Here is a 56,375-nt window from a genome sequence, read left to right as displayed (position 1 = left end):
CGGTTAGAGGTTCGACTCCTCTAGGGTGCATAAAGCGTAAGCTTTAGTTCGGGAAGTAGCTCAGCTTGGTAGAGTACTTGGTTTGGGACCAAGGTGTCGCAGGTTCGAATCCTGTCTTCCCGATTTATGGCGGTGTAGCTCAGCTGGCTAGAGCGTCCGGTTCATACCCGGGAGGTCGGGGGTTCGATCCCCTTCGCCGCTATACTATTGATCTTGTCGGACCTTTAGCTCAGCTGGTTAGAGCTCTCGGCTCATAACCGAGTGGTCGTAGGTTCAAGTCCTACAAGGTCCATAATTAGCTGGAGGATTACCCAAGTCCGGCTGAAGGGAACGGTCTTGAAAACCGTCAGGCGTGTAAAAGCGTGCGTGGGTTCGAATCCCACATCCTCCTTAATATTAACGCGGGATGGAGCAGCTCGGTAGCTCGTCGGGCTCATAACCCGAAGGTCGTAGGTTCAAATCCTGCTCCCGCAATATTTGGCTCGGTAGCTCAGTTGGTAGAGCAATGGATTGAAGCTCCATGTGTCGGCGGTTCGATTCCGTCTCGCGCCATTTTCTTTTAATACTAAGCGGGTGTAGTTTAGTGGTAAAACTACAGCCTTCCAAGCTGTTGTCGCGAGTTCGATTCTCGTCACCCGCTTTGAACATTTGTTCATTACCAAGTTTTTAACTTGGGCGCGTAGCTCAGGTGGTTAGAGCGCACGCCTGATAAGCGTGAGGTCGGTGGTTCGAGTCCACTCGTGCCCATTTTGGAGAATTACTCAAGAGGCTGAAGAGGACGGTTTGCTAAATCGTTAGGTCGGGTAACTGGCGCGGGGGTTCGAATCCCCCATTCTCCGTATAGAATGAAGTTAGCTTTCTAGCTAGCTTTTTTTGTTACTTTGATACATCAATAGAAATAAAAATGTAACAAAGGCGTAACATAAAATCGTCTATTTTCTGTTATACTAGTTAGTGTCTTATATGAAGGAGTCTTTTATTTTATGAAGAAAAAATTATTAACGACTATTTTACTTAGTACAGTTGCTTTATCACAAGTAGGTACAGTTATTTCTGTTGGAGCTGATTCTACTGATGATAAAATCGCAGTACAAGATAGTAAGATTGCTGATTTGAGTTCAAAAGAACAAAGTGCACAAGCAGAAGTTAATCAAATTCAATCTCAAGTTTCTGAAATCAAAAAACAACAAGAAACTCTTAAAGCTGAGAATGAACGTTTGAATGAAGAGTCTGCTCGTCTTTCTGCTGAGATTGAAGAACTTTCTAAAAACATTGTGGCTCGTCAAGACTCATTGGCGAACCAAGCACGTAGTGCTCAAACAACAGGAACTGCTACAAGTTATATTAACGCTATTGTAAGTTCTGGTTCTTTGACTGAAGCTATTTCACGTGTTTCTGCAATGAACGAAATTGCTAGTGCCAACAACAAAATGTTGGAAGAACAAAAACGTGATAAAGAAGCTATCGATGCGAAGCAAAAAGAAAATAACGATGCAATTAATACTGTTATTGCTAACCAACAACAGTTAAATGACGATGAACAAGCTTTGGCAACTAAGGAAGCTGAGTTGAAGGTTGCACAATTGAATTTGGCAGCTGAAAAATCAACTGCAGAAAATGAAAAGAATGCCTTGCTTGCAGAAAAAGCGGCTGCAGAGAAAGCAGCAGCTGAAGCAGCAGCAGCTGAAGCAGCATACCGCGCACAACAAGAAGAGCAACGTAAGGCTGTAGAAGCATCTGCTAATACGAACTTGCAAGCACAAGTTCAAGCTGCTACTCAAACACCAGCAGCTGATGCAGCACAACCTCAAGCAACTGTTGCAACTCCTACAGCACCAGCAGTTCAAACTCAAACTGTCGCTACACCTGCTGCAACTAGTCGTCCAACTTACAGCTCATCTGCAAGTTCATATCCAGTAGGTGAATGTACTTGGGGTGCGAAAGTATTGGCTCCTTGGGCTGGTGATTACTGGGGGAATGGAGCACAGTGGGCTGCAAGTGCTGCAGCAGCTGGATTCCGTACTGGTAGCCAACCACAAGTCGGAGCGATTGCATGTTGGAATGATGGTGGATATGGACACGTAGCTGTGGTTACAGCTGTTCAGTCACCTACAAGTATTCAAGTATCTGAATCTAACTACTTAGGTATCCGTAGCATTGGGAACTACCGTGGATGGTTTAACCCAGTTAATGCACAAGGATCACTTACTTATATCTATCCAAACTAAGAATTTGAAACACCCGCTTTTAGTGGGTGTTTTTTACTATAGTTACTATTTTAATTTTTGGTGGATTATGGATTGAAAAATCATGTAAAAAGGGTTACAATGGGTAAGGAGAAGATTTGTACAATTCGTACATTGTGGTTAAATTTATGTGGAGGAAATCATGTCGTTTTCGGATTTAATGCTGTTCGCTTTATCTTCTAACCAAGATTTGGCTGAACGTGTCTCTAAGGAGATGGGATTGCCACTTGGTAAGTCGACCGTACGTCAATTTTCAGATGGGGAAATCCAGGTCAATATTGAGGAGTCTATTCGTGGTAAAGAGGTTTATATTCTTCAATCAACGAGCTCTCCTGTAAATGATAATTTAATGGAAATTTTGATCATGGTAGATGCTCTAAAACGTGCCAGTGCTCAAACCATTAATGTAGTGATGCCCTATTATGGTTATGCTCGTCAAGACCGTAAAGCTCGTGCTCGTGAGCCGATTACATCCAAATTGGTTGCCAATATGTTAGAGATTGCTGGTGTAGATCGTCTCTTAACCATTGATTTGCATGCAGCTCAGATTCAAGGATTCTTTGATATTCCGGTGGATCATTTGATGGGAGCTCCATTGATTGCAGACTACTTTGAACGTCGTGGAATGATTGGTTCTGACTATGTGGTAGTTAGTCCGGACCACGGTGGTGTGACCCGTGCTCGTAAACTAGCCGAATTTTTGAAAACACCGATTGCCATCATTGATAAACGTCGGAGTGTTGATAAGATGAACACCAGTGAAGTCATGAACATCATTGGGAACGTTGAAGGGAAAACTTGTATCCTGATTGACGATATGATCGATACTGCGGGAACAATTTGCCACGCTGCAGATGCACTTGCTGAAGCAGGAGCAGTAGAAGTCTATGCTAGCTGTACGCATCCGGTATTGTCTGGCCCAGCTATGGACAATATTCAGAAATCAGCCATTAAGAAGTTGGTAGTATTGGATACCATTTACCTACCTGAAGAACGCTTAATTGATAAAATTGAACAAATCTCTATCGCAAAACTATTGGCAGAAGCGATTATCCGTATCCATGAAAAACGTCCTCTGTCTCCTCTATTTGAAATTGGAAATGCGAAAAAATCTTAAAATGTAAAAAAGAGGTTGTAGAAAGCCTCTTTTTTTAGAAAGGAAAAATATGTTTTTCAACTGGTTAAAAAAAGAAAGTAAGATCAATAATCAGAGGGAGGAGTTGCTGAAAGAAGCACAAAAAAATGAGGAAAGATTGGATCCTTGTCTACCCAAAAAGACCTTGCCAAAAAGTGGTGTAGTCAAATAGAGTAAGGAAAATGCCTTAGAAAATCAAGATTTCCATTATAGAAATCAAATAGTTTGCTTTTCTAAAAAAGTCTTAAAAAAATTTAAATTTTAGCAAAAAAATTGTTGACAAATAAAATATATCGTAGTAAACTAATAATAGTTACGAAGTAACGAACTATTTTTTAAAATGAAAAAAGGAGATAAAACAATGAAAAAAGTTTTATTATCATCAGTAGTTGCACTTTCAGTATTTGCAGCAGCAGCTCCTGCATTTGCAGCAGATAAAGTTGAAAAAGATACTGCACCTTCAACTTTGAAAATTTCTGACCTTGAATCTACAGGTCAAGTAGCTCCATCTGCACCAGCATCAGCTGCGACAGAAAAACATCCAGGTGCTACTAAAGTAGATCCTAAAGTTGGTAAAGGTGAAGTTATCGAGAAAAAAGGTGACGTTTCATCTGTAGAATATGATGGCGAAAAAAATGCAGACACTTCTAAAGAGTTGACTGCTATCCCAGGTGCTGAATGGTTCACTCAAGGTCTTGACCTTTGGAACGGTAGCCAACACGTTACATTGAAGACTAAAGCTGGTGTTCAAACTGTTGAAGTTACAAACCCACATGATGGAACTAAATGGTTCGTAGATGTTAAGGTTGAAGCTGGTGCTGATACTCCTAGCGGATTCTACGCAACTGCAGTAAGTGGTTCATTGCGTCCTGCAGGTAAAGCTGATGCAAAAGCTCCTGCTTCTAAAGAAGAAGCTAAAGCTACTGAAGCTAAAGCTGGTAAAGATGGTAAAGCTGGTTCAGCTGAAGCTGGTAAAGCTCTTCCAAAAACAAGCGCAGTTAAATAATTTTTATTAATTAGCTCTTAAATTAAATATCACTGAGCCTTCGGGCTCGGTGTTATTTTTTAGATTAAACGGTATATAGGGGATCTTATTTTTATGAATCGTACAGATAAACATTCTAGTTCTAAAAAAAAGGGCATTTCGCTTATTCTTGCTTTGGTTGCTCTTGTAGCCCTTGTAGGTGGTTTTGTCCTCTTTAATCCATTTGGTAAACAGACCTCATCTGATAAAAATAATACGAGCTCATCATCTAGTGCAAGTAGCAAAGAGGTCAAGGAAGTTAAGTATGAGCCAAGTCAAGAAGAAAAAGAGTATTTAGCCAACCGCTTTGCTCAATTAACTTCTGTCAATCCAGAAGCGATTGCCTATGTTTATGCTCCTGGAACTGAGTTAGATGAGCCTGTTGTTCAAACAGGGGACAATGCTACTTATTTGGATAAAACTTTTGAGGGTGGAAACCAACCTTTATTGGGAACGGTCTTCATGGATACCGATAATAAAAAGGACTTTAGTGATCGTTTGACGTGGTTATTCGGTCATGCTCGTGGTAGCCAGGTTGAAGATCATCGGATGTTTAACGATGTTAATTTCTATGATAACCAAGAGTACTTTAACCAGCACCCTTACGTAGTTATTGAAACACCTGAGCGCAAGTATTATTATGAAGCAATGGGCTTGGTTATTGTTCCTGAAACAACAGCTTTCTATCGTACAAGCTTTAAGGATGATGAAGATTTTACTACCCAGTTGAAAAACATCTATGAGGCGGCGAGGACAAAGAATCCAAATATCAAAATCAAAGCTTCTGATAAGTACCTAGTCTTGTCTACTTGTCGCGAAGAAGATGAAACTATCCGTTCCAATCTCTACCTTCGTCAAATTCCAGATTCGGAAATGAAGGATTTCTTGGCGAAACATGGTGATCAGTTGAATTATGTGGCAACACGTGGTCAAGAATAAAAAAGATTTGGTAAAATTTATTCAATGAGAGGATTTAGCATGGGCTAGGTCCTTTTTTGATGAAAAAGGTCATTATTGTATCATTTTAGTTGGGACTAGCCCCTTTTTTGCGATGGCTTTCTATTTATAGTATAATGGTGATAGAACTTTTTGGAGGTGGCTATGGATTTAACAAAACGGTTTAATCAAAATTTGAATCGAATCGAGATTTCCTTGATTCGTCAGTTTGACCAAGCCATTTCTTCTATTCCAGGTGTCTTACGATTGACCTTGGGTGAGCCAGATTTTACGACACCAGATCATGTAAAGGAAGCAGCAAAAGCAGCTATTGATGCTAATCAAAGTCATTATACGGGTATGAGTGGCTTATTAGCTCTAAGAGAGGCTGCTAGCCAGTTTGTAGCTGAAAAATATAACCTACAATATCGACCAGAGGATGAAATTTTGGTCACAATTGGGGCAACGGAGGCTCTTTCTACTACCTTGACTGCTATATTGGAACCTAGAGATGTGGTATTATTACCAGCACCTGCTTATCCTGGTTACGAACCCATTGTTAAACTGATGGGGGCTAGTGTCGTCGAAATCGATACCACTGATAATCGCTTTGTCCTTAGCCCAGAGGCTTTAGAAAAGGCCTTAGAAGAGCAAGGAGATCGCGTCAAGGCGGTTATTCTCAACTATCCAGCTAATCCAACAGGTGTCACCTACTCTAAGGAGCAGATGCAGGATTTGGCTAGAGTCTTGAAGAAATATGAAGTTTTTGTCGTTTGTGATGAGGTCTATTCAGAATTAACCTACACAGGTCAGCCTCACGTTTCCTTGGGATCCTATCTACGGGACCAAGCCATTATTATCAATGGCTTGTCTAAGTCTCATGCTATGACAGGCTGGAGACTCGGTTTTATCTTTGCGCTGGCTCCCTTGATAGCTCAATTAATCAAGAGTCATCAGTACTTGGTGACTGCAGCGGGAACCATGAACCAGTATGCAGCCATTGAAGCCTTGACAGTTGGAAAAGATGACGCAGAGCCGATGAAACGGGAATACATAGAGCGTCGAGATTATATCATCAAAGAAATGTCTGCCATGGGCTTTGACATCATCCGCCCAGATGGGGCCTTCTATATCTTTGCCAAGATCCCACAAGGGTATCATCAAGATTCGTTCGAATTTTTGAAGCTCCTAGCCCAAGAAAAGGCCGTTGCCTTTATTCCAGGAATGGCTTTTGGCCCATATGGCGAAGGTTATGTACGCTTGTCTTATGCAGCCAGTATGAAAGTGATCCAAGAAGCGATGAGTCGGTTGAAGGAGTTTATGAAAGAACATGCTGGAGAGCATTGAGAGTCGAGGCATTGTCCTCTACCATCGGGATTACCGAGAGGACGATAAGCTGGTTAAAATCTTTACGGAGCAAGCAGGTAAGTTGATGTTTTTCGTGAAACATGCCAATCGTTCTCGGTTGAATTCTATGATTCAACCCTTGACCTTGGCGGATATGTATCTGAAAATCAATGATGATGGACTCAGCTATATTGAAGATATTCATGAGGTTCAAAGTTTTCAAGGGATTAATCAAGATCTTTTTCGTCTTTCCTACGCAACCTATATACTGGCTTTGGCAGATGCTAGTATACAGGACCGTCAACCTGATCCAGCTTTGTTTTCTTTTTTAGAGCAGACCTTGCAATTGATGGATCGAGGCTTGGATTATGAAATCTTGACCAATATTTTTGAAATGCAGATTTTATCCCGATTTGGTGTCGCCTTAAACGTCCATGAGTGTTGTGTCTGTCATCGAGTGGGGCTACCTTTTGATTTTTCGTTCCGATTGGGTGGTGTCCTTTGCCCAGATCATTATGATCGTGACGAAAGGCGAGCTCACTGGGATCCAAATGCCCTCTATTTGTTGGATCGTTTTCAAGCTGTAAAATTTAGTGAGTTAGAGACGATTTCCATTCATGATGCGATGAAGAAAGAGTTGAGAAAGTGTCTAGACCAACTCTATGATGAGTATGTAGGTATTCATCTCAAAGCTAAGAAATTTATTGATTCCCTGGGAAGCTGGGGAGAGATCTTAAAAGATCAGTCTGGAGGTAAGAAATGAAAAAAATTGCAGTTGATGCAATGGGTGGAGATCATGCTCCACAGGCCCTAGTAGAAGGGGTCAATCAAGCTATACAAGAATTTAAGGATATCGAAGTCATTTTGTACGGAGATGAGGCTAAAATTAAGCAATACCTGACAGCAACTGAGCGGGTATCCATCGTCCATACAGATGAGAAAATAAATTCAGATGATGAGCCTACTCGTGCTATTCGTCGGAAAAAGCAAGCCAGCATGGTCTTAGCAGCACATGCAGTTAAGAATGGGGAAGCGGATGCCATGCTTTCTGCAGGAAATACAGGAGCACTTTTGGCCGCTGGTTACTTTATCGTCGGTCGGATCAAGGTCATTGATCGTCCAGGCTTGATGTCGACTCTTCCTACCCTTGATGGGAAGGGTTATGATATGCTGGATCTGGGGGCAAATGCTGAAAATACACCAACACATTTGCACCAATATGCGATTATGGGAGCCTATTATGCAGAGAACGTCCGTGGAATTAAGCGGCCTCGTATCGGTCTCTTAAATAACGGAACTGAGGAAAGCAAGGGGGATCCCCTCCGCAAGGAGACCTATCAATTGTTAGCAGCAGATCCTTCTCTCAATTTTGTAGGAAATGTGGAAGCACGTGACTTGATGGATGGAGTTGCTGACGTTATTGTTACAGATGGATTTACAGGAAATGCTGTCCTTAAGACCATGGAAGGAACTGCTTTGGGTCTCTTTAAACAGTTGAAAACAGTCCTGACTGGTGGTGGCTTGAAGGCTAAGATTGGTGCCTTCCTCTTGAAGAATGATTTACGAGGTTTGAAAAAGACTTTAGATTATTCAGATGTTGGAGGTGCGGTCTTGTTTGGCTTGCAAGCCCCTGTCGTAAAAACCCATGGTTCTAGTGATGCCAAGGCAGTCTATAGCACGATTCGCCAGATCCGGACCATGTTGGAAACAGATGTGATTCGTAAATCTGTGGTTGAATTATCAGAATTGGAGGAAGAGAAATGAGTCGTCGTCAAGAAATTTTTAAACTAGTTGAAGGGTTGATCAAAGATCATAAAGGATCTGAGTATGAGGTTTCTATGGATTTAGATTTACGAAAGGACTTGGAAGTGGATTCTGTTGATCTAATGGAATACATTATTTATTTGGAAGAAGCCTACCAAATTGACATCCCAGATAAAGACATTGATGCCATGGCAACCGTGGGAGACATGGTAGACTACGTTTTAAAGAAAACAAGCAAATAAAGTTCGGTTTTTACGAAAGAATAAGTATCTAAAAATAAGAGATTGAATCTTTTTGGTTCAATCTCTTATTATTTTTGTGTTACAAACGAACAAGATACGGATTTAACTTGAAAAAACAACCTCTCTGTGATACACTGTAAGGGATAAAAGATGAAAGGCGAACAAGAAGATGTCCGATCAATTAATTTATACGGGGAAAGCAAAAGATATTTATAGTACGGAAGACGAACATGTGATTAAGTCAGTCTACAAGGACCAGGCAACCATGCTGAATGGAGCTCGCAAAGAGACCATTGAGGGCAAAGGTGTGCTGAATAATCAGATTTCGTCTCTTATTTTTGAAAAATTAAATGCTGCGGGTGTAGCGACACACTTTATCGAACGTATCTCTGATACAGAACAACTTAACAAGAAGGTGACCATCATTCCTTTGGAGGTTGTGCTTCGTAACGTGACTGCGGGTTCTTTCTCCAAACGTTTCGGCGTGGAAGAAGGTTTGGACTTAAAAACTTCAATCGTTGAATTTTACTACAAAAAAGATGAGTTGGATGATCCCTTCATCAATGATGAGCATGTGAAGTTTTTGGACATTGCTAATGATGAGCAAATTGCTTATATCAAGGAAGAAACACGTCGTATCAATGAATTACTGAAAGATTGGTTTGCACAAATTGGTCTGCGTTTGATTGACTTCAAATTGGAATTTGGTTTTGATAAGGATGGTAAGATTATCTTGGCCGATGAATTTTCACCAGATAATTGTCGTCTTTGGGATGCGGAAGGTCATCATATGGACAAGGATGTTTTCCGTAGAGACTTGGGCAGTCTGACAGATGTATATAAGGTTGTTTTAGAAAAATTGCAGGGCTTGAAGTAATGATTTTCTTCATCTTCACTAGCCTATTTAAATAGAAATAAATAAAGGAAATAAAATGGATAAACGTATTTTCGTTGAGAAAAAAGCTGATTTTCGCGTGAAATCTCATTCTTTAGTAAAAGAATTACAGCATAATCTTCAGTTAAAAACTTTGAAGGATCTTCGGATTGTGCAGGTTTACGATGTCTTTAATTTGGCAGAGGATTTGTTTGCGCGTGCGGAAAAACATATCTTTTCTGAGCAAGTAACCGATACTGTTTTGGATGAAGCTAGGATCAAGGCAGATCTTGCTAACTATGCTTTCTTTGCTATCGAAAGCTTGCCTGGTCAATTTGACCAACGTGCAGCATCTTCACAAGAAGCTTTGCTATTGCTTGGTAGCTCAAGTGATGTAACAGTCAATACTGCTCAATTGTACTTGGTTAACAAGGATATTGATGCGAATGAATTGGAAGCTGTTAAAAACTATCTCTTGAACCCGGTGGACTCTCGTTTCAAAGATATCACTGTTGGTATTGCCAAGCAGGATTTCTCTGAGTCTGATAAGACCATTCCAAACTTGGATTTCTTTGAAACTTATACGGCAGAAGAATTTGCTCAATATAAGGCAGAGCAAGGATTGGCCATGGAAGTGGACGACCTGCTCTTCATCCAAGACTATTTCAAGTCAATTGGACGGGTTCCAACGGAGACGGAGCTTAAGGTTTTGGATACTTACTGGTCTGACCACTGCCGTCACACAACGTTCGAGACTGAGTTGAAAAACATCGACTTCTCAGCTTCTAAATTCCAAAAACAATTGCAAGCGACTTATGACAAGTATATCGCCATGCGTGATGAGTTGGGACGTACGGAAAAACCTCAAACCTTGATGGATATGGCCACTATTTTTGGCCGTTATGAGCGTGCTAATGGTCGTTTGGACGACATGGAAGTGTCTGATGAAATCAATGCCTGCTCAGTTGAAATTGAAGTGGATGTCAATGGTGTCAAAGAACCATGGCTTCTCATGTTCAAGAATGAAACTCATAACCACCCAACGGAAATCGAACCATTTGGTGGAGCGGCTACTTGTATCGGTGGTGCTATTCGTGACCCATTGTCAGGTCGTTCCTACGTTTACCAAGCCATGCGTATTTCAGGTGCTGGTGATATTACAGCGCCGATTTCCGAAACGCGTGCTGGTAAACTGCCACAACAAGTGATTTCTAAAACAGCGGCTCATGGCTATTCTTCATATGGGAACCAAATTGGTCTTGCAACGACCTATGTTCGTGAATACTTCCACCCAGGATTCGTTGCTAAGCGTATGGAACTAGGTGCAGTTGTCGGTGCAGCTCCTAAGGAAAATGTTGTCCGTGAAAAACCTGAAGCTGGTGATGTGATTATCTTGCTCGGTGGGAAGACTGGACGTGACGGTGTCGGTGGTGCGACAGGTTCTTCTAAAGTTCAAACGGTTGAATCGGTTGAAACAGCTGGTGCTGAGGTTCAAAAAGGGAATGCCATCGAAGAACGGAAGATTCAACGTCTTTTCCGTAATGGGGATGTGACCCGTCTGATCAAGAAATCAAATGACTTTGGAGCTGGTGGTGTCTGTGTGGCTATCGGTGAATTGGCAGATGGTCTTGAAATTGATCTAGACAAAGTGCCATTGAAATACCAAGGTTTGAACGGTACCGAAATTGCCATCTCCGAATCACAAGAACGGATGGCCGTGGTGGTTCGTCCAGAAGACGTAGAGGCCTTCGTTGAAGCATGTAACAAAGAAAATATTGACGCGGTTGTCGTGGCAACCGTGACGGAGAAACCAAATCTTGTCATGCACTGGAATGGCCAAACCATCGTTGATTTGGAACGTCGTTTCCTTGATACAAACGGAGTACGGGTAGTTGTCGATGCTAAGGTAGTTGACAAGGATGTCAAGCTCCCAGAAAAACGCCAAACATCTGCTAAAACCCTTGAAGCAGATACTCTTGCAGTCTTGGCTGACCTGAACCATGCTAGTCAAAAAGGTTTACAAACTATCTTTGATAGCTCGGTTGGTCGTTCAACAGTCAATCACCCACTTGGTGGTCGCTACCAAATCACACCAACGGAAGCTTCTGTACAGAAATTGCCAGTCCAACATGGCGTGACTCATACTGCTTCTGTTATGGCCCAAGGATTTAATCCATACATCGCAGAATGGTCTCCATATCATGGTGCTGCTTATGCGGTCATCGAAGCAACTGCTCGTTTGGTTGCTGCTGGCGCAAACTGGTCTAAGGCTCGTTTCTCTTATCAAGAATACTTCGAGCGGATGGATAAACAAGCAGAGCGTTTTGGTCAACCAGTATCAGCTCTTCTTGGATCAATCGAAGCTCAGATTCAACTTGGTTTGCCATCTATTGGTGGTAAGGACTCTATGTCTGGTACCTTTGAAGAATTGACAGTACCACCAACCTTGGTTGCCTTTGGGGTGACAACAGCAGACAGCCGTAAGGTTCTTTCTCCAGAATTTAAGGCTGCTGGTGAACATATCTACTACATCCCAGGTCAAGCTTTGACCCAAGAGATTGATTTTGATCTCATCAAGTCTAACTTTGCTCAATTTGAAGCCATCCAAGCTGACCACAAAGTGACATCAGCATCAGCTATCAAATATGGTGGTGTCCTTGAAGCTCTTGCCCTTGCAAGCTTTGGAAACCATATCGGCGCGACTGTTCAATTAGCTAATCTTGACACCAGCTTGACAGCTCAATTAGGCGGATTTGTCTTCACATCTCCTGAAGAAATTGCAGGTGTTGAGAAGATCGGACAAACAGCTGCAGACTTTACACTGATTGTCAACGGTGTAACGCTTGATGGACACCAGCTTGACAGTGCCTTCCAAGGTAAATTGGAAGAAGTTTACCCTACTGAGTTTGAACAGGCTACTGAACTGGAAGAAGTACCTGCTGTTGCATCAAATCCTGTGATCAAAGCTAAAGAAACAGTGGATACACCAGTGGTTTACATTCCAGTATTTCCAGGGACCAACTCGGAATACGACTCCGCTAAGGCCTTTGAAAAAGAAGGTGCCAAAGTCAACTTGGTACCATTTGTAACACTGAATGAAGAAGCGATTGTCAAGTCGGTTGACACCATGGTTGACAACATCGGAAAAGCTAACATTATCTTCTTTGCAGGTGGTTTCTCAGCGGCGGATGAACCAGATGGATCAGCTAAATTTATCGTGAATATCTTGCTCAATGAAAAAGTACGTGCAGCTATTGATCACTTTATCGAAGGTGGTGGTTTGATCATCGGTATCTGTAATGGGTTCCAAGCCCTTGTTAAATCAGGTCTCCTTCCATACGGTAACTTTGAAGATGCAAGCAGTACCAGTCCAACCCTTTTCTACAACGATGCCAACCAACACGTGGCTAAGATGGTGGAAACAAGGATTGCAAACACGAACTCACCATGGCTTGCTGGAGTGGAAGTTGGTGACATCCATGCTATCCCAGTATCACACGGTGAAGGGAAGTTTGTCGTGACAGCTGAGGAATTTGCAGAGCTTCGTGACAATGGTCAAATTTTTAGCCAATACGTTGACTTCGAAGGAAAACCTAGCATGGATTCTAAATACAATCCAAATGGTTCTGTCCATGCGATTGAAGGAATCACTAGCAAGAACGGTCAAATCATTGGGAAGATGGGACACTCAGAACGTTTCGAAGACGGTCTCTTCCAAAATATTCCAGGAAATAAAGACCAGCATCTCTTTGCATCAGCGGTTCAATATTTTACTGGAAAATAAAAGGTATACAACATGACATACGAAGTAAAATCTCTTAATGAAGAGTGTGGAGTATTTGGGATTTGGGGACATCCAGACGCTGCGAAACTCACCTATTTTGGCCTTCACAGTCTCCAACACCGGGGACAAGAGGGGGCAGGAATCCTGGCCAATGATCAAGGAACCTTGAGACGCCATCGGGATACCGGTCTGCTTTCAGAAGTCTTTCGAAATCCTTTAAATTTGGAAAAATTGACAGGAAGTTCTGCTATTGGGCATGTTCGCTATGCGACAGCAGGGGAAGCTTCGGTGGATAACATCCAACCCTTCCTCTTCCGCTTTCAAGATACCCAGTTTGGTCTGGCCCATAATGGGAATTTGACCAATGCCCAATCGCTCAAATCTGAATTAGAAAAAAATGGAGCCATCTTTAGCTCAACCTCTGACTCAGAAATTTTAGCTCACTTGATTCGTCGGAGCCACAACCCTTCCTTTATGGGAAAAATCAAGGAAGCACTCAATACGGTCAAAGGTGGTTTTGCTTATCTGATGCTGTTTGAAGATAAGCTAATCGCAGCTCTGGACCCAAATGGTTTCCGTCCTCTATCCATCGGAAAAATGTCTAATGGAGCCTTGGTTGTTTCTTCTGAAACCTGTGCTTTTGAGGTTATTGGAGCGGAGTGGATCCGAGATGTGCACCCTGGTGAGCTCGTTATCTTTGATGAAAATGGCATTACCTATGATCGCTATACGGATGATACCCAACTGGCGATTTGTTCCATGGAGTATATCTATTTTGCCCGTCCCGATTCCAATATCCAAGGAGTTAATGTCCATACGGCTCGCAAGCGGATGGGAGCTCAGTTGGCACGAGAGTTTAAGAACCAAGCAGATATTGTAGTGGGGGTTCCAAACTCCTCACTCAGTGCTGCTATGGGCTTTGCGGAAGAATCTGGTTTGCCAAATGAAATGGGCTTGATCAAGAATCAGTATGTCCAACGAACCTTTATCCAACCGACTCAGGAATTACGGGAACAAGGGGTGCGGATGAAGCTCTCTGCCGTATCTGGTGTCGTGAAAGGCAAACGGGTTGTCATGATTGATGACTCTATCGTGCGTGGAACCACCTCTCGTCGGATTGTGAAATTGTTGAAAGAAGCAGGGGCTACAGAAGTCCATGTGGCAATTGCTAGCCCAGCTCTGGCTTATCCATGTTTCTACGGAATTGATATTCAGAGTCGTGAGGAGCTAATCGCAGCCAATCATACAGTAGAGGAAACCTGTGAGATTATCGGTGCGGATAGTTTGACTTATTTATCTGTTGAGGGCTTGATTGATTCTATAGGGATTGATACCGATGCACCAAACGGTGGCCTTTGTGTGGCTTACTTCGATGGGAAATATCCAACCCCTTTGTATGACTACGAAGAACGCTATTTGGAAAGCTTGAATGAGCAGACTTCTTTCTATTAGGAATTTTTGCAAGTGAATCTGACCATTCACAGTAGGATCTAGGAACAGAAAAAGGAAGAAACAAATGACAAATAAAAATGCTTATGCCCAGTCTGGTGTAGATGTTGAAGCGGGTTATGAAGTTGTTGAACGGATTAAAAAACACGTGGCACGTACAGAGCGTGCGGGTGTCATGGGAGCTCTTGGCGGTTTCGGTGGCATGTTTGACCTTTCAAAAACAGGTGTCAAAGAGCCCGTTTTGATCTCAGGGACAGACGGTGTCGGTACCAAACTCATGCTGGCTATCAAGTACGACAAGCACGATACCATCGGACAAGACTGTGTGGCCATGTGTGTTAACGATATTATCGCTGCAGGTGCGGAGCCCCTTTACTTCCTTGACTACGTAGCAACTGGTAAAAATGAACCAGCTAAGCTAGAACAAGTAGTTGCTGGTGTGGCTGAAGGTTGTGTGCAAGCTGGTGCAGCCCTCATTGGTGGGGAAACGGCTGAAATGCCTGGTATGTACGGTGAAGACGACTATGACTTGGCTGGATTTGCAGTCGGTGTCGCTGAAAAAAGCCAAATCATCGACGGTTCAAAAGTAGCAGAGGGAGACGTCCTTCTTGGGCTTGCCTCAAGCGGTATCCACTCAAATGGTTACTCACTTGTTCGTCGTGTCTTTGCGGATTACACAGGGGAAGAAGTCCTCCCAGAATTGGAAGGCAAAAAACTCAAAGAGGTTCTTTTGGAGCCGACTCGTATCTACGTTAAAGCTGTTCTGCCACTCATCAAAGAGGAATTGGTTAACGGTATTGCCCACATCACAGGTGGTGGTTTCATCGAAAATGTCCCACGTATGTTCTCAGATGACTTGGCGGCTGAAATTGACGAAAGCAAGGTCCCAGTCCTTCCAATCTTCAAAGCCCTTGAAAAATATGGCCAAATCAAACATGAAGAAATGTTTGAAATCTTCAACATGGGGATTGGTCTCATGCTTGCGGTGAAACCAGAAAATGTGGAACGTGTCAAAGAACTTCTTGACGAACCTGTTTATGAAATCGGTCGAATTGTGAAGAAGACAGATGCAAGTGTGGTGATTAAATAATGGCTAAAAAGATTGCTGTTTTTGCCTCTGGCAACGGCTCAAACTTCCAGGTGATTGCGGAAAAATTTCCAGTTGAGTTTGTCTTTTCAGATCACCGTGATGCCTATGTCTTAGAACGTGCCAAAAATCTTGGTGTGGCTAGCCATACTTTTGAACTCAAGGAATTTGACAATAAAGCAGCTTATGAAGAAGCCATCGTCAAACTTTTGGATGAGCACCAGATTGACCTAGTCTGTTTAGCGGGCTACATGAAAATCGTTGGCCCAACCTTATTAGCTGCTTATGAAGGCCGTATCATCAATATTCACCCGGCTTTTCTCCCTGAATTTCCAGGGGCTCATGGCATTGAGGATGCTTGGAATGCAGGTGTTGACCAGTCTGGTGTGACCATTCACTGGGTGGATTCTGGTGTGGACACTGGTAAGGTTATCAAACAAGTCCGTGTGCCACGTCTAGCAGGGGATACCCTTGATACTTTCGAAACTCGCATCCATGAAACAGAGTACAAGCTCTATCCAGAAGTGTTGGAACGTTTGGGAGTGGAGAGGAAATAAGAAGGAGATCAAGTTTTGATTGTGTAATCTTGGTAGGAGAAAAATGATTAAGTTGAAATTAGTAGATGAGAGCAGTTTTCAGGCAGTGCTGGATTTGAAAATATCTGAAGCTGATGAACGAGCACGTTTCGTAGCTCCCAATGTGCGTTCTTTAGCTGATGCATGGCTCTACCGAGAGAATGGGGATGTGTTTCCGATGGCAATCTATTGGGATGAGCAAGTGGTTGGCTTTCTCCTGCTGGAAATAGACAAGGATGAAACGGAATACTTTATCTGGCGGATAATGATTGGCCAGCAGTACCAAGGAAAAGGTTACGGACGAAAAGCCTTGGAAGTTCTCATCAAAGAGGCTCAGATGGATAGGGGTTGCAATCATATTATCGCAGATTATGTAGTTGGAAATGAAAAAATGAAGTATCTGCTGACTAGTTTGGGTTTTCAGGAAACGGGATTTATAGAAGAAAATAACGAAGTCGCTATGCGCTTGGATCTAAAGAAAGAGGAATAGAATGACTAAACGTGCACTAATTAGTGTTTCAGATAAAGCGGGCATCGTTGAATTTGCCCAAGAACTTAAAAAACTTGGTTGGGACATTATCTCAACAGGGGGTACCAAAGTTGCCCTTGACAATGCTGGGGTAGACACCATTGCCATTGACGATGTGACTGGTTTCCCAGAAATGATGGATGGTCGTGTCAAGACTCTCCACCCAAATATCCATGGGGGGCTTCTCGCTCGTCGTGACCTCGAAAGTCACCTAGAGGCTGCTAAGGACAATCAGATTGAGCTCATTGATCTTGTTGTGGTCAACCTTTATCCATTCAAGGAAACCATCCTCAAACCAGATGTGACCTATGCGGACGCGGTTGAAAACATCGATATCGGTGGGCCATCAATGCTTCGTTCCGCAGCGAAGAACCACGCTAGCGTTACAGTTGTGGTAGACCCTGCTGACTATGCTGTTATGCTTGACGAATTGGCAGCCAAGGGCGAAACCACTTACGAAACTCGCCAACGTTTGGCAGCTAAGGTTTTCCGTCACACTGCAGCTTATGATGCCTTGATTGCAGAATACTTTACAGCTCAAGTGGGTGAAGAAAAACCTGAAAAACTCACCTTGACTTATGATCTTAAGCAAGCAATGCGTTACGGGGAGAACCCTCAACAAGACGCAGATTTCTACCAAAAAGCCTTGCCAACGGATTATTCCATTGCATCCGCTAAACAATTGAACGGGAAAGAATTGTCCTTTAACAATATCCGAGACGCGGATGCGGCAATCCGGATCATCCGTGATTTCAAAGACCGTCCAACCGTTGTGGCTCTCAAACACATGAACCCATGTGGGATTGGTCAAGCTGACGATATCGAAACAGCTTGGGACTACGCTTATGCGTCTGACCCGGTTTCTATCTTCGGTGGGATTGTTGTTCTCAACCGTGAGGTAGATGCTGCGACAGCTGAGAAGATGCACGGCGTTTTCCTTGAAATCATCATCGCACCAAGCTATACAGATGAAGCGCTTGAAATCTTGACTACCAAGAAAAAAAACTTGCGGATCCTTGAATTGCCATTTGACGCTCAAGATGCCAGTGAAGTGGAAGCAGAATACACTGGTGTTGTAGGTGGACTTCTTGTTCAAAACCAAGACGTGGTCAAAGAAAGCCCAGCTGACTGGCAAGTGGTGACCAAACGCCAACCAACTGAGACAGAAGCGACGGCTCTTGAGTTTGCTTGGAAAGCCATCAAGTATGTCAAATCAAACGGGATCATCGTGACTAATGACCACATGACAATTGGTGTTGGCCCAGGTCAAACCAATCGTGTGGCTTCTGTTCGCATTGCTATTGACCAAGCTAAAGACCGTCTTGACGGCGCGGTCCTCGCTTCAGACGCCTTCTTCCCATTTGCGGATAACGTGGAAGAAATTGCTAAAGCAGGTATTAAGGCTATCATCCAACCGGGTGGATCCGTCCGTGACCAAGAGTCAATCGAAGCTGCGGATAAATATGGCTTGACCATGGTCTTCACAGACGTGAGACATTTTAGACATTGAGAAAACGAGCATCTCCAATTACGGAAATGCTCGTTTTTTGATATTTAGAAGTGATTTTTTACCTAGCTTTTTCAAATGGACTCCTAAAACTCAATCTACTACAGGTTTACAAAGAGATAGAAAACACATAGGGTTTTAATATGTCAGAAGTTTGATAACCATAGCCACTCATATATCGTGTGGTTTATTTGTTTCTTACCTTGCAGAGCGAGATGAACTGAAAGTCACATAAAAAAAATAGTTAACTTCTTAAGTTAAAATAAAAGCTAACTATTTTCTAAATTATATGAGAGGGAGAGGCTAATCATTTAGTAATGTTGAATTATATTCTGCTATGAATAATAGAAAAGTATTTATGACCCATAGTTTATTATCTTTAAACATTTCATTTTGTAAGGTTAACAATTTTAGATAGTCAAATTCATTAGTTTGTTGTAAATTATGATATTCTTGTTGAGATACAACATGTGTTGAACAAGGATAAGTTATAATTCGTTCGTATTTTAATATTTGTAATTTTACAATTCTCTTAAGTAATCTTTTTATGTAGATATTATAAGAAATCTCATCATTGAAGTAGGTTTTAAAATTTTTATCTAGATAACAGTTTAAATTTTTCTTTTTCTTGTCATCTGTATTTAATTCATTGCATATTTCTTTTAGAGACTCAGAACTACAGCAGTTTAATATTTTAGAAACTGGATCATGTTGCAATATTGCAGGGATATCCGCAATACTTTCTAGTCGTTTCGGAATGATGAAAGGAATTTGGAATATTTTGTAAAGTTCATTTTTTTTAACAATGGCTTTATATTCCTTACCCGTCACAATTTTATTTAAAAATTTGTTTAGAAATTGTAAGTTATTGTTGATTTCTATATCAAAATAAGACTCAACCATTGGGTAATTTATATAGAGTTGACCATTATTGGTTACATCGCTGAAATATTTTTGTAATCGCTGTATCTTACATATAGAAAAGTTGGGATCTTGTGCTTCGTAATCAAAAATTAAAAAAATATTTTTATAATTTCTTTTTCTACCAATAGATTCAAATCTTTGAGAATCATATTTATTTAAAACAAAAGGTAAATCCACATCATTGGAGGGAGCATCCCATTCCTCTCCATATTCTTCTTGAATTTTCTGGTATAATTGGTAAATATTTGTGCCAAAAATATGTATATTCTCTTCAGTAATACTAAGTTCAGGGAAAATTTCGATAATAAGTTTAAAAAGTTCATTTTTTTCATGATGGCCTTCGACTATGAAAAGGGTTTGACCTCGTGTTGCATTATTCATATTCAGCAAACTCTCCGCTAATGTACATCTTTTCTAAATTATGCCCCTCTCGTAATTCTCGCTTAGTTGCTTTGTTTAAAGGTGTTATAAATCCTTTTTGAGATAAAATAAACAAGCAGTCGGGTCTAAATAACTCATTAGACATAATATTTGTATCGTGGGTAGTCAAAATGATTTGGGTATCTGGAAATATTTTTTTAAAATGACGTATTAAACTTTCAGAAAGTTCGTAGTGATAAAAAGCGTCAAATTCATCGAAAAATAAAAATTTAGGAGAATTGTTGGTTCTGAGGTACTCAAAACGATATAGGATTCTAAAATATAATTTGGCTAAAGCCAAAGTTCCACTAGATGCTTCTTTGAAGAATGGAACACTTTTATTTTTATAAATAAAACAAAGGATATCCTTTCCATCTATTTGTTCTATTGCATCTAAGCGACAACATATTCCCATATCATTTAGAAATAATTCTAATCCTTTTGCTACTTTTTTATGATCTAGTGTATTTCGAAACCACAAATTTAACAAAGGTTTAGGAGATTCGTGGTTGACGTATAACATATTTCGAATAAATGTTCGGATAGATGTAAGAATAGAAGTATCTAACTTAGAGGTATTAGTTATTAGCCATGCTAAAAAAGAAGTATTTTCTCCGTCTAAATTTTGTTCATCACTTGAAATCTGCTCTAAATAATTAGTTATTAATATGTTGAAATCGTTATTTATAATACCTAATTTATTAGCTACGTCCTTTATAGTAGTAGATGTTATTGGGTCAGTAGATAAATCCACTTTCCAGATTAATTCGCTATTTATAGATAGTGCTTCAGTCTGTATAACCTGATACTCATCCTTTGTATAAATATATTCAATTTCATCATTATTAAGTAAAAATGTATAGTGAAAAGTAGCAATATTACTATTCGAGTTATTATTTAAAAAAGATGTAAAATTTTGATCATCATTTAAGGGTCTACTAGAAAGATTTTTAGTAATATCAAATAATGCTAAACCTAAATTAGATTTTCCTGTAGCATTTCTACCATAGATTAGCACTTTACTCAAAATATTATTTGATAAGCAGTCCTCATTAAATTTATAACCCCCGACTTGTGAAAAATCAATTGAGATTTCATTTTCAAAGTTTTTGTAATTCTTTACAGAAAAGTATTTTAGCATTTGTCAGTCCTCCTATTACGATTATTATACCATAAAAACCCTTTCCGTAAAAAAATTACGGCCCTTGAGTTTGCTTGGAAAGCCATCAATTACGTCAAATCAAACGGGATCATCGTGACCAACGACCACATGACACTGGGTGTCGGTCCTGGTCAAACCAACCGTGTGGCTTCCGTCCGCATCGCCATTGACCAAGCTAAAGACCGTCTTGACGGCGCTGTTCTTGCTTCAGATGCCTTCTTCCCATTTGCGGATAACGTGGAAGAAATTGCCAAAGCAGGTATCAAGGCCATCATCCAACCGGGAGGCTCGGTCCGTGACCAAGAATCCATCGAAGCGGCTGACAAGTATGGATTAACCATGATCTTTACAGGCGTTCGTCACTTCCGTCATTAATCAAAACAGGCACTCATCCATCGATGAGTGCCTTTATTAGTCAAGAAACCTTTAATTTGGATAGATATAGCTGACTGTTCCCCAGACAACATTCGTTGGGTCAAACCAGCCACGGAAATTGTTTATGGTCCGATTTCCATTGTAATTAGCTTCCTTCACTTGAATCTTTTGTTCATGTTCAACATCTGTCACGACTGCAACATGGCCATAGCCACCGTTGTCCCAGCAGGCGATGGCGCCGACCTCAGGGGCGTTTCCTGTCCGGAAGCCTGCAGCGCGAGCACTAGCAGTCCACATGCCACCGTTTCCCCACCAGTTTTGTGACCAAGGAGCCAGCTCTTTTGCTGCCCAGGTACATTCGCCAACGGGATAGTAATTGTCCGGCTGGGTGACGATTGGAGCAGCTTTAGCCCGTTCGACCTGAAATTTTGTGGCGAGTAGGCCTTTTAGGTGTCCCTTGTCTTTCTGGTAGACATGGAGATGAAAGGTTCCTTTTCCTTTATGTTTTTCGGCATTGAAGGACAATTGGTAGCGACCAGGTGCTGTTCTTTTTGCGGGATACCAGATTAAGTCGTCTTGGCCATCTTGTTCAGACCAGATGGGAAAGAGGACCTCCTCGACATCTTCAAAGAGCTGGAGTTGGATCTCAAATAGCTGTGCAGTGCTAGGTCGGACTGTGATCTTAGGTTGGGAAGATGCGAGATCTTTTTTCTCAACGATTGTCTGTAGAGGAAACAGTCCTTCAATGTTTCCATTAGAATGGATGCCGTAGACATGGATATGGTAAAGTCCGGCCTGATCCAAATGATTGGTCAGTGGTACTTGCAAATCAAAGCCATTTTCCCCTCGTTGAACAGGATACCAAATGAGGTCGTCCTGGCCGTTTTGCTCGGACCAAATGGGGACGCTAACGCTTTGAAAGCGGTCTGGAATGTTCCCGAGATGGACAACTAATTGTCCCTTTTCCTTGTAGATGTAATTGATGTTTTGGTCTGCTCTTGCAACTTGTGAAGCCCCTGCCCAGAAAAGGCAAGCTGCCAAGAGTAGTTTCTTCATTCTCTGCATAAAACTCCTTTTTAAAAATAGTAGAGGTCTCAATTATAATATTCGTAAAAAGGAGCAGAAATTTAAAAAATAATGGAAAAAGTTTGTTTTCTAATGAAAATCATTGGTTATTCCTTGAAATATTAGAATAAAGCGAACGATTATGGTATAATTTAATAAAATAATTCGCAAAAGAGGTTCAAGATGAAACTTTTGGTTGTTGGATCTGGTGGTCGTGAGCATGCGATTGCCAAGAAGTTGTTGGAGTCTAAAGACGTTGAGCAGGTTTTTGTAGCTCCTGGTAATGACGGGATGCGATTAGATGGTCTAGATTTGATCAATATCGGAATTTCCGAACATTCTAAGCTGATTGACTTCGCAAAAGTCAATGATATCGCTTGGACCTTTATTGGCCCAGATGATGCCCTTGCGGCTGGGATTGTGGATGAGTTCAATGCAGCCGGTCTCAAGGCTTTTGGTCCGACCAAAGCTGCGGCTGAGCTGGAGTGGTCCAAGGATTTTGCTAAGGAAATCATGGTCAAATATGATGTTCCGACAGCAAACTATGGGACTTTTTCAGATTTCGAGGAAGCTAAGGCCTACATTGAGGAAAAAGGCGCTCCAATCGTCGTCAAGGCAGATGGGCTAGCTCTTGGGAAAGGTGTCGTCGTTGCGGAGACAGTCGAGCAAGCGGTCGAAGCCGCTCACGAGATGCTATTGGACAACAAATTTGGTAACTCAGGTGCGCGTGTGGTCATCGAGGAATTCCTGGATGGGGAAGAGTTCTCTCTCTTTGCCTTTGTCAATGGGGACAAGTTCTACATCATGCCAACAGCTCAGGACCACAAACGTGCCTACGATGGCGACAAGGGTCCTAACACTGGGGGGATGGGGGCTTACGCGCCAGTTCCTCACTTGCCACAGAGCGTTGTTGACACAGCGGTTGACACCATTGTCAAGCCAGTTCTTGAAGGCATGATTAAAGAAGGTCGCCCCTATCTTGGTGTCCTTTACGCTGGTCTTATCTTGACAGCTGAAGGACCAAAAGTCATCGAGTTCAACGCTCGCTTTGGAGATCCTGAAACGCAAATCATCTTGCCTCGTTTGACATCTGATTTTGCGCAAAATATCACGAATATTTTGGATGGCAAAGAGCCAGCAATCACTTGGACGGACAAGGGTGTGACACTTGGTGTGGTTGTAGCATCAAACGGTTACCCACTGGCTTATGAGAAAGGCGTCAAGCTTCCTGCCAAGACAGAGGGCGACATCATCACTTACTATGCAGGTGCTAAATTCGCTGATAATGGCCAAGACCTCCTCTCAAATGGCGGACGTGTCTACATGCTGGTCACAACAGCAGACACCGTCAAAGATGGTCAAAATATCATCTACAGCCAACTCAACAACCAAAACACAGATGGGTTGTTCTACCGTACAGATATCGGTAGCAAGGCGATAAAGTAAAAGTACAAGAATAACGCGACGAAGTCGCCAACCCGATAATGGTTGCCGTGGTGAAAAGACCAGAACAGTCTCTGTTCTGGTCGAGGGAAACTTTGAGACCTTAGGCTCAAAGTTTAGGAATGAAACCGAAGGTTTGCTTCCGTCCCCACCACCTAAGACCATTATCAAAAAAGAAAAGGAAAAATTATGACTAAACCAATTATTTCCATCATCATGGGGTCAAAATCCGACTGGGGCACCATGCAAAAAACAGCAGAAGTCCTAGATCGCTTCGGCGTAGCCTACGAAAAGAAAGTTGTCTCTGCCCATCGCACACCTGATCTCATGTTCAAACATGCAGAAGAAGCTCGTAGCCGTGGCATCAAGGTCATCATCGCTGGTGCAGGTGGCGCAGCTCACTTGCCAGGGATGGTAGCAGCTAAAACTACCCTTCCAGTCATTGGTGTGCCTGTCAAATCTCGTGCTCTTAGCGGTGTGGATTCACTTTATTCCATCGTTCAGATGCCAGGTGGAGTACCAGTCGCAACCATGGCCATCGGTGAAGCTGGTGCGACTAACGCGGCCCTCTTTGCCCTCCGTCTCCTTTCAGTAGAGGACCAGGCCATTGCGACAGCCTTGGCAGATTTCGCAGAAGAACAAGGAAAAATCGCAGAGGAGTCGACAAATGAGCTCATCTAAAACAATCGGAATTATCGGTGGTGGTCAGCTGGGTCAGATGATGGCCATTTCTGCTATCTACATGGGCCACAAGGTCATCGCGCTGGACCCTGCAGCGGATTGCCCAGCATCTCGTGTGGCAGAAATCATCGTGGCGCCTTATAACGATGTGGATGCCCTCCGTCAGTTGGCTGAGCGTTGCGATGTTCTGACTTATGAGTTTGAAAATGTCGATGCCGATGGTTTGGACGCTGTCATCAATGAGGGGCAACTTCCACAAGGGACAGACCTACTCCGTATTTCTCAAAATCGGATCTTTGAAAAGGACTTTCTCTCAAACAAGGCCCAAGTCACTGTAGCACCCTACAAAGTCGTGACTTCTAGTCAAGACTTGGCAGATATTGACCTGTCGAAAAACTATGTCCTCAAGACGGCGACAGGTGGCTACGATGGGCATGGACAAAAGGTCATTCGTTCAGCAGAAGATTTGGAAGAAGCCAATGCGCTAGCTGACTCAGCAGATTGTGTCTTGGAAGAATTTGTCAACTTTGACCTGGAGATTTCTGTCATCGTGTCTGGTAATGGCAAGGATGTGACAGTTTTCCCAGTTCAGGAAAATATCCACCGCAACAATATCCTGTCTAAGACCATTGTGCCAGCTCGCATTTCAGAAAGTCTGTCAGAAAAAGCCAAAGCTATGGCCGTGCGAATCGCAGAACAACTAAACTTGTCTGGAACCCTTTGTGTGGAAATGTTTGCGACGGCTGACGACATCATTGTCAACGAGATTGCCCCCCGCCCACACAACTCTGGCCACTATTCTATCGAAGCTTGTGACTTCTCCCAGTTTGATGCCCATATTTTGGGTGTTTTGGGAGCACCATTGCCAGCAATTAAATTACATGCCCCAGCTGTCATGCTCAACGTTCTCGGCCAACACGTCGAGGCGGCTGAAACATATGTGACAGAAAATCCAAGCGTTCACCTCCACTTATATGGTAAACTAGAAGCAAAGCACAACCGCAAAATGGGACATGTGACTTTGTTTAGTAATGAACCGGATAAGGTTGAGGAATTTGGGAAAGGGATTGATTTTTAGGTGAAAATAGCAATTCTAGGACTTGGAGTGATCGGGACCACTTATGCCTATGCTTTTCAAAAAGCGGGTCATCAAGTAGAACATGTATTGAGAGATAGTAAGAAAAACATTGCTCCGAAGGAGTTGTCGGTTGATTTGCTAGATGGTCGCTATCATTCCAAGGGCGAAAACAAACACGACATCTATGAGGTTCATGTGGCAGAGACTGATTCGGAATATGATTTTATTTTTCTCAGTGTGCGTCACGGCTTTGTCAAAGAAGCTGTGGAAACCTTGCGAAAAAATAATATCAAAGGCACCCTTGTTTTCTTCTGTAATTTCTGGGATACTCGAAAAGAGGTTCAAGAGTGGGCAGGGGACTACGACTATATTCTGGCTTTTCCAACTGCTGGAGGCCACATGCAGGAAAATCATTTAGATGGTGTCTTGTTCGACCATTTAATGCTAGAAGGTGAGCAAAAAGCAGAGATTTCTAACTATGCTGATCTGACGGCTTTACTGACTTCTGCAGATTTGAAGTGGGAAGTTCCTCATGATATGGTCGAGTGGATTTGGATTCATATGGCGATTAACGCAGGTGTCACTTCTACAGCTGCACGTTCGGGGAATCTGAAAAATCCAGAACAATTGGCTCTGAACTTGATGAATAGTTCTTCGGAATTATCATTAGCCATCAAGGCCATTCGGGAAGCTTTGAAAGTCGTAGAAGCACGTGGCGTGAATTTAAAGCTTTACAAAGCCGAACTCTTACCTTACAAAATTCCAGCATGGATTGCAGGAAAAGCCATGAAAATCATGTTTGCGAAAAATGAGTTGACTCGAAAGATTATGACCTTGCACAATGATAAGCAGGACATTTTCTACTGTTGTCAAAGTGTTTATCAGACTGGTCAGGAGTTAGGTGTGAAGATGCCCATTCTGGAAGCAAATATGAAGGGCATTTCGCTTTAGGAGGTTTTATGATTCAACTTATCGTCAACGCATTTGTCGAAAAAGAGAAGACGGGAGCAGTCGTCGAAGTTTTGTATGCTAGTAGCGATCACGAAAAAGTGAAAGCTAAGTATGAAGAGCTAGTTGCACAATATCCTGATAACTATTTAGCCATCTATGATGTCCCACTGGATACGGATTTGAATACACTGGATCACTATCCATCTGTGTGGATCGGGAAAGAAGAATTTGAATAAAGTGATTGCCAGTTGCTAACTGATGTGAAACATCAAAAGAAAGGAAAATAAAACAATGATCGAACGTTACTCTCGCCCTGAGATGGCGAACATTTGGACTGAAGAAAATAAATACCGTGCTTGGCTTGAGGTGGAAATCTTGGCTGACGAAGCATGGGCTGAATTGGGAGAAATCCCTAAGGAAGATGTAGCTTTGATTCGTGAAAAAGCTGACTTTGACATCGACCGTATTTTGGAAATCGAGCAGGAGACTCGCCACGACGTGGTTGCCTTCACACGTGCGGTTTCTGAGACTCTTGGTGAAGAGCGTAAGTGGGTTCACTATGGTTTGACTTCTACTGACGTGGTGGACACTGCCTATGGTTACCTCTACAAACAAGCCAACGACATCATTCGCAAGGATCTTGAAAACTTCCTCAATATCATCGCTGATAAAGCGAAAGAACACAAGTTCACTATCATGATGGGTCGTACTCATGGTGTGCACGCTGAGCCTACAACTTTTGGTCTTAAATTGGCAACTTGGTACAGCGAAATGAAACGAAACATCGAGCGTTTCGAGCATGCGGCTGCTGGTGTGGAAGCTGGTAAGATTTCTGGTGCGGTTGGTAACTTTGCCAACATCCCACCATTCGTTGAAAAATACGTCTGCGACAAGCTTGGTATCCGTGCTCAAGAAATCTCTACACAGGTGCTTCCTCGTGACCTTCACGCTGAGTACTTTGCTGTTCTTGCGAGCATCGCAACTTCGATCGAGCGGATGGCAACGGAGATCCGTGGTCTTCAAAAATCAGAACAACGCGAAGTGGAAGAGTTCTTTGCCAAAGGTCAAAAAGGTTCTTCAGCCATGCCTCACAAACGCAACCCTATCGGTTCTGAAAATATGACAGGTCTGGCGCGTGTTATCCGTGGTCACATGGTGACAGCCTATGAAAACGTGTCACTCTGGCACGAACGTGATATCTCTCACTCATCAGCTGAGCGTATTATCGCACCAGACACAACTATCTTGATTGACTACATGCTTAACCGTTTTGGAAACATCGTTAAGAACTTGACAGTTTTCCCAGAAAACATGATCCGCAACATGAATTCTACCTTTGGTTTGATTTTCAGCCAACGTGCGATGCTTACCTTGATTGAAAAAGGGATGACCCGTGAGCAAGCTTACGACCTTGTTCAACCTAAGACTGCCCAATCATGGGATAACCAAGTAGACTTCAAACCACTTCTTGAAGCCGATCCAGAAGTGACTTCACGTCTCACTCAAGAAGAAATCGACGAAATCTTCAACCCAACTTACTACACCAAACGGGTGGATGAAATCTTCGAACGCATCGGTTTGGGAGACTAACCGCAACTAAAAACGGGAATTTGAAAAATAGACGAAAAGAGGCTGGGACAAAAGTCCTAGCCTCTTAATTGTTCTTGGATTGTCGAGCAAGACGCAGTGGTTGAGTGGGCTCTACTACGCTGATTTTATCAGCTTTTACAGCCCTACTCAACTGTGCGGAGGTGGGACGACGAAATCGAATTCTAACGGATTACCGATTTCTGTCCCACTCTCTTTTCTTTGCCTATATCAGGCGCTCTAGATCCTGAATTTATCATAATAAATTTTGACTTATTAAACTATTTATAGGAAGTCTATCACTAATTATAGATTATTCGTTTTACATGTTTTAGGAACTATTTTTTCGTGCTATAATTTGTATCATAAAAGTCTGAGGCCAGACCCCAGACTTTGAATGATCAATGATCACGATCACAAGAGATAAATTTGATTTTATAGTAGTCGCCGCGTTTATAGGTTTCGCTATATTCGAGAATTTGACCGGTCGCTTCCAATTTTGTCGTCTTCACTTGACGGACAGTTGGGAAGTTTTCATCGATATTCAACACAGAAGCGATTTTGCTTGGTGTTGGAAATACAATATCATTGATTTCTTCAAAGTGTTCATCATTCATGTGAATATGATAATCTTCTTTAAAGCGATCATAAATCGAACTATAGTAATCTAAGCTTGGATAATTTGGGTTAATATATTGCTCTGGGACATAGGTCTGGTGGTAGATATAGGTATCTTCACCAATATGACGAGTCCGATCAATCTTATAATAGAATTGAGTAGGAGCGAGCCCCAGTTTATCCAGGATATTCAGCGCGTTGCCACGCTTAATAGAGAGAACTTTTACGGTCGCTTTTTGGATAGGGAAGGTTTCAACGTCTGAAAACTCAACCAGTTTGTGTTTTCTAGCGCGAGAAACAAAGGTTCCTTTCCCTTGTTGGCGGACGATGTATCCATCGCTAGCCAAATCGTTTAAAGCCCGAACAACAGTAATCGAGCTAACATTATAAATCTTAATCAGCTCGGCTTCTGTGTAAAATTTATCTCCATTTTCGAATTTACCTGAGATAATTTGTTGCTTCAAATCATCTTTGATGTGTTGGTATTTTGGGATTGCCATGTGCTTCACCTCTTCTTTCGATATCCCTTGTTAATATTATTTTAACATATTTTTTCAAAAGTGGTTGACATTTTTTGATCAATATATTATATTAATAAATGAAAAGGGTTTCTTAGAAGGAGGTTCTCAGTATGGGGGCATTTGAAATCCGTGAAGATTTTTATTTAAATGATCAACCTTTTAAGATTTTATCTGGTGCAATTCATTATTTTCGGATCGATCGTGAGGATTGGTATCATTCCTTATATAACCTAAAAGCTCTAGGTTTTAATACTGTTGAAACCTATGTTCCATGGAATGCTCATGAGCCACAAAGAGGCCACTTTCACTTTGAAGGGAATTTGGACTTGGAACACTTTATCCAAGTAGCTCAAGAGTTGGATCTATATGTGATTCTCCGTCCGTCACCGTTTATCTGTTCGGAGTGGGAATTTGGGGGCTTGCCAGCCTGGTTAATCGAAGAAGACCTTCGGATTCGCTCATCGGATCCGGCCTTTCTCAAGGAAGTGGCTCGCTATTACGACGAGCTCCTGCCACGTGTGGCCAAGTACCAATTGGATCGTGGGGGCAATATCCTCATGATGCAGGTTGAGAACGAATATGGCTCTTATGGCGAAGACAAGGCCTACCTTCGGGCGATCAGAGATCTAATGATTGAGCGGGATATTACTTGTCCACTCTTCACCTCTGATGGACCTTGGAGGGCGACCCTTCGAGCAGGGACCTTGATTGAGGATGGACTCTTTGTAACCGGTAATTTTGGTTCGCGTGCGAATTACAACTTCTCTCAGATGAAAGAGTTCTTTGCTGAGCATGACAAAGAGTGGCCACTCATGTGTATGGAATTTTGGGATGGCTGGTTCAATCGGTGGAAAGAACCTATCATCAAGCGAGATCCAGAAGAGTTGGCAGAAGCAGTCCATGAAGTCTTACAAGAAGGCTCTATCAATCTCTATATGTTCCATGGTGGGACCAACTTTGGATTTATGAACGGTTGCTCAGCACGAGGGACCGTGGATTTGCCACAGGTAACATCTTATGACTATGATGCTCTCTTAGATGAGCAGGGCAATCCGACTCCTAAGTACCATGCAGTCAAAAAGATGATGGCGACCTACTATCCAGAGTATCCACAGATGGATCCGCTTGTGAAGTCGACTTTGCCAGAGCATAGACTAAAGGTAACCAACAAGACTAGTTTATTTGGTAATTTAAATGAGATTGCTCAGGTCACAGAAAGTCTTTATCCACAGACCATGGAAGAAATCGACCATCCCTTAGGCTATCTGCTCTATGAGACAGATGTTGAAATGGATGCGGAAGAAGAGCGCTTGCGTATCATCGATGCGCGTGACCGGGTACAGGTTTATGCCAATGATCAATTGATTGCCACTCAATACCAAGAAGAAATCGGTCAAGATCTTTTTTTAAACGGAAAAAAGAAAACGATTACAAGCTTAAAACTCTTGATCGAAAATATGGGACGAGTCAATTATGGACACAAGCTCCTAGCGGATACGCAGCGAAAAGGAATCCGTACAGGAGTTTGCATCGATCTACATTTCAAGCTTGATTGGAAACAATATGCGCTTGATTTTAGCCAGCTGGATCGCTTGGATTTTTCGAAAGAATGGCAAGAAGGTCAACCAGCTTTTTATCAATTTGCTTTTCATCTAGATCAGGTTGAGGATACCTTCCTTGATATGACTGGATTTGGAAAAGGGATCGTCCTTGTAAATGGCCACCATATCGGTCGTTTCTGGGAAGTCGGTCCAACACTCTCCCTCTACATCCCTCATGGTTTTCTCAAAGATGGGGAAAATGAGATCCTCGTCTTTGAGACAGAGGGCACTTGGAAGGAGACCTTAAAACTTGTTTCACAACCTACATTCAAAGAAGTAAAGGGGGAAAACTTATGACTATTGTAGGATGCCGTATCGATGGACGTTTGATCCACGGGCAGGTAGCCAATCTTTGGACTACCAAACTGAATATTTCACGTATCATGGTGATCGATGATGAAGTCGCTCAAAATGATATCGAAAAAAGTGGTTTGAAACTAGCGACACCACCTGGTGTCAAGCTCAGTATCCTGCCAGTAGCAAAGGCTGCAGAAAATATCTTGGCTGGAAAATATGACAGCCAACGTCTCTTCATCGTAGCTCGCAAGCCAGATCGTTTCCTCGGTTTGGTAGAAGCAGGTGTGCCACTTGAAACCTTAAACGTTGGGAACATGTCTCAATCAGACGAGACTCGTCCGATTACTCGTTCGATCAACGTAGTGGATGCTGATGTGGAAGCTTTCCACAAGCTAGCTGAAAAAGGAGTTAAGCTAACTGCTCAAATGGTTCCAAATGATCCAATTGAAGACTTCTTGAAGTTGCTCAAATAGTTTATAAATAAAAAAGAAAAATTTTAGGAGGAAATTGTCATGATACAATGGTGGCAAATTTTACTACTTACTTTGTACTCAGCTTATCAAATCTGTGATGAGTTGACGATTGTTTCATCAGCAGGATCACCAGTCTTTGCTGGTTTCATTACAGGACTTGTCATGGGGGATTTAAAGACAGGTCTCTTTATCGGAGCTTCTCTTCAATTGACAGTGCTCGGTGTTGGTACTTTCGGTGGAGCTTCTCGTATTGACGCCACTTCTGGTGCCGTTCTTGCGACTGCCTTCTCAGTAGCACAAGGGATTGATCCAGAGCTTGCTATTGCTACAATCGCTGTACCGGTAGCAACTTTGTTGACATACTTTGATATTCTTGGTCGTATGACTACAACTTACTTCGCTCACCGTGTAGATGCTGCGATTGAACGCTTTGATTACAAAGGCATCGAACGCAACTATCTCCTTGGTGCGATTCCATGGGCTCTTTCTCGAGCTCTCCCAGTTTACTTCGCGCTTGCTTTTGGTGGATCTTTCGTAGAAACTGTTGTTACAGGTCTTGCTAATGTACAATGGTTGGCAAACGGTCTGAAACTTGCAGGTCAAATGCTTCCAGGTCTTGGATTTGCGATCTTGCTCCGTTACCTTCCTGTTCGTCGTAACCTTCACTACTTAGCACTTGGCTTTGGTTTGACAGCTATGTTGACAGTGCTTTATAGCAATGTTCAAAGCCTTGGTGCTGCAGTGTCTAGCATTGTCGGTTCTGAAGTGTTCGCTAAACTTCCAGAAGAACAAGCTATTACTTTTGTTAACAACTTCAAGAGTGTATCTATGATTGGTATTGCCATTATCGGTATCTTCCTTGCAGTACAACACTTCAAAAACAGTCAACGTACAGTCGTAGCTGCTCCAGTAACTGAATCAGAAAGCGGGGAAATTGAAGATGACGAATTCTAAGAATTACAAACTCACTAAAGAGGATTTTAATCAAATTAACAAACGTAGTCTGTTTACTTTCCAATTAGGTTGGAACTATGAACGGATGCAGGCTTCTGGTTACCTTTATATGATTTTACCTCAGTTGCGTAAAATGTATGGTGATGGCACTCCAGAATTGAAAGAAATGATGAAATTGCATACGCAATTCTTCAATACTTCACCATTCTTCCACACCATTATCACTGGTTTTGACCTCGCTTTGGAAGAAAAAGATGGTGTCAAATCAAAAGATGCGGTCAATGGTATCAAGACAGGTCTCATGGGACCATTCGCTCCTCTTGGGGACTCAATCTTTGGATCATTGGTACCAGCTATTATGGGTTCAATCGCAGCAACTTTGGCTGTTGCAGGAAACCCAGCCGGTATCTTCTTGTGGATCGCTGTGGCAGTTGCTTATGACATTTTCCGTTGGAAACAATTGGAATTTGCCTATAAAGAAGGGGTTAACCTCATCAACAACATGCAAAGTACCTTGACAGCTTTGATTGATGCAGCTGCCGTTCTGGGTATCTTCATGGTTGGTGCCTTGATTGCCAGCATGATTGGTGTTGAAGTTTCTTGGGCTCCACACATTGGGGACAAAGCGATTGAAATTCAAGATATGCTCAACCTTATCTTCCCACGTTTGGTACCAGCTATCATCACAGGTGTGATCTACTGGTTGCTTGGACGTAAAGGTATGAACTCTACAAAAGCTATCTTGCTCATCATCCTTGCAGCAATCGCATTCTCAGCATTTGGCCACTTCTTCTTTGGAATGGCATAATGGAGTAAGGTATGGCAAAACAGTTAGTATTGGTCAGTCATGGTCGCTTCTGTGAAGAGCTCAAAGCCAGTACAGAAATGATTATGGGACCACAAGACAATATTCATGCCGTGGCCCTCTTGCCAGAGGAAGGTCCTGAGGAGTTTACAGCCAAGTTTGAAGCCTGTGTTGCAGACTTTGAGGACTATATCGTCTTTGCGGATCTTTTGGGAGGCACTCCTTGTAATACAGTTAGCCGTCTGATTCTTGAAGGACGTGCGATTGACCTCTATGCAGGGATGAACTTGCCAATGGTAATTGAATTTATTAATAACAGCCTGGTCGGAGGAGAAGAAGCTTATCCAGCGCGTGCACAAGAAAGCATCGTGAAGGTTAATGATCTTTTATCCAACTTTGATGACGACGAGGATGAATAAGATACGATAGCGAAGACCGCTTGAACATTCGGAATGGGGCTGGGACAATTGTCTCGGCCTCTTACCGCTTATAAGGCGGGTAGAAAAGAGGAAAAGCATGCTAGATTATACAAAAGAAGAACTGCTTGAACTGGGGGCTGAAATTACGACTCGCGAAATTTACCAGCAACCAGAAGTTTGGAAAGGAACCTATCGTCTCTATCAAGAGAAAGCGAAAGAAATCCAAGAGTTTTTAGAGACCATTGGGAAGCGTCATGGCTACATCAAAGTCATCCTGACAGGAGCAGGGACCTCGGCCTATGTGGGGGACACCTTGGTTCCCTATTTGCAGGAAGTGTACGATGAACGCCATTGGAATTTCCAATCCATTGCGACGACTGATATCGTGGCGCATCCACAAACCTACCTCAAAAAAGAAGTGCCGACGGTCTTAGTTTCCTTTGCACGAAGTGGCAACTCGCCTGAAAGTGTTGCGACAGTTGAGTTGGCTCAAGACTTGGTCGATGAACTCTATCAGATCACCATTACCTGTGCGGAAGAAGGCAAGCTAGCTCAGCAAGCTCACGGAGATGAGCGCAATCTCTTGCTTCTCCAACCAAAAGAAACCAATGATGCTGGCTTTGCCATGACATCCAGCTTTACTTCTATGCTCTTGACAGCCCTCTTGGTCTTTGATCCAAGTGAGGAAGAAATCAAGGAAAAACGAGTGGAAGAATTGATTTATCTGTCAGAGCAGGTCTTGGAGAAAGATCGCGAGGTCAAGGAAGTTGTAGATTTAGACTTCGAACGTGTCATCTATCTAGGAGCAGGACCTTTCTTTGGGCTAGCTCATGAAGCCCAGCTCAAGATTTTAGAGTTAACAGCTGGTAAAATCGCGACCATGTACGAGAGCCCTGTCGGCTTCCGTCACGGACCGAAATCCCTTATCAATGACCAAACTCTCGTCTTGGTATTTGGCTCCATTGATCCTTATACGCGTCAGTATGATCTAGATTTGGTTGGAGAAGTAGCAGGGGATCAGATTGCCCGTCAGGTCGTCCTCTTGACGGACCAAGCTGCTGGGATTGAGCATGTACGTGAAGTGTTGGTAGCATCTTCAGCAGACTCACTGGATATCTACCGTGCCTTCCCATACATTATCTACGGTCAATTGATATCTCTCTTGACTTCGCTCAAGGTTCAAAATCGCCCAGACACACCATCACCAACTGGAACAGTCAACCGTGTTGTACAAGGAGTGGTGATTCACCCTTTTCACTAGAATGAATGATCTTGGAGGAGACAACTTGTGAAACACTATCAAAAATATCTATTTGGTCAACTGGACGGCCAAGACGTAGAAGCTTATCGCCTCGAAAATGACCTAGGTTATCAATTGTCTGTCATGACCTATGGGGCGACGATCTTAGAGTATGTGACGCCTGACAAACAGGATCAATTCGCCAATATTGTATTGGGCTTTGACAATTTTGATGCCTATGTCGGCAATAGTCCCAAGTATGGGGCCAGCATTGGTCCAGTTGCTGGTCGGATCGCAGGGGCCAATTTTGAGCTCAATGGTCAAACCTATCACTTAGAAGCCAATAATGGTGCCAACTGCAACCACAGTGGATCGACTGGCTGGGACAGCGCCTTGTTTAGCGTGGAGTCGGTGACGGACCAAGAAATCACTCTGTACACAGAGCGTGCAGATGGCACCGGTGGATTCCCTGGGAATCTCAAGATCTGGGTGACCTATAGTTTGACTGAAGCAGGGGAGCTGGAAATCAGTTACCGAGTAGAGACAGACCAAGACACCCTGGTTAATCCGACCAACCACAGCTATTTCAACCTATCGGGCAACTTCACCCAGCCGATAAATGACCATGTCTTCCAGATCAATCATCAGGGGCTTTACCCCATTCATCCAGATGGCGTTCCTCTTCACACTGTGGATAGAGAAAGTCCAATTGTTCAGCATCTCTACCAAGCCATGCTGTTAGAGGATCTCTTCAAAGATTCTGATCCGCAAATCCGCCTGGTAGAAGGATTAGACCATCCCTTCGCTTTGCCAGAAGGGCATGAAAATGCAGGTTTCTTCTACCATCAGCCGTCTGGGCGCTTTTTGACCTTCAAGTCAGAAGCCCCAGCCTTGGTGGTGTATTCAGCCAATTTTGTAGATGAAACCGTTCATCTTCAAGGCAAACCAATGGTTCAGCACAATGGCCTGGCCCTCGAATTTCAAACAGTGCCAGATGCCATTCATAGTGACCAAGCTGAAAAGGTCATCTTGAGAGCAGGTCAAGTCTTTACCAGCAAGACCAGCTACCATGCCATCGCTAAAAAATAATGAGAAAAGGGGAGGCTCCAAACAAGGATGTAAAATTCTTGCTGAAGGCCTCCTCTTTTTTAGAAAATATTTTTCGAAAATAACTATAAGGAAACTTTAAGCTTCCCGTCGTATACTAATACCATCATCAAAGACCTCCTAACTTTGAATGATAAAACTCCTAAAACTTTTTCATAATAATCTCCCTATAAGAGCCACCAAAACCGGTGGCTTTTCTATATCTCTTAATGAGGTGAACTCAGAGAGTTCAACCGAATTTAGAGATATTGACGCAGTTCGAACGCTAGTGAGAACTACGTTCCTTATTACCTTTATGAGCATCCGCGAGTTTGGGTACGTTCCTTAAACAGAAACAAGTTGTTTTAAGAGGAAAATCGGATCCGAAAACCGATAATCAATAATTAGTAATATATCGAAAAGAATATGATTTTAAATCATCAGAAGGTATCATTTTTTGCTATAATAGACTGTATGAGTAGAATTTTAGACAATGAAATCATGGGCGATGAAGAGGCTGTTGAACGGACGCTACGCCCGCAATATTTACATGAATATATCGGCCAAGATAAGGTCAAGGACCAGCTAAAAATCTTTATTGAAGCGGCTAAGCTTCGGGATGAAGCGCTGGACCATGTCCTTCTTTTTGGCCCCCCGGGACTGGGGAAAACCACTATGGCCTTTGTCATTGCCAATGAGCTGGGTGTTAATCTCAAGCAGACTTCCGGTCCTGTCATTGAAAAGGCTGGTGACCTGGTAGCTATCCTCAATGACCTAGAGCCGGGTGATGTTCTCTTCATCGATGAGATCCACCGTCTGCCTATGTCAGTCGAAGAAGTGCTTTACAGTGCCATGGAGGATTTTTACATCGATATCATGATTGGCGCTGGCGAGACCAGTCGGAGTGTCCATCTGGATCTTCCGCCTTTCACTTTGATTGGGGCGACGACCCGAGCGGGTATGCTGTCCAATCCCTTGCGCGCTCGCTTTGGGATTACGGGGCATATGGAATATTATGAGCAAGATGATCTGACAGAGATTGTCGAGCGGACCGCTGAGATTTTTGAAATGGAAATTACCCACGAAGCTGCTGAAGAGCTCTCTCTTCGTAGTCGTGGGACCCCTCGGATTGCCAACCGCTTGCTCAAACGGGTGCGCGATTTTGCCCAGATTATGGGCGATGGCTTGATTGATGAGACTATTACCGACAAGGCCCTCTCCATGCTGGATGTGGACCATGAAGGACTGGACTATGTCGATCAAAAAATCCTGCGCACCATGATTGAGATGTATGGGGGAGGACCAGTTGGCCTTGGGACCCTATCGGTCAATATTGCTGAAGAGCGGGAGACTGTAGAAGATATGTATGAACCTTACTTGATTCAGAAAGGCTTTATCATGCGGACCCGTACAGGGCGCGTGGCAACCCGCAAGGCCTATGAACACCTAGGCTATCCCTACAATGGAGACTAGCAGAAGATGCTGACAGAAGAAACGATCGTAGAACAAATCCAAGCGGATCCGGAGATGATGGCGGTCTTGGCCATTATTCGAGATCTAGATTTGGCAGATGCTTGGTTAGCAGCGGGTGCGGTACGAAATTTTATCTGGAACCAGCTTTCTGGAAGACCTGGGTTTGATGCGACAACGGATCTGGATCTGGTCTTTTATGACCCTGCGATCAGCTATGAGGAGACGCAGCAGATTGAGCAGGAATTAAAGAAGGTATTTCCCCAGTATGCATGGGAAGTGAAGAATCAAGTCTACATGCACCAGCATAGCCCGGGGACGGCCCCTTATCGCAGTGCTTGTGATGCGGTTTCTAAATACCCCGAGCAGTGTACGGCACTTGCGGTTCGCCTAAGGAAAGATGGTCAGTTGGAGCTCTTTCTCCCCTATGGGACAAGGGATATCGAAGACTTCGTCGTTCAGCCGACTCCACATTTTTTAGCCAGCCCAGAGCGCTTGGTGGTTTATACGGAACGCATGCGGAAGAAAGATTGGAAACGAAAATGGCCAGCCCTTCAGATCATCCTGCCTGACTAAAAAAAGAAAGTCAGCCCACCTCAACGGTGGACAGGCTTTTTTCGTCTTGCCTCAAAATTATAATTTTAGCAGATTATATTTTTCCTACATTCTGTTATAATAGAAAGGAGGTGCTGTCATGAAAAAAATCGTATTTGTGTGTTTAGGAAATATTTGTCGAAGCCCCATGGCGGAGTTTGTCATGAAGGACTTGACCAACCAGTATGAGATTGAAAGTCGTGCTACTTCTAACTGGGAGCATGGGAACCCTATTCACCAAGGGACTCAAAAGATTTTTCGTAGTCATGGCGTGCCCTATGATGCATCTAAAACATCCCTTCAAATCAGTGACCAAGATTTTCATACCTTTGATCTGATCTTAGGAATGGATGAGAACAATGTGTCCGACCTCAAACGAATGGCACCGCCTGGAACAGAGCACAAGATTCATCTCTTTGCAGGAGAAAGTGTCCCAGATCCATGGTACACAGGAGATTTCGAAGAGACCTATCGCCGTGTCCTAGCTGGTTGTCAAGAATGGTTGGAACGCTTAGAAGATTAGTTTCGGACTTGCTCCTTAAATGAGTAACCGGTTGAATAGAAACAGAATGAACAGAATATGGAAAAAATAAAAGAATTATATGAGACCTATAAGGTCTACGTTACGAGAGAGAATATTGAACGATTGTCCTTGGGGATTATTGTTCTGTCTGCTTTATGGGTTTTTCTTTCCTCCATTCCTTTCAGAGGTGTTTTGACCCTCGATAAGGGAGCTATTCGCTACGACGGAAGTATCGTCCGTGGCAAGATGAATGGCCAAGGGACGGTGACCTTTGAAAACGGAGACACCTACAAGGGCAATTTTGTCAATGGGACCTTTAGTGGTCATGGAACCTTTACAGCCAAGGCTGGTTGGAAATATGAAGGTGAATTTGTCAATGGCCAACCAGAAGGCCATGGAACCTTGACGACAGAACAAAATGTTGTCTATAAAGGAACGTTTAAACAAGGAATTTATCAAAATGCGAATTAAATGGTTTTCATTGGTACGGATAACGGGACTTCTTCTCGTTCTTCTCTACCATTTCTTTCAAAAAGTTTTTCCTGGTGGATTTATTGGAGTCGATATCTTCTTTACTTTCTCAGGATTTTTGATCACGGCTCTTCTGATCGATGAGTTTGCCCGTCATCAAAAAATTGACCTCAAAGGCTTCCTGCGACGACGCTTCTACCGGATTGTTCCTCCGTTAGTCTTTATGGTCTTGCTGGTCATGCCTTTTACCTTCTTGGTCAGACGAGACTTTATTGCTGGAATTGGGACACAGATTGCGGCCGTCTTTGGCTTTGTGACCAACTTCTATGAGATGTTAAGTGGCGGAAGTTACGAAAGCCAGTTCATCCCTCATCTTTTCATTCATACCTGGAGTTTGGCTCTGGAAGTTCATTACTACGTACTCTGGGCTCTTTTGGCTTGGTTTTTGGGTAAAAAAGCTAAATCAGTTGGCCAATATAGAGGTTATATCTTCCTTTCTTCGACAGGTCTCTTTTTGGTGACCTTCCTGACCTTCTTTGTCGGAGCACTGGTCACGAAGAATTTGTCCAATGTCTATTTTTCTAGCATCGCTCACGTCTTTCCTTTCTTTGTGGGGAGTGCTTTAGCGACAGTGACAGGGATTACAACGACTAGCCCAAATCTTACTCAATTAGTGAAGAAGTTATCTCTACAGAAGACCTTAGCGATTTTAGCTGGTGCTTTTCTAGTCTTGTTGCTCTTGACCTTTATTCTTCCGTTTGATAGTGTTTGGACCTATTTATTTGGCTTTTTAGTAGCGACTCTTGCTGGATCTGTGATGATTGTGATGACTCGTGTCCTCCATGAAAAGACGCCAGATCAGAAAGAACCTGCAGTGATTACCTTTATTGCGGATACAAGTTATGGGGTCTATCTCTTCCACTGGCCCTTTTACATCATCTTTTCTCAATTAATGACCAATGGCTGGGCTTCTCTGCTAACAACACTGGTATCCTTTAGCCTTGCTGCTTTAAGTTTTTATATTATTGAACCAACCTTGGCTGGACGTGAACCAAAGATTTTTGGCATTTCTATGGATCTCAGAAGTTTCACGAAACCACTCTTTTACAGCGCGATTCCGTTGACCTTGCTCATGTTTGGGATTGCACTTTTTGCGCCACGCGTCGGAGCCTTTGATGAAAACCTGATTACCGAAGGGCTTCGTCAATCCGACAGCAAGATGCAGATCACGCGTGCCCAAGTAGACAATGCTTCAGCGACTTCTTACAATGTGTCAGATGGAGTGACCATGATCGGAGATTCTGTAAACCTCCGGGCATCAGATTATTTGAAACAAGTGCTGCCAGATATCCAATTAGACGCTTTGGTGAGTCGTAATCTGGACTCGGGCTTAAAAGTATATGAAACGGATATTGCCAATAGAGTCTTGCTCAAGAACGTGGTGATTGCACTTGGAACCAACTCTTCTAATAATTACCAAGAATTGTTGGATAAGTTTGTTCAAGAATTACCAAAAGGACATCGCTTAATTTTCGTAACGCCATATGACGGGCGTGAAGCCAATGATAGCAATAGTGTCACCGTTCAGACTCGACAGTATGAGCTGGAGTTGGCTAAAAAATATGACTATGTCTATATAGCAGACTGGTACCAAGCTGCTATCGATAACCCAGCTATTTGGGCTGGAACGGATAATGTCCACTTTGGTTTAGAATCAGATGGGTCCATCGATGTTGGAGGAAACCTGTACGCCAAGGTCGTGAAAGAAGCAGTTGATCAAGCCAATCAGGGGCCGGTTAAACCGTAGAAATTTACTAAGCTATTTAAGCAATTTTCACTTGAAGAAAATTGCTTTTTTTAGTAAAATTAAGAAAACGCTTACATAAATTGCGTGAAAATATTTGCTTGTGAAATTGAAGTGCTTTCTCAAAAAAATCCTTCAATTTTTTCTTGGAAATACTCCTATATAGAAGGAGAAGGAGGGTTCATAGAAAAAAGTTAAAAAAATCTTTGTGAAACTATTTACAAATTTTCTAAAATAGAGTACAATTATATTGTGAAAAAATTAACAAATCGAAATTTCTTACACTATTCTTGAAAGTTTTTGAAAACAAGAAAAAGTTCCGGAAAAGGATAAGGGTTTCAAACATTGGAGGAAAGCATCAAATGGCTGATAAAAAATCTCTCTCACCTGAAGAAAAGAAACTCGCTGCTGAAAAACACGTAGACGAGTTGGTGCAAAAAGCGCTTGTGGCGCTTGAAGAAATGCACAAATTGGATCAGGAACAAGTAGACTACATCGTTGCAAAAGCATCTGTAGCTGCTCTTGACGCACACGGTGTGCTTGCTCTTCATGCTTATGAAGAAACTGGTCGTGGGGTCTTTGAAGACAAGGCGACAAAGAACTTGTTCGCTTGTGAGCACGTCGTGAACAACATGCGCCACACCAAGACAGTTGGTGTCATTCAAGAAGATGACGTCACAGGTTTGACCCTGATTGCTGAGCCAGTCGGAGTCGTTTGCGGGATCACTCCTACAACCAACCCAACTTCAACAGCAATCTTTAAAGCATTGATTTCCTTGAAGACACGGAACCCTATCGTCTTTGCCTTCCACCCATCTGCTCAAGAATCATCTGCTCATGCGGCACAAATCGTCCGCGATGCAGCGATTAAGGCAGGAGCTCCTGAAAACTGTGTGCAATGGATCACGCAACCATCTATGGAAGCAACTAGTGCGCTTATGAACCACGAAGGTGTTGCAACAATCCTTGCAACAGGTGGGAATGCCATGGTGAAAGCGGCCTACTCATGTGGGAAACCAGCTCTTGGGGTAGGTGCCGGAAACGTTCCGGCTTATGTTGAAAAATCAGCCAATATCCGCCAAGCTGCACACGATATCGTCATGTCTAAATCATTTGACAACGGTATGGTCTGTGCATCTGAACAAGCGGTCATCATCGATAAAGAAATCTACGATGAGTTTGTTGAAGAATTCAAATCTTACCATACTTACTTTGTTAACAAAAAAGAAAAAGCCCTTCTTGAAGAGTTCTGCTTCGGTGTAAAAGCCAATAGCAAGAACTGTGCGGGTGCGAAATTGAATGCGGACATCGTTGGGAAACCAGCAACATGGATCGCTGAACAAGCTGGCTTCTCTGTACCAGAAGGAACCAATATCCTTGCTGCAGAATGTAAAGAAGTTGGTGAAAAAGAGCCGTTGACTCGTGAAAAATTGTCACCAGTTATCGCTGTCTTGAAATCTGAAAGCCGTGAAGACGGAATTAACAAAGCACGCCAAATGGTTGAATTCAACGGTCTTGGTCACTCAGCTGCTATCCATACAGCAGACGAAGAATTGACCAAAGAATTTGGTAAAGCAGTCAAAGCCATTCGTGTCATCTGCAACTCTCCTTCGACTTTCGGTGGTATCGGGGATGTTTACAATGCCTTCTTGCCATCATTGACACTTGGATGTGGTTCTTACGGACGCAACTCTGTTGGGGACAACGTTAGTGCCATCAACCTCTTGAATATCAAAAAAGTCGGACGCCGGAGAAATAACATGCAATGGATGAAACTTCCTTCAAAAACATACTTTGAACGTGATTCAATTGAATACCTACAAAAATGTCGTGACGTTGAACGTGTCATGATCGTTACAGACCACGCTATGGTAGAGCTTGGTTTCCTTGATCGTATCATCGAACAGCTTGACCTTCGTCGCAACAAGGTAGTTTACCAAATCTTTGCTGACGTAGAACCAGATCCAGATATCACAACCGTTGAACGTGGTACAGAGATCATGCGTGCCTTCAAACCAGATACCATCGTCGCTCTTGGTGGTGGATCTCCAATGGATGCGGCTAAAGTAATGTGGCTCTTCTACGAGCAACCAGAAGTAGACTTCCGTGACTTGGTTCAAAAATTCATGGATATCCGTAAACGTGCCTTCAAGTTCCCATTGCTTGGTAAGAAGACTAAATTCATTGCGATCCCAACTACATCTGGTACAGGATCTGAAGTAACGCCATTTGCCGTTATCTCTGATAAAGCAAACAACCGTAAATACCCAATTGCTGACTACTCATTGACACCAACTGTGGCAATCGTAGACCCTGCTTTGGTATTGACAGTTCCAGGATCTGTTGCAGCGGACACTGGTATGGACGTTTTGACTCACGCAACAGAAGCTTACGTATCTCAAATGGCAAGTGACTACACGGATGGTCTTGCTCTTCAAGCCATCAAACTTGTCTTTGAAAACTTGGAAAGCTCAGTGAAGAACGCAGACTTCCATTCACGCGAAAAGATGCACAATGCGTCAACTATCGCAGGTATGGCCTTTGCCAATGCCTTCCTCGGTATTTCTCACTCAATGGCCCACAAGATCGGTGCGCAATTCCACACGATTCACGGACGTACCAATGCGATCTTGCTTCCATACGTTATCCGCTACAACGGTACACGTCCAGCCAAGACAGCGACATGGCCTAAGTACAACTACTACCGTGCAGATGAGAAATATCAAGACATCGCTCGTATGTTAGGACTTCCATGCTCTACACCAGAAGAAGCAGTAGAAGCTTATGCAAAAGCTGTTTACGAACTCGGTGAGCGCGTAGGTATCCAAATGAACTTCAAAGCACAAGGAATCGATGAAAAAGAATGGAAGAAACATTCTCGTGAATTGGCCTTCCTTGCTTACGAAGATCAATGTTCACCAGCTAACCCACGTCTTCCAATGGTAGACCATATGCAAGAAATCATCGAAGATGCATACTATGGTTACAAAGAACGTCCAGGACGTCGTAAATAAGGCGCTAGAGAACAACTGATGTTTATCAGCTACCCCTCGCTCAAAAGAGCGAGGGATTTTTCTTTATCTTAACGCTAGAAATTTATTTTTGAGACCTGAAAACTATCTTTTAAAGAAATCTAATAAATATGTTGCAAGCGCTTACTTTGTATGTTATAATATTCACAAAGTAAAAAACTGTAATAAAATGGTTTGATAAAACCAACAAAAAAGGAGTCGCTTATGAAAGCAGCAACATATGTATCCGCAGGAAATCTTCAGTTGATTGATCAACCAAAACCAGTGATCAAGAAACCAACTGATGCGATTGTTCGTTTAGTGAAAACGACCATTTGTGGAACAGACCTCCATATTTTGGGGGGTGATGTTCCAGCTTGTAAAGAAGGGACCATCCTGGGTCACGAAGGAATTGGGATTGTCGAAGAAGTCGGCGATGCGGTTACGAACTTTAAGGTAGGAGACAAGGTTATCATCTCTTGCGTAACAGCTTGTAACACTTGCTACTACTGTAAGCGTGGTTTGCCTTCCCACTGTGAAGATGGGGGCTGGATCCTTGGCCACTTGATCAACGGTACCCAAGCAGAGTATGTCCATATCCCTCACGCAGACGGCAGTCTTTATCATGCACCAGCTTCTGTAGATGACGAAGCCCTGGTTATGCTCTCTGATATTCTGCCTACTTCCTATGAGATTGGTGTTCTTCCTTCTCACGTGAAACCTGGAGACAACGTTTGTATCGTTGGTGCAGGGCCAATCGGTTTAGCAGCTCTCTTAACCGTACAATTCTTCTCACCAGCTACCATTATCATGGTAGACTTGTCAGAATCTCGTCTCGAAGCTTCTAAGAAGTTTGGAGCTACTCATACCATCTGTTCAAGTGATATTGATGAAATCAAGGCCTTTATCAATGAAGTGACCGATGGTCGTGGTGTCGATATCTCCATGGAATGTGTGGGCTATCCAGCTACCTTTGATGTTTGCCAAAATATTATCTCTGTCGGCGGTCATATTGCCAACGTCGGAGTGCATGGTAAACCAGTTAGCTTCAATATTGATGACCTTTGGATCAAGAACATTACGCTCAATACCGGTTTGGTCAATGCCAATACAACTGAAATGCTTCTTAACGTCTTGAAATCTGGCAAGATTGATGCGACGAAGTTGGTGACCCACCACTTCAAACTTTCAGAAGCAGAAAAGGCATACGAAATTTTCAAACATGCTGGCGAAAACAATGCCTTGAAAGTCATTATTGATAACGACCTCAGCTAAGAAGTTGTATAGATCCATCACCTAAATAAGATAGAAAAATGAGAGTGGGACAGAAATCGGTAATTCGTTAGAATTCGATTTCGTCGTCCCACCTCCGCACAGTTGAGTAGGGCTGTAAAAGCTGATGAAATCAGCGTAGTAGAGCCCACTCAACCACTGCGTCTTGCTCGATAATCCAAAGACAATTGAGAGGCTAGGACTTTTGTCCCAGCCTCATTTTTTTGCTTAAAAAGATCGTTTAAACAATAGAACATCCCAGCTATAGAATGATAGCTGGGATGTTTGTACTGTTAAGTGAGATGATAAAGAAGTGTTACTATTTGCCTCGTTTGCGAGCATATTCATCAAAGGCTCCGGCAAAGGTCCCCATGAGTAGGGGAGTTGCAATTAGTCCAACAGTGAGCCAGACGGATCCACCGTCTACATGACTGAGTTCCTGCTCGGACAAGCTTTTAAAACGCGTTTCTTCGAGTCTCATGCTTGCTCCTTTCTAGTGCATAATGCCGTTGATGATACTACGGCCAAAATCACGTCCGGAATTGTATAAAATATTCCATGTTTGAACGATGAATTTCGCCGAGTCAAAGACGGAGGCTCCCCCGTCAATGGTCGCAAGTTCAGCTTCCGTTAGGCAAGTATAATGGATGCTTGTATCCATAGCTGTCCTCCTTAATGTAAGATCGTGTAGAGTAAATCAATTGCCTCGTTCAGAATGGTGAAGGTGACCATGAAGGCAATGGCAAATTTAGGAAAGTACCCTTCTACCTGTTTGGGTGCTTTTTTATCAAGAATGCAGTACCCTGTCAAAAGGATGAGGGTGATAAATACTAGACTCATAGGGTTCCTCCTTTACCATTTTCGTGTCATATTTCGATGAAAGGCATCAATCAGTTTAGTCGTCCCGATATAGGCAGTGGAAAAACCGGATGCGAATACAAACAAAACTGGTAGTGCTCCACCGTTGATATCACTTAATTCATCATGCGTGAGATCTTTAAATTGTACTTGGTCGATCATTGCTTTTCTCCTTCAAATTAATTATTTAAATGCTCCCCAAATGGCAGTTCCGACAGCTGTTACACCACCAGCAATAGAGCCAGATAGATAGGGATGAGCAATGATCCAAGCAATCAATGGGATAGCTCCCCCATCGACTTGAGTCAATTCTGCTTCTGTTAAGGGTGTGAATTTTTGTGTTAATTCTGTTGTCATTTAGTTTTCCTCTTTCTTTTCTGTTTGTTGCCATCTAGCATCAACTGCTAGATAGATCGTAGCCGCAATGGCTAAATTAATTTTTGGTTGAAATGCAATCAGATGTGCATCGTGTAAAACGGTTAATGCGATGATGATTGCAAAAATCATAGTGTGGATAGGCCATCTCATATCTTAATACTCCTAATTTTTGTTGAATAGCAAAGCTAGGGTAATTTTCCAATAGAGCTAGCTTGTATGTGGTTGACTTTTGTTCATTTTGTGTCAGCTGAGCTGATTAGATGAAGCAAGGATAAGGTTAAATAGCCAATGCAGTGTTTAGCTTACGTTTCAAGTTTTTGTTTAAAATAAAATCAATGAAAGCAAGATCAATAAAACAAAAGCTCTGGTATTCTTTTTCATGTTAGGTATTCCCTTTCCTTATTTATTTGCGGAAGAAGTAATACAAAAACCATGGGATGATAATGGGAGTATAGTACATCTGTGGTCCTCCTTTCTTTTTGTTTGGTCACTTATACTATTCGTATAAAAATCTGGAAATGAAAAAAATTTGTTAAAAAGTTTTAGAATGTTTAAATCTCTGAAACTAGTTTCAGAGGGAGGAAATAATAGTTTAAAATATGAAACTATTATCAATTTGGTCAGTTAATATTGTAAGCGCTTTAAAAATACTATATAATAACTTTACAAGTACTCGAGTTGACGTAATAAACAAAGGAGATGGAATGTATGTCCAAGATCACGAAAGAAGAATTAATTCAACAGATCAAAGACGGCATTATCGTTTCTTGTCAGGCGCTTCCTCATGAACCTCTCTATACAGAGGCTGGAGGTGTGATTCCTCTCTTAGCGAAAGCAGCTGAGCAAGGAGGAGCGGTTGGAATCCGGGCCAATAGCGTCCGCGATATCAAAGAAATCAAGGAAGTGACAAAGCTTCCGATTATCGGGATCATCAAACGAGATTATCCTCCTGAAGAACCATTCATTACTGCTACGATGAAAGAAGTTGATGAATTGGCTGTATTAGATATCGCAGTGATTGCACTGGATTGTACCAAACGTCCGCGTCATGACGGTCTATCGATTGTCGACTTTATCCACCAAGTGAAGGAGAAATATCCTGACCAACTCTTGATGGCAGATATCAGCACCTTTGAAGAAGGCTTAACAGCTGTCGAAGCAGGGGTTGATTTTGTCGGAACGACCTTATCTGGGTACACAGATTATAGTCCGAAAATAGACGGACCTGACATTGAGCTGATTCGCCAACTCTGCCAAGCGGGTGTCGATGTGATTGCTGAAGGTAAGATCCACTATCCTGCACAAGCCAAAGAAATTCACGACCTGGGGGTCAGAGGGCTTGTAGTAGGAGGAGCTATTACGCGACCTAAAGAAATTACAGAACGCTTCGTCGCAGCTTTAAAATAGAAAAAAAGAACAGTAAAAAGAGACAAGGAGGAAGCTAGGAAGAGAGAAGTCACCCAGTAGAAATGAGAATACTTAATGACCACTGTCCTCAGTGAGGATACACTAAGTAAGAGAAATCTTACCGCAAACGTGAGGAGAAATCACATGAAAATGAAAAAAGTACTGTACTCGTTAGTAGCTGGTGCAGCGGTGCTAGCACTTGCAGCTTGTGGATCTGGAGGAGGATCCAAGTCTGAATCTTCAAGCGATAACTCTGGTAAAACAGAAATCACTTGGTGGGCCTTCCCAGTCTTTACTCAAGAGAAAGCTGATGATGGTGTAGGTACCTACGAAAAATCTATTATCGAAGCTTTCGAAAAAGCCAATCCAGATATCAAGGTTAAACTAGAAACCATCGACTTCAAATCTGGTCCTGAAAAAATCACGACAGCTATTGAAGCAGGAACTGCTCCAGACGTGCTCTTTGACGCACCAGGGCGGATTATCCAATACGGTAAAAATGGTAAATTGGCTGACTTGAATGATCTCTTTACTGAAGATTTTGTAAAAGATGTCAACAACGACAATATCATCCAAGCTAGCAAGGCCGGCGACACTGCCTACATGTATCCAATCAGTTCAGCACCATTCTACATGGCCATGAACAAGAAAATGTTGGAAGATGCAGGAGTTCTAGACCTTGTCAAAGAAGGCTGGACTACAGACGACTTCGAAAAAGTCTTGAAAGCTTTGAAAGACAAAGGCTACACACCAGGATCACTCTTCAGTAATGGTCAAGGTGGAGACCAAGGTACTCGTGCCTTTATCGCCAACCTTTACGGTGGTTCTGTAACTGATGAAAAAGTAACCAAGTATACAACGGATGATCCAAAATTTGTCAAAGGTTTAGAAAAAGCTTCTAAATGGATCAATGACGGTTTGATGATGAATGGTTCCCAATTTGATGGTGGAGCAGACATCCAAAACTTTGCCAACGGTCAAACTTCTTACACTATCTTGTGGGCACCTTCACAAAACGGTATCCAAGCTAAATTGTTGGACGCAAGTAAAGTTGAAGTAGTCGAAGTACCATTCCCATCTGATTCAGGCAAACCAAAATTGGAATACCTTGTCAATGGTTTTGCAGTCTTCAACAACAAGGATGAAAAGAAAGTAGCAGCAGCTAAGAAATTTGTTCAATTCATCGCAGATGACAAAGAATGGGGTCCTAAGAACGTTGTTCGTACAGGTGCCTTCCCAGTTCGTAGCTCATTTGGTAAATTGTATGATGACAAACGGATGGAAACCATCAGCACTTGGACTAAATACTACTCACCATACTACAACACAATCGACGGCTTTGCAGAAATGCGTACACTTTGGTTCCCAATGTTGCAATCTGTTTCAAACGGAGATGAAAAAGCAGAAGATGCTTTGAAGACATTCACCGAAAAAGCAAACGAAACGATCAAGAAAAAATAGATCATCTATGAAATTAAAATGATCCTTTCATAGAAATAAGAAAGCATAGGCCCCTCGATTTCTTATCTCCATGTGTAGATTGAAAGAGGGGCCTTTGTGTTTTCATTCTTCCTATTGATTCTTTATTTGAAGCAACATGGAATTGCTTCAAATAAAGAATCAAGTAATCAAAATAGAAAAAGAACATCAGGAGGTGCCTTATTGTGAAGGTAAACAAAATCCGAATGAGGGAGACGCTGGTTTCCTACGCATTCTTAGCACCCATTTTAATCTTCTTTATTGTCTTTGTATTAGCACCAATGATTATGGGGTTTGTCACTAGTTTCTTCAATTACTCTATGACCTCCTTCAAATTTGTTGGTTTTGAAAATTATTCCCGCATGTTTGCGGATAAGGTCTTTATCAAGTCCTTGATCAATACCGTTATCATCGTTATTGGATCCGTTCCAATCGTAGTATTGTTTTCCTTGTTTGTGGCTTCTCAGACCTATCATCAAAATGCCATTGCCCGTTCCTTCTACCGTTTCGTCTTCTTCCTTCCTGTTGTTACAGGGAGTGTAGCCGTTACAGTAGTATGGAAATGGATCTATGATCCACTATCAGGTATTTTGAACTTTGTATTGAAATCTGGACATGTCATCAACCAAAATATTTCTTGGTTGGGGGACAAACACTGGGCTTTAATGGCCATCATCATTATTTTGTTGACCACCTCTGTTGGTCAACCAATCATCCTCTACATCGCGGCTATGGGAAATATTGATAATTCTCTCGTAGAAGCAGCGCGTGTCGATGGTGCGACAGAACTTCAAGTTTTCTGGAAGATCAAATGGCCAAGCTTGTTGCCAACAACCCTGTATATTGCGATCATTACGACCATTAACTCTTTCCAATGTTTCGCCTTAATCCAATTGTTGACATCTGGTGGTCCTAACTACTCAACAAGTACCCTTATGTACTACTTATATGAAAAAGCCTTTAAACTCTCTGAATACGGTTATGCCAACACCATGGGTGTCTTCCTTGCGGTGATGATTGCCATTATTAGTTTTGCGCAATTCAAGATCCTCGGAAACGACGTAGAATACTAAAGAAAGGAGCCTCAGATGAAATCAACACAAAAGAAACCCATCACTGCCTTTACAGTGATTTCCACCATCGTTTTGCTCCTTTTGACAGTCTTGTTCATTTTCCCATTTTATTGGATTTTGACAGGGGCCTTTAAGTCTCAACCAGATACCATTATGATCCCACCTCAGTGGTGGCCAAAGACACCAACCATGGAAAATTTCCAACAGTTGATGGTACAAAACCCAGCTCTACAATGGTTGTGGAACAGTGTCTTCATCTCCCTTGCCACCATGCTCTTAGTGTGTATGACCTCTTCCTTGGCAGGATATGTCTTAGCTAAGAAACGCTTCTATGGTCAACGAATTCTCTTCGCTACCTTTATCGCAGCCATGGCCCTTCCGAAGCAAGTTGTCTTGGTTCCATTGGTACGGATCATCAACTTTATGGGAATTCACGATACCCTAGCAGCGGTTATCTTGCCACTGGTTGGATGGCCATTCGGGGTCTTCTTGATGAAGCAGTTTAGTGAAAACATCCCAACAGAACTCTTAGAATCCGCTAAGATCGATGGTTGTGGAGAGTTACGGACTTTCTGGAGCGTTGCCTTTCCGATTGTCAAGCCGGGATTTGCAGCCCTTGCCATCTTCACCTTCATCAACACTTGGAACGATTACTTTATGCAATTGGTTATGTTGACCTCTCGTCAAAACTTGACCATTTCACTAGGGGTTGCGACCATGCAGGCTGAAATGGCTACTAACTATGGCTTGATCATGGCTGGGGCAGCCCTAGCGGCGGTGCCAATCGTTACGGTCTTCCTTGTTTTCCAAAAATCCTTCACCCAAGGGATTACTATGGGAGCGGTCAAAGGATAAGTTGTCCGTTTCGACAAACGATAGTTGTGTACAGATACTTTTTTCTAGGCTGAGAGTTGTAGGGCTCTTGCGAGCTCCACACCTCATCAGTGCTCTTGAAGGGGCTGGGGAAGAAACCGCTTGTTTTCTTTTCTCGTCTTAAGATGTGTCGAAAGGATGAGTGCATGATATTTGATGATTTAAAAAACATCACCTTTTACAAGGGAATCCACCCCAATCTAGATCAGGCCGTTGATTTTCTCTATGAGCATCGGAAGGATTCTTTTGAATTGGGGAGATACGAAATTGATGGGGATAAGGTTTTTCTTCTTGTTCAAGAAAACATCCTCAATAAAGAAGTAAGCGACCGCTTTGAGCATCACAAAAAATATGCCGATTTGCATCTATTGGTAGAAGGGCATGAGTTTTCGAGTTATGGATCTCGTGTGACAGGTGAGGCTATCGCATTTGATGAAGCATCGGACATCGGTTTTGTCCATTGTCAGGAGTCTTATCCGCTACATCTGGGTTATCATAATTTTTCGATTTTCTTCCCAGGAGAACCTCACCAGCCCAATGGTTATGCGGGTCAAGAAGATAAGGTTCGAAAACAGTTAGTGAAGATTTTAATCGATTAAGAGAGTCAGAAAGGAGACGGTATGTCACAAAGAGAAACAGGATTGATCAAAACAGTTTTTAATACAGACAATCTGGTGATGCGAATCAGCGAGAAAATAGCGGACTTAGTCACAGTCAATCTTCTTTTTGTGCTGAGCTGTCTACCGATTGTTACCATCGGAATCGCGAAGATTAGTTTGTATCAAACGGTTTTTGCGATCAAACACCAGCGTCGCCTACCAGTCATTCGGACCTACATCAGCGCCTTTCGCGAAAATTGGAAGTTGGGTCTTCAGCTCGGAGGAATTGAGCTGCTCGTTTCAGGGATCTGTCTCTTTGACTTGTTGCTCTTTTGGAACCAGACAGCTTTGCCGATGCAGGTGTTAAAAGCTGTGTGTCTAGGACTCTTCATATTCCTCCTTCTGGTCATGCTAGCGGCCTATCCAATTGCGGCGCGTTACCGCTTGACTTGGGTAGAGTGTCTTCAAAAAGCTCTGATTGTAACCGGTTTGTATTTCCCATGGTTTTTCGTTATGGGGACTTTCTTGTTGCTAGTAGCTATGGTTTTTGTGACTTCTGTCTTAAGCTTTCTACTAGGGCTCATGGTCTTCTTCTTGATTGGTTTTTCTAGCCTGACCTTCCTACAGGTTGGATTGATGGAAAAAATATTTGCTCGTTTTAAAGAATAAAAAAGAAAAAATAGGATTTTGTAAACATTCGTGAAAGGAAAAAAGAATGTCAGATTTAAAAAAATATGAAGGAGTCATCCCAGCTTTTTACGCTTGCTATGATGACCAAGGAGAAATTAGCCCGGAGCGGGTGCGTGCTCTCGTAGAATATTTTATCGCGAAAGGTGTGCAGGGCTTGTATGTCAACGGATCTTCCGGCGAATGTATCTATCAGAGCGTGGCCGATCGCAAGCTAGTCTTGGAAGAAGTCATGGCAGTGGCTAAAGGGAAATTGACCATCATCGCTCACGTAGCCTGCAATAACACCAAGGATAGCGTGGAATTGGCACGACATGCAGAAGAACTAGGAGTAGATGCCATTGCGGCCATTCCGCCAATCTACTTCCGCTTGCCAGAGTATAGTGTCGCCCACTATTGGAATGAAATCAGCGCAGGAGCGCCAAACACAGACTTTGTCATCTACAATATCCCGCAATTGGCAGGGGTAGCTTTGACACCGAGTCTGTATAAAGAAATGTTGAAAAATCCACGGGTGATTGGGGTCAAGAATTCCTCTATGCCTGTTCAGGATATTCAGACCTTTGCTTCTTTGGGAGGCGATGACCATATCGTCTTCAATGGTCCAGATGAACAATTCTTAGGTGGCCGTCTGATGGGGGCAGGAGCGGGGATTGGAGGTACTTATGGTGCCATGCCTGAGCTCTTCTTGAAACTCAATCAATTGATTGCGGATAAGGACTTGGAGACTGCGCGTGCCTTGCAGTTTGCCATCAATGGTATCATCGGAGTCTTGACGTCTGCTCATGGAAACATGTATGGAGTCATTAAAGAAGTCTTGCGGATCAATGAAGGTCTAGAACTGGGATCTGTTCGGAGTCCATTAACTCCAGTAACTGAAACAGACCAGGAAGTGGTTCAAAAAGCAGCTAGTTTAATCCGTGAAGTTAAGGAACGTTTTCTTTAAAAAGGAATGGAAATCGGAAAGGAGAGGTGTATGGCCTATTACCTAGCGATTGATATCGGTGGGACCAATATTAAATATGGTCTGATTGATGAAGCAGAGAATTTGATTGAGTCGCATGAAATGCCGACAGAAGCTGAAAAAGGGGGACCTGGAATTCTAGGGAAAACCAAAGCTTTAGTAGAATCTTACCTCGAAGAAAATAATATTCTTGGAGTCTGTATTTCGTCAGCTGGCATGGTTGATCCCGATAAGGGGGAAATCTTTTATGCGGGACCTCAGATTCCCAATTATGCGGGAACTCAGTTTAAAAAAGAAATTGAAGATGCCTATCATATTCCCTGCGAAATTGAAAATGACGTCAACTGTGCTGGTTTAGCAGAAGTCATGTCAGGGAATGGCCAGGGGGCTCAAGTTGCGGTCTGTTTAACAGTCGGCACTGGAATCGGTGGCTGTCTCCTAATCAATGGGGAGATTTTCCATGGATTTAGCAATTCTGCCTGTGAAGTCGGTTACCTCCATCTTCAAGATGGCGCCTTCCAAGATTTGGCTTCAACAACAGCTTTAGTTGAATATGTTGCCAAGCAACATGGGGACCCTGTCGAACAATGGAGTGGTCGTCGTATTTTCAAGGAAGCGACCCAAGGAAATACCATCTGTATGGCGGGAATCGATCGTATGGTCGACTACCTAGGTAAGGGGCTTGCCAATATCTGTTATGTTGTCAATCCTCAAGTGGTCATTCTTGGTGGTGGGGTCATGGGACAGGAAGCTATATTGAAACCAAAAATTTCAGTCGCCCTCAAAGACTCCCTCGTTCCAAGCCTTGCAGACAAAACACAATTGGAGTTTGCGCATCATCAAAATACGGCGGGGATGATAGGAGCTTACTACCATTTCAAGCAACAACAAGCTAGACGCAATTAAATCGAAAAGAGGCTGGGACAAAAGTCCCAGCCTTTGCATTGTCGAGCAAGACGCAGTGGTTGAGTGGGCTCTACTACGCTGCTTTCATCAACTTTTATAGCCCTACTCAACTGTGCGGAGGTGGGACGACGAAATCGAATTCTAACGAATGACCGATTTCTGTCCCACTCTCTTTTTGTGGAAAAGAAAAACCAGGTGCCGAAGGCAAAAGCCCTTGGCGCCTGGTGATACATATGGAGACTACCGTCTACGTGAATCGTAGCCATTGAGTTTTTTGTTTTCCCAATAGCTATTGAAAATTTTCTCTTTGCGCTCCCGATCCATTTCAAGAAAGTGAGCGTAGATTAAATCAATCGTGGTTAAGAACGGAAGGGTCGCCGTAATACGGTCAATATAGGTGCTTCCAGGTAGGGGAGCAACTGGTAAAATTTCCGTAAAGTCATCTTTGATAGCGTCTGGTTGAGCCGTAAGAAGAACGGTTTTTGCCCCCATTTCTTGAGCATCCAAGAGGCTATGGATAATCGAGCGTGTGGTTCCCGACAGAGAGAAGGCAATGACCAGACAGGATTTATCCAAGATACTGGTCGTCCATGCAAAGCCGTCTTGATCGGTTAAGGCCTCACAAATAACGCCTAGTCGGAGGAAGCGAAGTTTCATCTCAGAAGCCACCAATCCTGAGCTTCCTTTTCCAAAGAAGTAGACCCGATCTGCTTGAGTGATTAAGTTAGCGACTTCTTTGATTTGGTCATCTTTTGCTAGGTTTTCTGTAGCCTGAAGGACCTGTTGGTAGCGACGCAAGACATCCTGGGTTAATTCGTCGTGCGGGGATTGTTGTTTTTGAGATTTGGTTTCTTCGTTAAAGTGATAGATAAATTCTCGATAGCCTGTGAAGCCACACTTTTGGGAAAAACGGGTCAAAGCAGCTTTTGATACATGCAACAGTTCCGTCACTCTAGACGAGGAAAGAGAGTGTTGCTGTGCTTCAGGAGATAAAAAATAGCGGGCGATGTCTAACTCTAGCTCCGTCATTTCTTCTTGATGGCTCTTAATAATGCTTCGGAGATCACGATCTTGTTTCACAGCGGTCCTCCTTTCAACTGAGGTTACACATGGAGAAAATCCTATAATATATTTCACAGTATAACATAAAAAACCGGGATATACAAGGAGTACGACCAGCGAACGACTGAAAGAAGGAACAGAATCAGCGTCTCTTTTGAATCACCTTTGTTAAAAAAATAACCTCTGGAAACAAAGGAAAGACGCTGAAAAAAGTTGTTAAAATATGTTATAATTTACACAAGAATTTGTTCCTTCTCGTAAAGGAAGAGGTAAGGAGGTGGAGTGATGGCCAACGCAACTCTAGAAATGATGCAAGAGATTGAAATGGCGGCAGAAGCCGTTGTCGCAAGTTACGAAGATCAGGTCCAAGATTTGCGCCAACAGTTAGGTGATCACCTACAGGAGGTAGCAGCATCCTATGACAAAGAGACCGCTAAGCTAGTAGCAGAGCGGGAAGAGTCCTCGAGAGCGACGATTGCTAGCTTGGAAGCAGACCTTGCAGTGACCAGCCAGCGCAATGACGAAAAGGTGCAGCAAGCCATGACAAATAAGCGAGCAGCTTTGGTAGACGAAATTGTAGAAAAGGTGGTAGCAACCTATGGCAATTAGCCCAATGCAACACCTTTCCCTAGTCTTGCCCACAAATCTAATGGACGAGCTTCTCTTGTCACTTCAGTCAGAGGAATCCGTCCAAATCTATGATTTGAGCGAGCAAGAGGACTGGCAAGTTGCTTTCCAGACGAGT

Annotated in this window: 57 protein-coding genes and 9 tRNA genes (1 of these 66 cut by a window edge); 55 read left to right on the top strand and 11 right to left on the bottom strand. The window is 42.8% G+C overall.

The window, feature by feature from the left end; translation table 11 throughout:
- Window positions 1-49: 49 nt before the first annotated feature.
- The 24 genes from DW738_RS09790 (at window position 50) to purH (ending at window position 18,502) form a co-directional block, all read left to right on the top strand.
- Window positions 50-123, top strand: a tRNA-Pro gene (locus DW738_RS09790).
- 5 nt (window positions 124-128) lie between these two features.
- Window positions 129-202, top strand: a tRNA-Met gene (locus DW738_RS09785).
- 16 nt (window positions 203-218) lie between these two features.
- Window positions 219-292 (top strand) — tRNA-Ile (locus DW738_RS09780).
- A 9-nt stretch (window positions 293-301) separates the two neighbouring features.
- Window positions 302-391, top strand: a tRNA-Ser gene (locus DW738_RS09775).
- 9 nt (window positions 392-400) lie between these two features.
- Window positions 401-474 (top strand) — tRNA-Met (locus tag DW738_RS09770).
- Window positions 475-479: 5 nt separating this feature from the next.
- Window positions 480-552, top strand: a tRNA-Phe gene (locus DW738_RS09765).
- 17 nt (window positions 553-569) lie between these two features.
- Window positions 570-640: transfer RNA gene (locus DW738_RS09760), tRNA-Gly, on the top strand.
- 33 nt (window positions 641-673) lie between these two features.
- Window positions 674-747, top strand: a tRNA-Ile gene (locus DW738_RS09755).
- Between the two features lie 4 nt (window positions 748-751).
- Window positions 752-839: transfer RNA gene (locus tag DW738_RS09750), tRNA-Ser, on the top strand.
- 144 nt (window positions 840-983) lie between these two features.
- Window positions 984-2,228: a CHAP domain-containing protein gene (locus tag DW738_RS09745; protein WP_123160903.1), complete on the top strand. Its 1,245-nt coding sequence runs from the start codon at window positions 984-986 to the stop codon at window positions 2,226-2,228.
- A gap of 160 nt (window positions 2,229-2,388) precedes the next feature.
- Entirely contained in the window at window positions 2,389-3,363 is a 975-nt protein-coding gene (locus DW738_RS09740; RefSeq protein ID WP_023027441.1) for a ribose-phosphate diphosphokinase, read from the top strand.
- Between the two features lie 379 nt (window positions 3,364-3,742).
- Complete coding sequence (locus DW738_RS09730) at window positions 3,743-4,387, top strand: LPKTxAVK-anchored surface protein (RefSeq protein WP_123160901.1); 645 nt, start codon at window positions 3,743-3,745, stop codon at window positions 4,385-4,387.
- A gap of 93 nt (window positions 4,388-4,480) precedes the next feature.
- Window positions 4,481-5,344 carry a class B sortase, LPKTxAVK-specific gene (gene srtB / locus DW738_RS09725; protein WP_123160900.1) on the top strand — a complete coding sequence of 288 codons (864 nt, stop codon included), beginning with the start codon at window positions 4,481-4,483 and terminating at the stop codon, window positions 5,342-5,344.
- Window positions 5,345-5,506: 162 nt separating this feature from the next.
- The gene (locus DW738_RS09720; RefSeq protein WP_123160899.1) at window positions 5,507-6,688 is read left to right on the top strand and encodes a pyridoxal phosphate-dependent aminotransferase; all 1,182 of its coding nucleotides are present in this window, start codon (window positions 5,507-5,509) and stop codon (window positions 6,686-6,688) included.
- On the top strand, window positions 6,672-7,451 hold the full coding sequence (gene recO / locus DW738_RS09715) for a DNA repair protein RecO (protein WP_023024854.1): 780 nt from the start codon (window positions 6,672-6,674) through the stop codon (window positions 7,449-7,451). The genes DW738_RS09720 and recO overlap by 17 nt, the downstream gene beginning before the upstream one ends.
- Window positions 7,448-8,452 carry a phosphate acyltransferase PlsX gene (plsX, locus tag DW738_RS09710; RefSeq protein WP_023024856.1) on the top strand — a complete coding sequence of 335 codons (1,005 nt, stop codon included), beginning with the start codon at window positions 7,448-7,450 and terminating at the stop codon, window positions 8,450-8,452. Before recO ends, plsX begins: the two co-directional genes overlap by 4 nt.
- The gene (locus DW738_RS09705; RefSeq protein WP_023024858.1) at window positions 8,449-8,694 is read left to right on the top strand and encodes a phosphopantetheine-binding protein; all 246 of its coding nucleotides are present in this window, start codon (window positions 8,449-8,451) and stop codon (window positions 8,692-8,694) included. Before plsX ends, DW738_RS09705 begins: the two co-directional genes overlap by 4 nt.
- A 169-nt stretch (window positions 8,695-8,863) precedes the next feature.
- Window positions 8,864-9,571, top strand: coding sequence for a phosphoribosylaminoimidazolesuccinocarboxamide synthase (gene purC / locus DW738_RS09700; protein ID WP_123160898.1), 708 nt, complete (start codon window positions 8,864-8,866; stop codon window positions 9,569-9,571).
- A 55-nt stretch (window positions 9,572-9,626) separates the two neighbouring features.
- Window positions 9,627-13,352 (top strand): phosphoribosylformylglycinamidine synthase, encoded by a 3,726-nt coding sequence (locus tag DW738_RS09695; protein WP_123160897.1) that lies wholly within the window; start codon window positions 9,627-9,629, stop codon window positions 13,350-13,352.
- A 12-nt stretch (window positions 13,353-13,364) separates the two neighbouring features.
- Window positions 13,365-14,804, top strand: a complete 1,440-nt coding sequence (purF, locus tag DW738_RS09690; protein WP_117745156.1) for an amidophosphoribosyltransferase — start codon at window positions 13,365-13,367, stop codon at window positions 14,802-14,804.
- Between the two features lie 64 nt (window positions 14,805-14,868).
- On the top strand, window positions 14,869-15,891 hold the full coding sequence (gene purM, locus DW738_RS09685; protein WP_123160896.1) for a phosphoribosylformylglycinamidine cyclo-ligase: 1,023 nt from the start codon (window positions 14,869-14,871) through the stop codon (window positions 15,889-15,891).
- Window positions 15,891-16,445 (top strand): phosphoribosylglycinamide formyltransferase, encoded by a 555-nt coding sequence (gene purN, locus DW738_RS09680; RefSeq protein ID WP_123160895.1) that lies wholly within the window; start codon window positions 15,891-15,893, stop codon window positions 16,443-16,445. Before purM ends, purN begins: the two co-directional genes overlap by 1 nt.
- Window positions 16,446-16,488: 43 nt before the next feature.
- Window positions 16,489-16,953, top strand: coding sequence for a GNAT family N-acetyltransferase (locus DW738_RS09675; protein ID WP_117745153.1), 465 nt, complete (start codon window positions 16,489-16,491; stop codon window positions 16,951-16,953).
- 1 nt (window position 16,954) lies between these two features.
- Window positions 16,955-18,502, top strand: coding sequence for a bifunctional phosphoribosylaminoimidazolecarboxamide formyltransferase/IMP cyclohydrolase (gene purH, locus DW738_RS09670; protein WP_123160894.1), 1,548 nt, complete (start codon window positions 16,955-16,957; stop codon window positions 18,500-18,502).
- Between the two features lie 300 nt (window positions 18,503-18,802).
- Here purH and DW738_RS09665 read toward each other — a convergent pair whose 3' ends face one another.
- Window positions 18,803-19,804 (bottom strand): hypothetical protein, encoded by a 1,002-nt coding sequence (locus tag DW738_RS09665; RefSeq protein WP_123160893.1) that lies wholly within the window; start codon window positions 19,802-19,804, stop codon window positions 18,803-18,805.
- Complete coding sequence (locus DW738_RS09660) at window positions 19,797-20,984, bottom strand: AAA family ATPase (protein WP_123160892.1); 1,188 nt, start codon at window positions 20,982-20,984, stop codon at window positions 19,797-19,799. Before DW738_RS09660 ends, DW738_RS09665 begins: the two co-directional genes overlap by 8 nt.
- Between DW738_RS09660 and DW738_RS09655 the strand changes: the two genes are divergently transcribed.
- Entirely contained in the window at window positions 20,985-21,380 is a 396-nt protein-coding gene (locus DW738_RS09655; protein ID WP_279387290.1) for an IMP cyclohydrolase, read from the top strand.
- Window positions 21,381-21,431: 51 nt separating this feature from the next.
- Here the strand turns inward: DW738_RS09655 and DW738_RS09650 are convergent, their stop codons facing one another.
- Window positions 21,432-22,445, bottom strand: coding sequence for a GBS Bsp-like repeat-containing protein (locus DW738_RS09650; RefSeq protein ID WP_123160891.1), 1,014 nt, complete (start codon window positions 22,443-22,445; stop codon window positions 21,432-21,434).
- A gap of 183 nt (window positions 22,446-22,628) precedes the next feature.
- On the opposite strand from DW738_RS09650, the gene purD reads away from it, so the two are divergent.
- From purD to purB, 6 genes are all read left to right on the top strand, one after another.
- On the top strand, window positions 22,629-23,891 hold the full coding sequence (gene purD, locus DW738_RS09645) for a phosphoribosylamine--glycine ligase (RefSeq protein ID WP_123160890.1): 1,263 nt from the start codon (window positions 22,629-22,631) through the stop codon (window positions 23,889-23,891).
- Between the two features lie 186 nt (window positions 23,892-24,077).
- Window positions 24,078-24,569 carry a 5-(carboxyamino)imidazole ribonucleotide mutase gene (gene purE / locus DW738_RS09640; RefSeq protein ID WP_123160889.1) on the top strand — a complete coding sequence of 164 codons (492 nt, stop codon included), beginning with the start codon at window positions 24,078-24,080 and terminating at the stop codon, window positions 24,567-24,569.
- Window positions 24,556-25,647: a 5-(carboxyamino)imidazole ribonucleotide synthase gene (purK, locus tag DW738_RS09635; RefSeq protein ID WP_123160888.1), complete on the top strand. Its 1,092-nt coding sequence runs from the start codon at window positions 24,556-24,558 to the stop codon at window positions 25,645-25,647. Before purE ends, purK begins: the two co-directional genes overlap by 14 nt.
- Window positions 25,648-26,598: a 2-dehydropantoate 2-reductase N-terminal domain-containing protein gene (locus DW738_RS09630; RefSeq protein ID WP_123160887.1), complete on the top strand. Its 951-nt coding sequence runs from the start codon at window positions 25,648-25,650 to the stop codon at window positions 26,596-26,598.
- 8 nt (window positions 26,599-26,606) lie between these two features.
- On the top strand, window positions 26,607-26,834 hold the full coding sequence (locus tag DW738_RS09625; protein ID WP_123160886.1) for a phosphoribosylaminoimidazole carboxylase: 228 nt from the start codon (window positions 26,607-26,609) through the stop codon (window positions 26,832-26,834).
- A gap of 55 nt (window positions 26,835-26,889) precedes the next feature.
- Entirely contained in the window at window positions 26,890-28,188 is a 1,299-nt protein-coding gene (gene purB, locus DW738_RS09620; protein ID WP_070845603.1) for an adenylosuccinate lyase, read from the top strand.
- Between the two features lie 398 nt (window positions 28,189-28,586).
- Here the strand turns inward: purB and DW738_RS09610 are convergent, their stop codons facing one another.
- A complete protein-coding gene (locus tag DW738_RS09610) occupies window positions 28,587-29,303 on the bottom strand; it encodes a GntR family transcriptional regulator (RefSeq protein ID WP_006595289.1) in 717 nt (238 codons plus the stop codon).
- Window positions 29,304-29,434: 131 nt separating this feature from the next.
- Between DW738_RS09610 and DW738_RS09605 the strand changes: the two genes are divergently transcribed.
- The 14 genes from DW738_RS09605 to DW738_RS09535 all read left to right on the top strand — a co-directional run bounded on the left by DW738_RS09605 (window position 29,435) and on the right by DW738_RS09535 (window position 45,347).
- On the top strand, window positions 29,435-31,222 hold the full coding sequence (locus DW738_RS09605) for a beta-galactosidase family protein (RefSeq protein WP_123160885.1): 1,788 nt from the start codon (window positions 29,435-29,437) through the stop codon (window positions 31,220-31,222).
- A complete protein-coding gene (locus tag DW738_RS09600; RefSeq protein WP_023024885.1) occupies window positions 31,219-31,695 on the top strand; it encodes a PTS system mannose/fructose/N-acetylgalactosamine-transporter subunit IIB in 477 nt (158 codons plus the stop codon). The genes DW738_RS09605 and DW738_RS09600 overlap by 4 nt, the downstream gene beginning before the upstream one ends.
- A 39-nt stretch (window positions 31,696-31,734) precedes the next feature.
- On the top strand, window positions 31,735-32,649 hold the full coding sequence (locus tag DW738_RS09595) for a PTS mannose/fructose/sorbose/N-acetylgalactosamine transporter subunit IIC (RefSeq protein ID WP_023024887.1): 915 nt from the start codon (window positions 31,735-31,737) through the stop codon (window positions 32,647-32,649).
- Complete coding sequence (locus DW738_RS09590) at window positions 32,636-33,457, top strand: PTS system mannose/fructose/sorbose family transporter subunit IID (RefSeq protein ID WP_023024889.1); 822 nt, start codon at window positions 32,636-32,638, stop codon at window positions 33,455-33,457. The genes DW738_RS09595 and DW738_RS09590 overlap by 14 nt, the downstream gene beginning before the upstream one ends.
- An 11-nt stretch (window positions 33,458-33,468) precedes the next feature.
- Complete coding sequence (locus DW738_RS09585) at window positions 33,469-33,873, top strand: PTS sugar transporter subunit IIA (RefSeq protein ID WP_023024891.1); 405 nt, start codon at window positions 33,469-33,471, stop codon at window positions 33,871-33,873.
- Between the two features lie 97 nt (window positions 33,874-33,970).
- Window positions 33,971-35,134, top strand: coding sequence for an SIS domain-containing protein (locus DW738_RS09580; protein WP_123160884.1), 1,164 nt, complete (start codon window positions 33,971-33,973; stop codon window positions 35,132-35,134).
- A 27-nt stretch (window positions 35,135-35,161) separates the two neighbouring features.
- Window positions 35,162-36,202 carry an aldose epimerase family protein gene (locus DW738_RS09575; RefSeq protein WP_023024894.1) on the top strand — a complete coding sequence of 347 codons (1,041 nt, stop codon included), beginning with the start codon at window positions 35,162-35,164 and terminating at the stop codon, window positions 36,200-36,202.
- Window positions 36,203-36,673: 471 nt separating this feature from the next.
- On the top strand, window positions 36,674-37,672 hold the full coding sequence (gene ruvB, locus DW738_RS09565; protein ID WP_023024896.1) for a Holliday junction branch migration DNA helicase RuvB: 999 nt from the start codon (window positions 36,674-36,676) through the stop codon (window positions 37,670-37,672).
- Window positions 37,673-37,678: 6 nt separating this feature from the next.
- Window positions 37,679-38,245 carry a nucleotidyltransferase family protein gene (locus DW738_RS09560; RefSeq protein WP_123160883.1) on the top strand — a complete coding sequence of 189 codons (567 nt, stop codon included), beginning with the start codon at window positions 37,679-37,681 and terminating at the stop codon, window positions 38,243-38,245.
- A 118-nt stretch (window positions 38,246-38,363) separates the two neighbouring features.
- The gene (locus tag DW738_RS09555; protein WP_023024900.1) at window positions 38,364-38,786 is read left to right on the top strand and encodes a low molecular weight protein-tyrosine-phosphatase; all 423 of its coding nucleotides are present in this window, start codon (window positions 38,364-38,366) and stop codon (window positions 38,784-38,786) included.
- A gap of 57 nt (window positions 38,787-38,843) precedes the next feature.
- Window positions 38,844-39,257 carry a hypothetical protein gene (locus DW738_RS09550; RefSeq protein ID WP_123160882.1) on the top strand — a complete coding sequence of 138 codons (414 nt, stop codon included), beginning with the start codon at window positions 38,844-38,846 and terminating at the stop codon, window positions 39,255-39,257.
- Window positions 39,247-41,064 carry an acyltransferase family protein gene (locus tag DW738_RS09545; RefSeq protein ID WP_123160881.1) on the top strand — a complete coding sequence of 606 codons (1,818 nt, stop codon included), beginning with the start codon at window positions 39,247-39,249 and terminating at the stop codon, window positions 41,062-41,064. The genes DW738_RS09550 and DW738_RS09545 overlap by 11 nt, the downstream gene beginning before the upstream one ends.
- 359 nt (window positions 41,065-41,423) lie before the next feature.
- On the top strand, window positions 41,424-44,075 hold the full coding sequence (gene adhE / locus DW738_RS09540) for a bifunctional acetaldehyde-CoA/alcohol dehydrogenase (RefSeq protein WP_123160880.1): 2,652 nt from the start codon (window positions 41,424-41,426) through the stop codon (window positions 44,073-44,075).
- Window positions 44,076-44,297: 222 nt separating this feature from the next.
- Window positions 44,298-45,347 carry a zinc-dependent alcohol dehydrogenase family protein gene (locus tag DW738_RS09535; protein ID WP_123160879.1) on the top strand — a complete coding sequence of 350 codons (1,050 nt, stop codon included), beginning with the start codon at window positions 44,298-44,300 and terminating at the stop codon, window positions 45,345-45,347.
- Between the two features lie 316 nt (window positions 45,348-45,663).
- Here the strand turns inward: DW738_RS09535 and DW738_RS09525 are convergent, their stop codons facing one another.
- The 6 genes from DW738_RS09525 to DW738_RS10340 are packed head-to-tail and all read right to left on the bottom strand — an operon-like array spanning window position 45,664 to window position 46,730.
- Complete coding sequence (locus DW738_RS09525) at window positions 45,664-45,825, bottom strand: bacteriocin (RefSeq protein WP_123160878.1); 162 nt, start codon at window positions 45,823-45,825, stop codon at window positions 45,664-45,666.
- Between the two features lie 12 nt (window positions 45,826-45,837).
- Window positions 45,838-46,005, bottom strand: a complete 168-nt coding sequence (locus DW738_RS09520) for a hypothetical protein (RefSeq protein WP_023024913.1) — start codon at window positions 46,003-46,005, stop codon at window positions 45,838-45,840.
- 11 nt (window positions 46,006-46,016) lie between these two features.
- Window positions 46,017-46,184, bottom strand: coding sequence for a hypothetical protein (locus DW738_RS10345; RefSeq protein WP_006595270.1), 168 nt, complete (start codon window positions 46,182-46,184; stop codon window positions 46,017-46,019).
- Window positions 46,185-46,196: 12 nt separating this feature from the next.
- On the bottom strand, window positions 46,197-46,364 hold the full coding sequence (locus DW738_RS09515; protein WP_123160877.1) for a class IIb bacteriocin, lactobin A/cerein 7B family: 168 nt from the start codon (window positions 46,362-46,364) through the stop codon (window positions 46,197-46,199).
- 21 nt (window positions 46,365-46,385) lie between these two features.
- The gene (locus DW738_RS09510; RefSeq protein WP_123159734.1) at window positions 46,386-46,559 is read right to left on the bottom strand and encodes a bacteriocin; all 174 of its coding nucleotides are present in this window, start codon (window positions 46,557-46,559) and stop codon (window positions 46,386-46,388) included.
- The gene (locus DW738_RS10340; protein ID WP_023024919.1) at window positions 46,560-46,730 is read right to left on the bottom strand and encodes a hypothetical protein; all 171 of its coding nucleotides are present in this window, start codon (window positions 46,728-46,730) and stop codon (window positions 46,560-46,562) included.
- A gap of 558 nt (window positions 46,731-47,288) precedes the next feature.
- Between DW738_RS10340 and DW738_RS09500 the strand changes: the two genes are divergently transcribed.
- The 8 genes from DW738_RS09500 to DW738_RS09465 all read left to right on the top strand — a co-directional run bounded on the left by DW738_RS09500 (window position 47,289) and on the right by DW738_RS09465 (window position 54,568).
- Window positions 47,289-47,987 carry an N-acetylmannosamine-6-phosphate 2-epimerase gene (locus DW738_RS09500; protein ID WP_123160876.1) on the top strand — a complete coding sequence of 233 codons (699 nt, stop codon included), beginning with the start codon at window positions 47,289-47,291 and terminating at the stop codon, window positions 47,985-47,987.
- A 144-nt stretch (window positions 47,988-48,131) separates the two neighbouring features.
- Entirely contained in the window at window positions 48,132-49,448 is a 1,317-nt protein-coding gene (locus tag DW738_RS09495) for an ABC transporter substrate-binding protein (protein ID WP_120701401.1), read from the top strand.
- Window positions 49,449-49,651: 203 nt separating this feature from the next.
- On the top strand, window positions 49,652-50,539 hold the full coding sequence (locus tag DW738_RS09490) for a sugar ABC transporter permease (protein WP_023027490.1): 888 nt from the start codon (window positions 49,652-49,654) through the stop codon (window positions 50,537-50,539).
- A gap of 15 nt (window positions 50,540-50,554) precedes the next feature.
- Complete coding sequence (locus tag DW738_RS09485; RefSeq protein ID WP_023027491.1) at window positions 50,555-51,394, top strand: carbohydrate ABC transporter permease; 840 nt, start codon at window positions 50,555-50,557, stop codon at window positions 51,392-51,394.
- 164 nt (window positions 51,395-51,558) lie between these two features.
- On the top strand, window positions 51,559-52,011 hold the full coding sequence (locus DW738_RS09480; RefSeq protein WP_123160875.1) for a YhcH/YjgK/YiaL family protein: 453 nt from the start codon (window positions 51,559-51,561) through the stop codon (window positions 52,009-52,011).
- A gap of 21 nt (window positions 52,012-52,032) precedes the next feature.
- Window positions 52,033-52,680, top strand: a complete 648-nt coding sequence (locus DW738_RS09475; RefSeq protein WP_120701399.1) for a YesL family protein — start codon at window positions 52,033-52,035, stop codon at window positions 52,678-52,680.
- Window positions 52,681-52,726: 46 nt separating this feature from the next.
- Window positions 52,727-53,644: a dihydrodipicolinate synthase family protein gene (locus DW738_RS09470; RefSeq protein WP_120701398.1), complete on the top strand. Its 918-nt coding sequence runs from the start codon at window positions 52,727-52,729 to the stop codon at window positions 53,642-53,644.
- A gap of 30 nt (window positions 53,645-53,674) precedes the next feature.
- A complete protein-coding gene (locus DW738_RS09465; protein WP_120701397.1) occupies window positions 53,675-54,568 on the top strand; it encodes an ROK family protein in 894 nt (297 codons plus the stop codon).
- Between the two features lie 240 nt (window positions 54,569-54,808).
- On the opposite strand, the gene DW738_RS09455 is transcribed toward DW738_RS09465, so the two are convergent.
- Entirely contained in the window at window positions 54,809-55,648 is an 840-nt protein-coding gene (locus DW738_RS09455) for a MurR/RpiR family transcriptional regulator (RefSeq protein ID WP_123160874.1), read from the bottom strand.
- 267 nt (window positions 55,649-55,915) lie between these two features.
- Between DW738_RS09455 and DW738_RS09450 the strand changes: the two genes are divergently transcribed.
- Both DW738_RS09450 and DW738_RS09445 read left to right on the top strand, forming a co-directional pair.
- Window positions 55,916-56,239: a hypothetical protein gene (locus tag DW738_RS09450; RefSeq protein ID WP_117745130.1), complete on the top strand. Its 324-nt coding sequence runs from the start codon at window positions 55,916-55,918 to the stop codon at window positions 56,237-56,239.
- Window positions 56,229-56,375: the beginning of a V-type ATP synthase subunit I gene (locus DW738_RS09445; RefSeq protein ID WP_123160873.1), read on the top strand. 1,803 nt of this gene lie beyond the right edge of the window; only the first 147 of its 1,950 coding nucleotides appear in the window; it begins with the start codon at window positions 56,229-56,231; its stop codon lies beyond the right edge, outside the window. The genes DW738_RS09450 and DW738_RS09445 overlap by 11 nt, the downstream gene beginning before the upstream one ends.

Origin of the sequence: Streptococcus sp. AM28-20 (assembly GCF_003603595.1) — a bacterium.
Classification (GTDB): domain Bacteria; phylum Bacillota; class Bacilli; order Lactobacillales; family Streptococcaceae; genus Streptococcus; species Streptococcus ilei.
The sequence above is the reverse complement of the archived record's forward strand: the minus strand, read 5'-3'. Positions and strand labels throughout refer to the sequence as shown.

Coding starts and splice junctions, on each gene's coding strand:
- purM (WP_123160896.1), top strand. CDS start 14,869: ATGACAAATAAAAATGCTTATGCCCAGTCTGGTGTAGATGTTGAAGCG.
- DW738_RS09450 (WP_117745130.1), top strand. CDS start 55,916: ATGGCCAACGCAACTCTAGAAATGATGCAAGAGATTGAAATGGCGGCA.
- DW738_RS09520 (WP_023024913.1), bottom strand. CDS start 46,005: ATGGATACAAGCATCCATTATACTTGCCTAACGGAAGCTGAACTTGCG.
- DW738_RS09470 (WP_120701398.1), top strand. CDS start 52,727: ATGTCAGATTTAAAAAAATATGAAGGAGTCATCCCAGCTTTTTACGCT.
- DW738_RS09600 (WP_023024885.1), top strand. CDS start 31,219: ATGACTATTGTAGGATGCCGTATCGATGGACGTTTGATCCACGGGCAG.
- DW738_RS09585 (WP_023024891.1), top strand. CDS start 33,469: ATGGCAAAACAGTTAGTATTGGTCAGTCATGGTCGCTTCTGTGAAGAG.
- DW738_RS09560 (WP_123160883.1), top strand. CDS start 37,679: ATGCTGACAGAAGAAACGATCGTAGAACAAATCCAAGCGGATCCGGAG.
- DW738_RS09525 (WP_123160878.1), bottom strand. CDS start 45,825: ATGAGACTCGAAGAAACGCGTTTTAAAAGCTTGTCCGAGCAGGAACTC.
- DW738_RS09595 (WP_023024887.1), top strand. CDS start 31,735: ATGATACAATGGTGGCAAATTTTACTACTTACTTTGTACTCAGCTTAT.
- DW738_RS10340 (WP_023024919.1), bottom strand. CDS start 46,730: ATGAGATGGCCTATCCACACTATGATTTTTGCAATCATCATCGCATTA.
- ruvB (WP_023024896.1), top strand. CDS start 36,674: ATGAGTAGAATTTTAGACAATGAAATCATGGGCGATGAAGAGGCTGTT.
- DW738_RS09555 (WP_023024900.1), top strand. CDS start 38,364: ATGAAAAAAATCGTATTTGTGTGTTTAGGAAATATTTGTCGAAGCCCC.
- DW738_RS09605 (WP_123160885.1), top strand. CDS start 29,435: ATGGGGGCATTTGAAATCCGTGAAGATTTTTATTTAAATGATCAACCT.
- DW738_RS09745 (WP_123160903.1), top strand. CDS start 984: ATGAAGAAAAAATTATTAACGACTATTTTACTTAGTACAGTTGCTTTA.
- purD (WP_123160890.1), top strand. CDS start 22,629: ATGAAACTTTTGGTTGTTGGATCTGGTGGTCGTGAGCATGCGATTGCC.
- DW738_RS09740 (WP_023027441.1), top strand. CDS start 2,389: ATGTCGTTTTCGGATTTAATGCTGTTCGCTTTATCTTCTAACCAAGAT.
- DW738_RS09515 (WP_123160877.1), bottom strand. CDS start 46,364: ATGATCGACCAAGTACAATTTAAAGATCTCACGCATGATGAATTAAGT.
- purC (WP_123160898.1), top strand. CDS start 8,864: ATGTCCGATCAATTAATTTATACGGGGAAAGCAAAAGATATTTATAGT.
- DW738_RS09610 (WP_006595289.1), bottom strand. CDS start 29,303: ATGGCAATCCCAAAATACCAACACATCAAAGATGATTTGAAGCAACAA.
- DW738_RS09545 (WP_123160881.1), top strand. CDS start 39,247: ATGCGAATTAAATGGTTTTCATTGGTACGGATAACGGGACTTCTTCTC.
- DW738_RS09480 (WP_123160875.1), top strand. CDS start 51,559: ATGATATTTGATGATTTAAAAAACATCACCTTTTACAAGGGAATCCAC.
- purB (WP_070845603.1), top strand. CDS start 26,890: ATGATCGAACGTTACTCTCGCCCTGAGATGGCGAACATTTGGACTGAA.
- DW738_RS09720 (WP_123160899.1), top strand. CDS start 5,507: ATGGATTTAACAAAACGGTTTAATCAAAATTTGAATCGAATCGAGATT.
- DW738_RS09500 (WP_123160876.1), top strand. CDS start 47,289: ATGTCCAAGATCACGAAAGAAGAATTAATTCAACAGATCAAAGACGGC.
- DW738_RS09550 (WP_123160882.1), top strand. CDS start 38,844: ATGGAAAAAATAAAAGAATTATATGAGACCTATAAGGTCTACGTTACG.
- recO (WP_023024854.1), top strand. CDS start 6,672: ATGCTGGAGAGCATTGAGAGTCGAGGCATTGTCCTCTACCATCGGGAT.
- srtB (WP_123160900.1), top strand. CDS start 4,481: ATGAATCGTACAGATAAACATTCTAGTTCTAAAAAAAAGGGCATTTCG.
- DW738_RS09675 (WP_117745153.1), top strand. CDS start 16,489: ATGATTAAGTTGAAATTAGTAGATGAGAGCAGTTTTCAGGCAGTGCTG.
- DW738_RS09465 (WP_120701397.1), top strand. CDS start 53,675: ATGGCCTATTACCTAGCGATTGATATCGGTGGGACCAATATTAAATAT.
- DW738_RS09580 (WP_123160884.1), top strand. CDS start 33,971: ATGCTAGATTATACAAAAGAAGAACTGCTTGAACTGGGGGCTGAAATT.
- DW738_RS09625 (WP_123160886.1), top strand. CDS start 26,607: ATGATTCAACTTATCGTCAACGCATTTGTCGAAAAAGAGAAGACGGGA.
- DW738_RS10345 (WP_006595270.1), bottom strand. CDS start 46,184: ATGAGTCTAGTATTTATCACCCTCATCCTTTTGACAGGGTACTGCATT.
- purH (WP_123160894.1), top strand. CDS start 16,955: ATGACTAAACGTGCACTAATTAGTGTTTCAGATAAAGCGGGCATCGTT.
- DW738_RS09730 (WP_123160901.1), top strand. CDS start 3,743: ATGAAAAAAGTTTTATTATCATCAGTAGTTGCACTTTCAGTATTTGCA.
- purE (WP_123160889.1), top strand. CDS start 24,078: ATGACTAAACCAATTATTTCCATCATCATGGGGTCAAAATCCGACTGG.
- DW738_RS09665 (WP_123160893.1), bottom strand. CDS start 19,804: ATGAATAATGCAACACGAGGTCAAACCCTTTTCATAGTCGAAGGCCAT.
- DW738_RS09510 (WP_123159734.1), bottom strand. CDS start 46,559: ATGACAACAGAATTAACACAAAAATTCACACCCTTAACAGAAGCAGAA.
- DW738_RS09535 (WP_123160879.1), top strand. CDS start 44,298: ATGAAAGCAGCAACATATGTATCCGCAGGAAATCTTCAGTTGATTGAT.
- plsX (WP_023024856.1), top strand. CDS start 7,448: ATGAAAAAAATTGCAGTTGATGCAATGGGTGGAGATCATGCTCCACAG.
- DW738_RS09705 (WP_023024858.1), top strand. CDS start 8,449: ATGAGTCGTCGTCAAGAAATTTTTAAACTAGTTGAAGGGTTGATCAAA.
- DW738_RS09650 (WP_123160891.1), bottom strand. CDS start 22,445: ATGCAGAGAATGAAGAAACTACTCTTGGCAGCTTGCCTTTTCTGGGCA.
- DW738_RS09590 (WP_023024889.1), top strand. CDS start 32,636: ATGACGAATTCTAAGAATTACAAACTCACTAAAGAGGATTTTAATCAA.
- DW738_RS09475 (WP_120701399.1), top strand. CDS start 52,033: ATGTCACAAAGAGAAACAGGATTGATCAAAACAGTTTTTAATACAGAC.
- purN (WP_123160895.1), top strand. CDS start 15,891: ATGGCTAAAAAGATTGCTGTTTTTGCCTCTGGCAACGGCTCAAACTTC.
- DW738_RS09660 (WP_123160892.1), bottom strand. CDS start 20,984: ATGCTAAAATACTTTTCTGTAAAGAATTACAAAAACTTTGAAAATGAA.
- purK (WP_123160888.1), top strand. CDS start 24,556: ATGAGCTCATCTAAAACAATCGGAATTATCGGTGGTGGTCAGCTGGGT.
- purF (WP_117745156.1), top strand. CDS start 13,365: ATGACATACGAAGTAAAATCTCTTAATGAAGAGTGTGGAGTATTTGGG.
- DW738_RS09495 (WP_120701401.1), top strand. CDS start 48,132: ATGAAAATGAAAAAAGTACTGTACTCGTTAGTAGCTGGTGCAGCGGTG.
- DW738_RS09485 (WP_023027491.1), top strand. CDS start 50,555: ATGAAATCAACACAAAAGAAACCCATCACTGCCTTTACAGTGATTTCC.
- DW738_RS09695 (WP_123160897.1), top strand. CDS start 9,627: ATGGATAAACGTATTTTCGTTGAGAAAAAAGCTGATTTTCGCGTGAAA.
- adhE (WP_123160880.1), top strand. CDS start 41,424: ATGGCTGATAAAAAATCTCTCTCACCTGAAGAAAAGAAACTCGCTGCT.